The organism is Aquabacterium sp., from assembly GCF_036279675.1.
Classification (GTDB): Bacteria; Pseudomonadota; Gammaproteobacteria; order Burkholderiales; family Burkholderiaceae_C; genus Aquabacterium.
The window spans coordinates 1-55149 of sequence record NZ_DASUIS010000148.1 but is presented as its reverse complement, the minus strand read 5'-3'; the positions used below and the strand labels follow the sequence as shown (position 1 = coordinate 55149).

General features: G+C 61.8%; 57 protein-coding genes (1 of these 57 only partly in view). 30 read left to right on the top strand and 27 right to left on the bottom strand.

The features are described from left to right. The 11 genes from nifK to VFW93_RS17385 all read left to right on the top strand — a co-directional run. Positions 1 to 256: the final stretch of a nitrogenase molybdenum-iron protein subunit beta gene (gene nifK, locus VFW93_RS17435; protein ID WP_329695224.1), read on the top strand. 1301 nt of this gene lie to the left of the window's left edge; the window shows 256 of its 1557 coding nt (coding positions 1302-1557); the start codon falls outside the window, past its left edge; its stop codon occupies positions 254 to 256. Between the two features lie 168 nt (positions 257 to 424). Next, positions 425 to 739, top strand: coding sequence for a hypothetical protein (locus VFW93_RS17430; protein WP_329695223.1), 315 nt, complete (start codon positions 425 to 427; stop codon positions 737 to 739). 5 nt (positions 740 to 744) lie between these two features. Next, entirely contained in the window at positions 745 to 1257 is a 513-nt protein-coding gene (locus VFW93_RS17425) for a hypothetical protein (RefSeq protein ID WP_329695222.1), read from the top strand. Between the two features lie 12 nt (positions 1258 to 1269). Continuing rightward, positions 1270 to 2010, top strand: a complete 741-nt coding sequence (locus VFW93_RS17420; protein WP_329695221.1) for a YkgJ family cysteine cluster protein — start codon at positions 1270 to 1272, stop codon at positions 2008 to 2010. Positions 2011 to 2153: 143 nt separating this feature from the next. Then, positions 2154 to 3650 (top strand): nitrogenase iron-molybdenum cofactor biosynthesis protein NifE, encoded by a 1497-nt coding sequence (nifE, locus tag VFW93_RS17415; protein WP_329695220.1) that lies wholly within the window; start codon positions 2154 to 2156, stop codon positions 3648 to 3650. A gap of 12 nt (positions 3651 to 3662) precedes the next feature. Then, a complete protein-coding gene (gene nifN, locus VFW93_RS17410; RefSeq protein WP_329695219.1) occupies positions 3663 to 5105 on the top strand; it encodes a nitrogenase iron-molybdenum cofactor biosynthesis protein NifN in 1443 nt (480 codons plus the stop codon). Further along, the gene (gene nifX / locus VFW93_RS17405; protein ID WP_329695218.1) at positions 5102 to 5524 is read left to right on the top strand and encodes a nitrogen fixation protein NifX; all 423 of its coding nucleotides are present in this window, start codon (positions 5102 to 5104) and stop codon (positions 5522 to 5524) included. The genes nifN and nifX overlap by 4 nt, the downstream gene beginning before the upstream one ends. Then, positions 5517 to 6008 carry a NifX-associated nitrogen fixation protein gene (locus tag VFW93_RS17400; protein ID WP_329695217.1) on the top strand — a complete coding sequence of 164 codons (492 nt, stop codon included), beginning with the start codon at positions 5517 to 5519 and terminating at the stop codon, positions 6006 to 6008. Before nifX ends, VFW93_RS17400 begins: the two co-directional genes overlap by 8 nt. A gap of 21 nt (positions 6009 to 6029) precedes the next feature. Further along, positions 6030 to 6221, top strand: coding sequence for a CCE_0567 family metalloprotein (locus VFW93_RS17395; RefSeq protein ID WP_329695216.1), 192 nt, complete (start codon positions 6030 to 6032; stop codon positions 6219 to 6221). 9 nt (positions 6222 to 6230) lie between these two features. Then, the gene (gene fdxB / locus VFW93_RS17390; RefSeq protein WP_329695215.1) at positions 6231 to 6536 is read left to right on the top strand and encodes a ferredoxin III, nif-specific; all 306 of its coding nucleotides are present in this window, start codon (positions 6231 to 6233) and stop codon (positions 6534 to 6536) included. Between the two features lie 66 nt (positions 6537 to 6602). Continuing rightward, positions 6603 to 7004: a hypothetical protein gene (locus VFW93_RS17385; protein WP_329695214.1), complete on the top strand. Its 402-nt coding sequence runs from the start codon at positions 6603 to 6605 to the stop codon at positions 7002 to 7004. Positions 7005 to 7021: 17 nt separating this feature from the next. Here the strand turns inward: VFW93_RS17385 and VFW93_RS17380 are convergent, their stop codons facing one another. Then, positions 7022 to 7450, bottom strand: coding sequence for a TOBE domain-containing protein (locus VFW93_RS17380; protein WP_329695213.1), 429 nt, complete (start codon positions 7448 to 7450; stop codon positions 7022 to 7024). Between the two features lie 256 nt (positions 7451 to 7706). Between VFW93_RS17380 and VFW93_RS17375 the strand changes: the two genes are divergently transcribed. The 6 genes from VFW93_RS17375 to VFW93_RS17350 all read left to right on the top strand — a co-directional run bounded on the left by VFW93_RS17375 (position 7707) and on the right by VFW93_RS17350 (position 13758). Further along, positions 7707 to 8561 carry a TOBE domain-containing protein gene (locus tag VFW93_RS17375; protein ID WP_329695212.1) on the top strand — a complete coding sequence of 285 codons (855 nt, stop codon included), beginning with the start codon at positions 7707 to 7709 and terminating at the stop codon, positions 8559 to 8561. A gap of 22 nt (positions 8562 to 8583) precedes the next feature. Beyond that, on the top strand, positions 8584 to 9339 hold the full coding sequence (modA, locus tag VFW93_RS17370) for a molybdate ABC transporter substrate-binding protein (RefSeq protein ID WP_329695211.1): 756 nt from the start codon (positions 8584 to 8586) through the stop codon (positions 9337 to 9339). Continuing rightward, entirely contained in the window at positions 9336 to 10040 is a 705-nt protein-coding gene (gene modB, locus VFW93_RS17365; RefSeq protein ID WP_414639719.1) for a molybdate ABC transporter permease subunit, read from the top strand. Before modA ends, modB begins: the two co-directional genes overlap by 4 nt. Then, positions 10037 to 11122, top strand: a complete 1086-nt coding sequence (modC, locus tag VFW93_RS17360; protein WP_329695209.1) for a molybdenum ABC transporter ATP-binding protein — start codon at positions 10037 to 10039, stop codon at positions 11120 to 11122. Before modB ends, modC begins: the two co-directional genes overlap by 4 nt. Before the next feature lie 186 nt (positions 11123 to 11308). Next, positions 11309 to 12532 (top strand): GGDEF domain-containing protein, encoded by a 1224-nt coding sequence (locus VFW93_RS17355; protein WP_329695208.1) that lies wholly within the window; start codon positions 11309 to 11311, stop codon positions 12530 to 12532. Further along, positions 12526 to 13758, top strand: a complete 1233-nt coding sequence (locus VFW93_RS17350; RefSeq protein ID WP_329695207.1) for a diguanylate cyclase — start codon at positions 12526 to 12528, stop codon at positions 13756 to 13758. Before VFW93_RS17355 ends, VFW93_RS17350 begins: the two co-directional genes overlap by 7 nt. Positions 13759 to 13762: 4 nt before the next feature. Here the strand turns inward: VFW93_RS17350 and VFW93_RS17345 are convergent, their stop codons facing one another. Genes VFW93_RS17345 through VFW93_RS17325 form a run of 5 tightly spaced genes read right to left on the bottom strand, consistent with a single transcriptional unit; the run spans position 13763 to position 20294 of the window. Beyond that, on the bottom strand, positions 13763 to 14335 hold the full coding sequence (locus tag VFW93_RS17345; protein WP_329695206.1) for a TMEM175 family protein: 573 nt from the start codon (positions 14333 to 14335) through the stop codon (positions 13763 to 13765). Positions 14336 to 14379: 44 nt separating this feature from the next. Further along, on the bottom strand, positions 14380 to 14733 hold the full coding sequence (locus VFW93_RS17340; protein ID WP_329695205.1) for a hypothetical protein: 354 nt from the start codon (positions 14731 to 14733) through the stop codon (positions 14380 to 14382). 4 nt (positions 14734 to 14737) lie between these two features. After that, positions 14738 to 16048 (bottom strand): TolC family protein, encoded by a 1311-nt coding sequence (locus VFW93_RS17335; RefSeq protein ID WP_329695204.1) that lies wholly within the window; start codon positions 16046 to 16048, stop codon positions 14738 to 14740. Between the two features lie 2 nt (positions 16049 to 16050). Continuing rightward, positions 16051 to 19128 carry a CusA/CzcA family heavy metal efflux RND transporter gene (locus VFW93_RS17330; RefSeq protein WP_329695203.1) on the bottom strand — a complete coding sequence of 1026 codons (3078 nt, stop codon included), beginning with the start codon at positions 19126 to 19128 and terminating at the stop codon, positions 16051 to 16053. After that, complete coding sequence (locus VFW93_RS17325; RefSeq protein WP_329695202.1) at positions 19128 to 20294, bottom strand: efflux RND transporter periplasmic adaptor subunit; 1167 nt, start codon at positions 20292 to 20294, stop codon at positions 19128 to 19130. Before VFW93_RS17325 ends, VFW93_RS17330 begins: the two co-directional genes overlap by 1 nt. 102 nt (positions 20295 to 20396) lie before the next feature. Here VFW93_RS17325 and VFW93_RS17320 point away from each other — a divergent pair, with 102 nt between their 5' ends. Further along, positions 20397 to 21050 (top strand): response regulator transcription factor, encoded by a 654-nt coding sequence (locus VFW93_RS17320; protein WP_329695201.1) that lies wholly within the window; start codon positions 20397 to 20399, stop codon positions 21048 to 21050. Continuing rightward, positions 21047 to 22324, top strand: a complete 1278-nt coding sequence (locus tag VFW93_RS17315) for a HAMP domain-containing sensor histidine kinase (RefSeq protein ID WP_329695200.1) — start codon at positions 21047 to 21049, stop codon at positions 22322 to 22324. Before VFW93_RS17320 ends, VFW93_RS17315 begins: the two co-directional genes overlap by 4 nt. 8 nt (positions 22325 to 22332) lie before the next feature. On the opposite strand, the gene VFW93_RS17310 is transcribed toward VFW93_RS17315, so the two are convergent. The 4 genes from VFW93_RS17310 to VFW93_RS17295 form a co-directional block, all read right to left on the bottom strand. Next, positions 22333 to 23751 carry a UDP-N-acetylglucosamine-peptide N-acetylglucosaminyltransferase gene (locus VFW93_RS17310; protein WP_329695199.1) on the bottom strand — a complete coding sequence of 473 codons (1419 nt, stop codon included), beginning with the start codon at positions 23749 to 23751 and terminating at the stop codon, positions 22333 to 22335. Positions 23752 to 23795: 44 nt separating this feature from the next. Next, positions 23796 to 24500 (bottom strand): SAM-dependent methyltransferase, encoded by a 705-nt coding sequence (locus VFW93_RS17305; protein WP_329695198.1) that lies wholly within the window; start codon positions 24498 to 24500, stop codon positions 23796 to 23798. 230 nt (positions 24501 to 24730) lie between these two features. Next, the gene (locus VFW93_RS17300) at positions 24731 to 25438 is read right to left on the bottom strand and encodes a Crp/Fnr family transcriptional regulator (RefSeq protein ID WP_329695197.1); all 708 of its coding nucleotides are present in this window, start codon (positions 25436 to 25438) and stop codon (positions 24731 to 24733) included. A 125-nt stretch (positions 25439 to 25563) separates the two neighbouring features. Further along, on the bottom strand, positions 25564 to 26523 hold the full coding sequence (locus VFW93_RS17295; protein ID WP_329695196.1) for an alpha/beta hydrolase: 960 nt from the start codon (positions 26521 to 26523) through the stop codon (positions 25564 to 25566). A 247-nt stretch (positions 26524 to 26770) separates the two neighbouring features. Here VFW93_RS17295 and VFW93_RS17290 point away from each other — a divergent pair, with 247 nt between their 5' ends. From VFW93_RS17290 to VFW93_RS17280, 3 genes are all read left to right on the top strand, one after another. Beyond that, positions 26771 to 28444 (top strand): NAD(P)/FAD-dependent oxidoreductase, encoded by a 1674-nt coding sequence (locus VFW93_RS17290; RefSeq protein ID WP_329695195.1) that lies wholly within the window; start codon positions 26771 to 26773, stop codon positions 28442 to 28444. Positions 28445 to 28471: 27 nt separating this feature from the next. Next, positions 28472 to 29068, top strand: a complete 597-nt coding sequence (locus tag VFW93_RS17285) for a TetR/AcrR family transcriptional regulator (protein ID WP_329695194.1) — start codon at positions 28472 to 28474, stop codon at positions 29066 to 29068. 116 nt (positions 29069 to 29184) lie between these two features. Then, positions 29185 to 30669 (top strand): amidase, encoded by a 1485-nt coding sequence (locus VFW93_RS17280; RefSeq protein WP_329695193.1) that lies wholly within the window; start codon positions 29185 to 29187, stop codon positions 30667 to 30669. Between the two features lie 20 nt (positions 30670 to 30689). Here the strand turns inward: VFW93_RS17280 and VFW93_RS17275 are convergent, their stop codons facing one another. The 11 genes from VFW93_RS17275 to VFW93_RS17225 form a co-directional block, all read right to left on the bottom strand. Then, positions 30690 to 31184, bottom strand: coding sequence for a hypothetical protein (locus VFW93_RS17275; protein ID WP_329695192.1), 495 nt, complete (start codon positions 31182 to 31184; stop codon positions 30690 to 30692). After that, positions 31178 to 31501, bottom strand: a complete 324-nt coding sequence (locus VFW93_RS17270; protein ID WP_329695191.1) for a (2Fe-2S) ferredoxin domain-containing protein — start codon at positions 31499 to 31501, stop codon at positions 31178 to 31180. The genes VFW93_RS17275 and VFW93_RS17270 overlap by 7 nt, the downstream gene beginning before the upstream one ends. A gap of 43 nt (positions 31502 to 31544) precedes the next feature. After that, positions 31545 to 32000, bottom strand: coding sequence for a ferritin family protein (locus VFW93_RS17265; protein ID WP_329695190.1), 456 nt, complete (start codon positions 31998 to 32000; stop codon positions 31545 to 31547). Between the two features lie 5 nt (positions 32001 to 32005). Beyond that, positions 32006 to 32305, bottom strand: coding sequence for a ferredoxin family protein (locus tag VFW93_RS17260; RefSeq protein ID WP_329695189.1), 300 nt, complete (start codon positions 32303 to 32305; stop codon positions 32006 to 32008). 33 nt (positions 32306 to 32338) lie between these two features. Next, a complete protein-coding gene (locus VFW93_RS17255) occupies positions 32339 to 33646 on the bottom strand; it encodes an FAD-dependent oxidoreductase (RefSeq protein WP_329695188.1) in 1308 nt (435 codons plus the stop codon). Between the two features lie 30 nt (positions 33647 to 33676). Further along, positions 33677 to 34774 carry an electron transfer flavoprotein subunit alpha/FixB family protein gene (locus VFW93_RS17250; RefSeq protein WP_329695187.1) on the bottom strand — a complete coding sequence of 366 codons (1098 nt, stop codon included), beginning with the start codon at positions 34772 to 34774 and terminating at the stop codon, positions 33677 to 33679. A gap of 48 nt (positions 34775 to 34822) precedes the next feature. After that, complete coding sequence (locus tag VFW93_RS17245) at positions 34823 to 35671, bottom strand: electron transfer flavoprotein subunit beta/FixA family protein (protein WP_329695186.1); 849 nt, start codon at positions 35669 to 35671, stop codon at positions 34823 to 34825. Between the two features lie 50 nt (positions 35672 to 35721). Next, complete coding sequence (nifW, locus tag VFW93_RS17240; RefSeq protein ID WP_329695185.1) at positions 35722 to 36102, bottom strand: nitrogenase stabilizing/protective protein NifW; 381 nt, start codon at positions 36100 to 36102, stop codon at positions 35722 to 35724. 2 nt (positions 36103 to 36104) lie between these two features. Continuing rightward, positions 36105 to 36935: a serine O-acetyltransferase gene (gene cysE, locus VFW93_RS17235; RefSeq protein WP_329695184.1), complete on the bottom strand. Its 831-nt coding sequence runs from the start codon at positions 36933 to 36935 to the stop codon at positions 36105 to 36107. Then, complete coding sequence (nifV, locus tag VFW93_RS17230; RefSeq protein ID WP_329695183.1) at positions 36932 to 38068, bottom strand: homocitrate synthase; 1137 nt, start codon at positions 38066 to 38068, stop codon at positions 36932 to 36934. The genes cysE and nifV overlap by 4 nt, the downstream gene beginning before the upstream one ends. A 276-nt stretch (positions 38069 to 38344) precedes the next feature. Next, positions 38345 to 39568: a DUF6801 domain-containing protein gene (locus VFW93_RS17225; RefSeq protein ID WP_329695182.1), complete on the bottom strand. Its 1224-nt coding sequence runs from the start codon at positions 39566 to 39568 to the stop codon at positions 38345 to 38347. A gap of 525 nt (positions 39569 to 40093) precedes the next feature. On the opposite strand from VFW93_RS17225, the gene VFW93_RS17220 reads away from it, so the two are divergent. Both VFW93_RS17220 and VFW93_RS17215 read left to right on the top strand, forming a co-directional pair. Continuing rightward, complete coding sequence (locus tag VFW93_RS17220; RefSeq protein ID WP_329695181.1) at positions 40094 to 40561, top strand: DUF4142 domain-containing protein; 468 nt, start codon at positions 40094 to 40096, stop codon at positions 40559 to 40561. Positions 40562 to 40659: 98 nt separating this feature from the next. Continuing rightward, positions 40660 to 43419: an ATP-binding protein gene (locus tag VFW93_RS17215; RefSeq protein WP_329695180.1), complete on the top strand. Its 2760-nt coding sequence runs from the start codon at positions 40660 to 40662 to the stop codon at positions 43417 to 43419. A gap of 15 nt (positions 43420 to 43434) precedes the next feature. Here VFW93_RS17215 and VFW93_RS17210 read toward each other — a convergent pair whose 3' ends face one another. Continuing rightward, positions 43435 to 43710, bottom strand: coding sequence for a hypothetical protein (locus VFW93_RS17210; RefSeq protein ID WP_329695179.1), 276 nt, complete (start codon positions 43708 to 43710; stop codon positions 43435 to 43437). Positions 43711 to 43908: 198 nt separating this feature from the next. Between VFW93_RS17210 and VFW93_RS17205 the strand changes: the two genes are divergently transcribed. Continuing rightward, positions 43909 to 45291 carry a sigma-54 dependent transcriptional regulator gene (locus tag VFW93_RS17205; RefSeq protein ID WP_329695228.1) on the top strand — a complete coding sequence of 461 codons (1383 nt, stop codon included), beginning with the start codon at positions 43909 to 43911 and terminating at the stop codon, positions 45289 to 45291. On the opposite strand, the gene rpoN is transcribed toward VFW93_RS17205, so the two are convergent. Next, complete coding sequence (rpoN, locus tag VFW93_RS17200) at positions 45263 to 46741, bottom strand: RNA polymerase factor sigma-54 (protein ID WP_329695178.1); 1479 nt, start codon at positions 46739 to 46741, stop codon at positions 45263 to 45265. The two genes, VFW93_RS17205 and rpoN, sit on opposite strands and share 29 nt — an antisense overlap. A 226-nt stretch (positions 46742 to 46967) precedes the next feature. Between rpoN and VFW93_RS17195 the strand changes: the two genes are divergently transcribed. Genes VFW93_RS17195 through VFW93_RS17180 form a run of 4 tightly spaced genes read left to right on the top strand, consistent with a single transcriptional unit; the run spans position 46968 to position 49441 of the window. Then, positions 46968 to 47507 (top strand): hemerythrin domain-containing protein, encoded by a 540-nt coding sequence (locus VFW93_RS17195; protein ID WP_329695177.1) that lies wholly within the window; start codon positions 46968 to 46970, stop codon positions 47505 to 47507. An 18-nt stretch (positions 47508 to 47525) separates the two neighbouring features. Continuing rightward, complete coding sequence (locus VFW93_RS17190) at positions 47526 to 47846, top strand: BON domain-containing protein (RefSeq protein WP_329695176.1); 321 nt, start codon at positions 47526 to 47528, stop codon at positions 47844 to 47846. A gap of 27 nt (positions 47847 to 47873) precedes the next feature. Then, the gene (locus VFW93_RS17185) at positions 47874 to 48347 is read left to right on the top strand and encodes a DUF2383 domain-containing protein (protein ID WP_329695175.1); all 474 of its coding nucleotides are present in this window, start codon (positions 47874 to 47876) and stop codon (positions 48345 to 48347) included. 20 nt (positions 48348 to 48367) lie between these two features. Then, positions 48368 to 49441 carry a mechanosensitive ion channel family protein gene (locus tag VFW93_RS17180; RefSeq protein ID WP_329695174.1) on the top strand — a complete coding sequence of 358 codons (1074 nt, stop codon included), beginning with the start codon at positions 48368 to 48370 and terminating at the stop codon, positions 49439 to 49441. On the opposite strand, the gene otsB is transcribed toward VFW93_RS17180, so the two are convergent. Both otsB and VFW93_RS17170 read right to left on the bottom strand, forming a co-directional pair. Then, positions 49405 to 50238, bottom strand: a complete 834-nt coding sequence (gene otsB / locus VFW93_RS17175; RefSeq protein WP_329695173.1) for a trehalose-phosphatase — start codon at positions 50236 to 50238, stop codon at positions 49405 to 49407. The genes VFW93_RS17180 and otsB overlap by 37 nt on opposite strands. Before the next feature lie 17 nt (positions 50239 to 50255). Next, positions 50256 to 52595, bottom strand: a complete 2340-nt coding sequence (locus tag VFW93_RS17170) for a trehalose-6-phosphate synthase (RefSeq protein ID WP_329695172.1) — start codon at positions 52593 to 52595, stop codon at positions 50256 to 50258. An 894-nt stretch (positions 52596 to 53489) separates the two neighbouring features. On the opposite strand from VFW93_RS17170, the gene VFW93_RS17165 reads away from it, so the two are divergent. Next, positions 53490 to 54062: a L,D-transpeptidase gene (locus VFW93_RS17165; RefSeq protein ID WP_329695171.1), complete on the top strand. Its 573-nt coding sequence runs from the start codon at positions 53490 to 53492 to the stop codon at positions 54060 to 54062. Here VFW93_RS17165 and VFW93_RS17160 read toward each other — a convergent pair whose 3' ends face one another. Both VFW93_RS17160 and VFW93_RS17155 read right to left on the bottom strand, forming a co-directional pair. Next, positions 54063 to 54653: a L,D-transpeptidase gene (locus VFW93_RS17160; RefSeq protein WP_329695170.1), complete on the bottom strand. Its 591-nt coding sequence runs from the start codon at positions 54651 to 54653 to the stop codon at positions 54063 to 54065. It abuts the gene before it with no gap. Positions 54654 to 54872: 219 nt separating this feature from the next. After that, positions 54873 to 55149: 2Fe-2S iron-sulfur cluster-binding protein (locus tag VFW93_RS17155; RefSeq protein WP_329695169.1), on the bottom strand; the 277-nt coding region annotated here is incomplete at its 5' end.

Genomic DNA, 55149 nt, shown 5'->3' with positions numbered 1-55149 from the left:
GCTGCTGCACACGGAGCCTGTGGACTTCCTGATCGGCAACACCTACGGCAAGTACCTGGAACGCGACGTCGGCACACCGCTGATCCGCCTGGTGTTCCCGATCTTCGATCGCCACCACTACCACCGTCTGCCCATCTGGGGTTATGAAGGCGCTCAGCGCGTGCTGGTCAACCTGCTTGACGAGTACTTCGAAACGCTGGATGCCAACACGATCATCCCGGGCAAGACCGACTATTCCTACGACATCATCCGCTGACGTCACCGCATCTGCCTGATGCACGGGCCAATCTGGCATCGGCGTTGCCTGCCCTGCGAAAGCAGGGCGGCGCTACGCGATGCCACCTTGGCCCGCTCGCGACGGCAGCTGCGGCAACGTCAAAGGCCTTTTGTAGACGTTTGATACTTGTTTGAGTGAGGTTTGAACATGAGCACGTATGTCAAAACAACGCAAGATGGCCGCAAGGTTGAAGTCATAGATGGCTGGTTGTGCCTGGCTGGGGCGCGCGAGACGGACACCTTGGTGCCCTTGATCGAGCATCCCAATCGCCAGGCCATTTCGAAGGCCGTCCCCGGTGCCACGCACATGGGCGGTCGTATTCCCCTGAGACATGACGAAGCTGCGATCGCACAAGGTGCGATGGACGCGGCCAAACGTACTTTCTCCTCCGACCCGATCTCGATCAACGAGCGGTTCCGCCAGGCCATCTGGGCCAAGGCTGGTCTCGAAGGCGTGGAGTAAGCACCATGATTTTCGTTGTCGAAGTACCGCACGCGGGTGAGCCGCGATCCTGGTTTGCCTTTGATGGCGAAGATCTGTTGAACAAGGTGGTCGTGGGTGATGGGCTTCAGCCCTGGGAGATCCACGATGTCACCACCGCCCGGGAGTTGTTCTCCATGGTGGACGCCGAGCCCGGCTCGGCGCAGGCGCTCAGTGACTTCCCCGGCATCTGCCGTCTGGCCGATGAATATGGCCTGGACACACCGCTGTACCGCGCTGATTACGCGCTCGAGCGTGGTTGTTATCAACCCGAGGCGGTGAGTGTGGAGAAGGCTTGCGAGGCGGCTTTGCTCGCGCGTGTGGCGGCTTCGGCGGCGGTAGACAGTCTGCAGCAGGTCCGGCTGTTCTGGTCGGAGCAAGAGGCGGTGCTGGCGACGGAATCCAAGGATGATCCCCTGTTCACAGGGCCAGGTGGTTGGCGTGCCTTGCATGCCTTGCGCGAACAGCTGCTCGCACTGGATGTGTTGGCGGAAAACTGAGGGCGGTGTGGCATGTCCGTAGAGGCTTTGAGTTCACTGGACTTTTTTCAGGGGCTGCAAAGCCGCTTCGGGCAGATCTTTGCCGGGTTCAGGCAGCACGCGGCCTTGCTGGACAACTTGTTGCTGACAGCCTGGCAGAGCTTCGAGGCGAATGTCGGCAGCCAGACTCAGGGCCTGCCCGAGCTGGACTGCCACAAGGGCTGCGCAACCTGCTGCACCCTGAGGGTGACCGCCACGGCCCCTGAGGTGTTCATGCTCGCGCGTTTCATCCGCGCCGTGACACCTGGCCTGCAAAAGCATGGTGTTGACCTGCGGGCCCAGATTGCCAAAGCCAATGAAGTGACATGCGGTGTGGGTGAATCCGACCGCATTGGCGTGCGCCAGCGCTGCCCCTTCATTGCGCAAGGTGTTTGTGTGGTCTATCAGGTGCGGCCCCTGGCTTGTCGTGGCCTGGCCTCGTATGACCGCAAGGCGTGTGCACAGGCGGCCTCCGGCAAGATCGACGAGATCCCGTATTCGGAGCCGCACATGCGCATCCGCAGCCTGGTGCAGAACGCCATGCAGTCGGCTTTGCGCGATGCGGGCGTGGCCTGGGCCAACTACGAGCTCAACCAGTCCCTGTTGATGGCGCTGGATGACGAATCCCTGGAGCAGCGATGGCTGCAAGGCGAAGACGTGCTCAAGGCCGCACAGGTCAACGAGGTGGATCCGGCCGAGATGGCCGCGACCTTTGATCAATTGAAGCTGGCCTGAGTTGAAGGCACACGCATTGGCAACTTCCCGACAAGCACTGTCGAGTTTGTAGCGCCACCAGGCTGATCTTCGGCCTCCTTCCCTGGGGAGATACCCTGGCACCGTTTGTGCAATGAAGCATGCAAGCCCACAAGGAGCAGACCATGTCAGCATCGCTCAAGCAGAAGATCGCCGAAGTGTTCGATGAGCCAGGTTGCGACAAGAACCAGGGCAAGAGCGAGAAAGAGCGCAAGAAGGGTTGCACCAAGCAGCTCTCGCCAGGTGCCGCCGCCGGTGGTTGCGCCTTCGACGGAGCCAAGATTGCCTTGCAGCCCATTGTCGATGTGGCCCATCTCGTGCACGGCCCCATTGCCTGCGAAGGCAACAGCTGGGACAACCGCCACAGCTACTCGTCCGGCTCACAGCTCTACCGTACCGGCTTCACCACCGACATCAACGAATTGGATGTGATCTATGGTGGCGAAAAGCGCCTGTTCAAGTCGGTCAAGGAAATCATCGACAAGTACAACCCGCCCGCAGTGTTCGTCTACCAGACTTGCGTCACGGCCTTGATCGGTGATGACATCGAAGCGGTCTGCAAGAAGGCCAGCGAGAAGTTCGGCAAGCCGGTGATCCCCGTGAACAGCCCGGGCTTTGCAGGCCCCAAGAATCTGGGTAACAAGCTGGGCGGCGAGTCGGTGCTGGACTATGTGATCGGCACCGAAGAGCCTGAGTACACCACGCCATACGACATCAACATCATTGGCGAGTACAACCTCTCCGGTGAGCTCTGGCAGATCAAGCCCTTGCTGGATGCGCTGGGTGTGCGCATCCTCAGTTGCATCTCGGGTGATGGCCGTTATCACGAGGTGGCGAGCAGCCACCGGGCCAAGGTCAACATGATGGTGTGCTCGAAGTCGATGATCAACATCGCCACGCGCATGCAGCAGAAGTGGAACATTCCTTACTTTGAAGGCTCGTTCTACGGCATTGGCGACATGAGCGACACCTTGCGCCAGATCGCCCGCCTGCTGGTGCAGACGGGTGCAGGCGCCGACCTGATCGACCGCACCGAGCGGCTCATCGAGGTGGAAGAGGCCCGTGCCTGGAAACGCCTGGAGAAGTACAAGGAGCGGCTCAAAGGCAAGCGCGTGCTGCTGATCACCGGTGGCGTGAAGAGCTGGTCCGTGGTGTCCGCCCTGCAGGAAGTGGGCATGGAGATCGTGGGGACCTCGATCAAGAAGTCCACCAAGGAAGACAAGGAAAAGATCAAGGAGATCATGGGCGATGACGCGCACATGATCGATGACATGACCCCGCGCGAGATGTACAACATGCTGCGCGATGCCAAGGCCGACATCATGCTGTCCGGTGGCCGCTCGCAGTTCATCGCGCTCAAGGCCCGCATGCCCTGGCTGGACATCAACCAGGAGCGCTACCACCCCTATGCTGGTTATGAAGGCATGGTCGAGCTTGTGGAAGAGATCGACAAGGCGCTCTACAACCCCGTCTGGCAGCAGGTGCGCATTCCTGCGCCCTGGGACGAAGTAGACGCGGGCATGCTGGCCGCCGAGCCTTTCGTGCCACCAGCCAAGGCGGAAGGCCACGGCGGCGGTCATGGGCACGATCACGGCCATGGCCATCAACACGCCCACGCCTGAGAGGACGCACACATGGCCAAGACGCTAGAGTCCAAGAAAGCCTGTGCGGTCAATCCGCTCAAGATGAGCCAGCCCTTGGGCGCCAGCTATGCCTTCATGGGGCTGGACAGTTGCATGCCGGTGATGCATGGCTCGCAAGGTTGTACCTCATTCGGACTGGTGCTGTTGGTGCGCCACTTCAAGGAGGCGATCCCGCTGCAGACCACGGCGATGAACGAGGTCACCACCATCCTCGGTGGCTACGAGAACATCGAAACCGCGCTGCTCAACATCAAGAAGCGTGCGGCCCCGCGCATCATTGCGATCTGCTCGACCGGCCTGACCGAGACCAAGGGCGACGATGTGGATGGCTACATCAACATGGTCCGCAAGCGCAAGCCCGAGCTGGACGATACCGCCATCATCTACATTTCGACGCCAGACTATGTGGGCGCTTTCGAGGATGGCTGGCGCCATGCGGTGACAGGCCTCGTCAAGCAGATCGTGCCGGACACCTCGGCGGCACCCCTGGTGGGGCAGGCTGCAGGGCAGGTCAACCTGCTGCCAGGCTGCCACCTCACGCCAGGTGATCTGGAAGAAATCAAGCAGATCCTCGATGACTTTGGCCTCACCGCCATCACTTTGCCGGACGTATCAGGCTCGCTGGACGGGCACATCCCATCTGACTGGCGCGGCACCACGCTGGGGGGCACGAAGCATGACGACATCATTCGCATGGGTGAGTCGGTGGCCACGCTCGCCATCGGCCAACAGATGCACGATGCCGCCACGGCCTTGCAAGAGCGCACGGGTGTGCCCTTCCACCTGTTTGATCGCCTCACGGGCCTGGAATGCAATGACCGCTTCCTGATGACGCTGTCCAGGATCAGCGGCAAGCCCGTGCCTCAGAAGTACCGCCGCCAACGCAGCCAGTTGTTGGACGCGATGCTGGATGGGCACTTCTACCTGGGCGCCAAGAAGGTGGCCCTGGGCGCCGAGCCCGATCTGCTGTTTGCGGCGGGTTCGCTCCTGCAGGAGATGGGCGCCGAGTTGCACACCTGTGTGACCACCACCCACTCGCCCGTGCTGGAGCAGTTGCCCGCCGAGATCGCCCTGATCGGTGACCTGGAAGACCTGGAGAAGGGGGCCGCCGACTGCGATCTGATGATGACGCACTCGCACGGGCGTCAGGCCGCAGAACGCCTGGACAAACCATTCTTTCGCCTGGGCTTTCCGATCTTCGACCGCATCGGCAATGCCCACCGCCTGATGGTGGGCTACCGCGGTACGCGTCAGTTCATCTTTGAAGTGGCCAATCTGATGATGGCCCACATCCCGCATGCCCACATCGACACCTGGCCTTTGCCCGATGTCGCGCAACGTGTGGCCAAACCGCTGGAGGCCATCGCCGAGCTGCCCTGGCCTGCGGTCGTCGCCAAGCCAACCCCCACCACAACGGATGGAGTCACCCCATGAAAGTCGCCTTCAGTACGCAAGACAAACAGCGCGTTGACGCGCATTTCGGATGGGCCAAGAACGTCTCCGTCTATGACGTGACGGCCGATGGCTACACCTTCGTCGAGAACTTCGAGTTCGGCGGCAAGCTGGAAGAGGACGGCGACGAAGACAAGCTGGCCCCCAAGCTGGAAGCCATCAAGGACTGCGCCATTCTGTATGTGGCCGCCATCGGTGGTTCGGCCGCAGCCCGCGTGGTGGCCGTGAAGATCCACCCGATCAAGGTGCCGCAACCCGAACCCATTCTGGACATTCTCGAAAAGCTCCAGGAAGTGCTCAAGGGCACCCCCCCTCCATGGCTGCGCAAGGCTCTGCAAAAGGGCAATGAGGCGGTCGCCACCAACTTTGATGAAGACGAAGACGAGGTCAAACATGGCTGATACCGCCACGCTCGATGCCACCACAGCACCGACGGATGAGGAACTGATGGCCACGCCCTTTGTGCGTGAACTGGTCAAGATGCTGCGTGCACAGGACACCCATGGCACCTGGGATGGCAAGACCGACCGGGACCTGCTCAACCCCTACATCCTGACAGCCGAGCAGCGTCGCGAGTTGCCCATCATCGGTGACCCGGATCCCGAGATCCTGTGGCGCATGGAGTTGTTCTACAACGCCGTGGGTGTGGCCATCGAGCGCGAGACCGGCAACATGGTCACGCCCATGATGAAGATGAGCCACGAAGGCTTCGGCCGCATGATCTTGCTGGCAGGCCGCCTCATCGTCGTCAACAAGCAGCTGCGCGACGTGCACCGCTTCGGCTTCCCTTCGCTGGCCAAGCTGGCTGACGCGGGCGCCAAGTTCTTCAACGAAGGCGTCACCATGATCCGCGACTACCCGCAAGTTGCGAATTACGGCGCTTGAAGATCACAGGAGAGAGTCACCATGGACGCCGATGAACTGAAGCTCAAGATCAAGAAGCTCAATGCCCAGGCCACGCAGGCCAAGATGGACCTGCACGACCTGTCTGAAGAGTTGCCCACCAACTGGGAAAAGATCCTGGAAGTGGCGCAACGTTGTCACGATGCCCACGCAGCCTTGACCGAGGCGCGCAAACTGGCCGCAGCTGCCGCATGAGGTTGAGTCATGAGCCACTTTTCCATCACCATGCCCAGTGGCGAAAGCTGGGAACCCAAGTTTGTTCAAAACATCAATGAAGACACCTGCATCGGCTGTGGCCGTTGCTTCAAGGTGTGCCCTCGTGGTGTGCTGGAGCTGGTCGGACTCAATGAGGACGGCGAGCGCGTGTCCATCTCCGATGAGGACGATGAAGACGAAGAGTATGAAAAGAAGGTCATGACCATTGCGCATCAGGAGATGTGCATTGGTTGTACCGCTTGCTCGAAGATCTGCCCGAAGAAGTGCTACACGCACGCGCCGGCCACGGTCTGAGCTGAATGAGGCGGAAGGTCAGAGGCCTTCCGCTTCTTTTTTGACTACATGCACACAGGTGTTTTCATGCGCATACCGTTGTATATAACAGAATATGACGATCGCTCGGCACGCCGAGCCAAGCGGGCTTCGCATCTGGGCCAGGAAGTGGATTGGGCTGCACGTCTCCCGGCCTTGTGGCGTGGCCTCACCATCGGCCCCCTGTGGGTGGACGTGAACCGCGATGAAGGCACGGGGGCTGAGCGCTGGATGGGCTATGACGAGGAAGAGCAACCATGCTTCTGCCGCTATCGGTTTCAGGTACCGATCGGCTTCATCGACAGTGGCGTGGCATCTCATTACCGCGAAGACCTGGCTGCGTGGCGCTTGCGTGATGGGCGCTGGTTGATCCACCGGGTGATCAACAGCCAGAGCGAAGGCAAAGCCGCTTATGCCTTCTATGCGTTCAGCGAGCGCATGCCACGCTGAACGGGCTCAAACTGATCTCAAGCGGGCACGGCCAGGATGATGTGGCTGGCCTTGATGATGGCGCTTGCAGCCTGGCCCAGCGCCAGGTTCAGTTCGCTCACGGCCTCGTTGGTGACCACGGCAAATACCTCGGTCCCACCAGGCAGCGTGATCCCGACTTCCGTGTTGACGGCGCCTTTGATGAGGGTGCTGACCTGGCCGGCCAACTGGTTTCTGGCGCTGAAGGTAAGGCCGCAATCACGGGTGGCCAGCATCACCCAGGGGGCCTTGACCAGGGCGACTACATCCTTGCCGGTACTCAATCCGAGTGACTGCACGCTGCCTGCGGTGACGATGGCCACCAAGGTGTCGCCACCGTCAGTTTTCAGCGTGACTTCCGAGTTCACGGCACCTGGTTGGATGGCGGAGATTTTGCCTTTGAAGGCATTGCGTGCGCTGACTTTCATGATGAACCTCAAGACGACCGGTGACAGGGAGGGCTTCTCCCAGAAGCTGGCACACTGTTTGCGTTATAAACCAATGTATACGACAAAAGTGACACAGTGAATTCAGTCTAGGTCGAACGGCTATGTGGCCGCCACCCATAACCAAGCCCTTTTCTCTTACTTTGGCGGGGCATGAAAGGTGGGTTCTGGTGCATTCGCCGGTCTTTCGGTCAGGGCGTTATGTGCGGATGTCGTGAACGCTACACAGGTTGTCAACATGCCAGGTTCAACACGTTCTTCTTCACGCGCAGCCAGCAAGTCCGCCGGGCCACGACTCGTCAGCAAACTGGAGGTGTCGACCGAACTGGGCGCCTTCCTGGGCGACACGCGCATCCGCTTGCTGGAAGCCATCGATCAACATGGGTCGATCTCGCAGGCGGCCAAACACGTGCCGCTGTCTTACAAGGCCGCCTGGGATGCCGTTGACGCCATGAACAACCTGGCTGATCAGCCTCTGGTCGAGCGAAGCACGGGCGGCAAACACGGTGGCGGCACGATCCTGACGGAGCACGGGCGCAAGGTGGTGGGGCTGTACCGCGCGGTGGAGGCCGAGTATCAGTTGGCCTTGGACAGGTTGATGGCGCAATGGGGTGAGTTGGATACGGGTAACGTGCGGTCGTTTCAGCAGTTGCTGCGCCGCATGGCCATGCGTACCAGCGCGCGCAATCAGTTTGTCTGCACGGTCAGTGGCTTGCGCGAGGGCGAGGTCGACTACGAGGTCTACCTGAGGCTGGACAGACACAACGAACTGGTGGCCGTGATCACGCGAGACTCCGTCGAACAACTGGGTATCGAGATCGGCATGGAGGTGGTGGCCCTGGTGAAGGCGTCTGCCGTGCTGCTCATGACGGATGAAGGCTTGCGAACCAGTGCCCGCAACCACTTGTGGGGCACGGTCGAGCGTGTGGTGGACGGTCCGGTGAACGCCGAGGTGGTGTTGACCTTGGGTGGCGGCAAGACGGTCACCGCCGTGGTCACGCGTGAATCGGTGGTGTCCCTGGGGCTCGAAGTGGGCCAACGGGCCTGCGCCATTTTCAAGTCCTCCAGCGTGATTTTGTCCATTCTGGGCTGATGAGCCCGTCAAGGAGCAGGTGATGAAGCGTTTGTCCATTCAGGCACTGTCTGCCGGTGCGCTGTTTGCATCTCTGGCTGTGGCCCATGCCGGTGAGGTGCAGGTTGCGGTAGCGGCCAATTTCGCGGCACCTTTTCAGAAGATCGCTGCAGCCTTTGCCACGGAGTCGGGGCACACCGCCGTGGCGGTCACCGGGTCAACCGGCAAGTTCTACACGCAGATCAAGGAAGGTGCGCCATTCGAGGTGCTGCTGGCGGCCGACGACGAGACCCCGAAAAAGCTGGAGGACGAGGGGCTGGCCGTCAAAGGCCAGCGCTTCACCTATGCCAGGGGCAAGCTGGTGTTGTGGAGTGCCAAGGCCGGTGTGGTGGATGACAAGGGCGAGGTCTTGAGCAAAGGTGTGTTCAACCATCTGGCGCTGGCCAACCCCAAGCTGGCGCCTTATGGCGCGGCCGGTGTAGAGGTCATGAAGGCACTGGGTGTTCACGATCTGCTGTTGCCGAAGCTGGTGCAAGGTGACAACATCGCCCAGACCTACCAGTTCGTGTCGACCGGCAATGCGGAGCTGGGCTTTGTGGCGCTGTCTCAGGTGGCGCCGCCGGACAAGCCTGCCCTTGGTTCGTGGTGGGTGGTACCAGCGAAGCTCTACACGCCCATCCTGCAGGATGCGGCCTTGCTCAAGAAGGGGGAGGCCAATGCGGCGGCTGGAGCCTTGTTGAAGTACCTCAAGGGCGACAAGGCCAAGGCCATCATCAAATCATATGGGTACGAGCTTTGATGCTGGATGCTGACGATCTTCAGGCCTTGAGGCTGACGGCCAATCTGGCCTTCCTCACAACCACCTTGCTGCTGCTCCTGGGTACCCCGATCGCCTGGTGGCTGGCGCGCACGCGTTCGCGTCTCAAGGGTGTGGTGGCGGCGGTGGTGGCCTTGCCGCTGGTGCTGCCACCCACCGTCATCGGCTTTTACCTTCTGTTGTTGATGGGGCCTCACGGGCCGGTCGGGCATCTCACACAGGCCTTGGGCTGGGGCTTGTTGCCCTTCACGTTCTGGGGCCTGGTGGTGGGCTCCGTCATGCACTCGTTTCCGTTTGTGGTGCAGCCCTTGCAGCAAGCGTTCGAGGCCATTGGCGCTCGTCCGCTGGAGGCGGCAGCCACCTTGCGCGCCTCGGCATGGGACCGTTTCGTGACGGTTGCCTTGCCCCTGGCTCGTCCTGGATTCCTGACCGCGGCCGTGCTGGGGTTCGCGCACACGGTGGGCGAGTTTGGCGTGGTGCTGATGATAGGTGGCAACATCCCCGGGGCGACACGTGTGCTGTCGGTGGCCTTGTACGGGCACGTCGAAGCCATGGATGACGGCAAGGCCCACACCCTGGCCGCAGGCATGGTGGGTTTTGGCTTCCTGGTGATGTTCCTGCTGTATGTGCTCAATGGCCGTGTGGGTGGGCATGCACAAGCAGGGCAGGAGGGGCGAGCATGACGCAGATCCATGCCGACCTCGTTGTGAGTCATCCAGGGTTCACGCTGGACGTGTCCTTGCGCCTGCCGGGCGAGGGCGTCAGCGTTCTGCTGGGCCCCTCCGGATGCGGCAAGACCACGGTCCTGAGGGCGCTGGCGGGGCTGGAACGCGCCAGTGGGCGTGTGGCCATGAATGGCGATGTCTGGCAGGACGATGCGGCCTCCAGACGCGTGTTCGTGCCGACGCATCAACGGCCCATTGGCTATGTGTTCCAGGAGGCCAGTCTGTTTCCGCATCTGAACGTGCGGGACAATCTGGACTACGGGCGTCGCCGCGTGCCGCGCGATCAGCAACGTATCGGCCTGGAAGAGGCCGTGACCTTGCTGGGTATCGGGCATCTGCTGGACAGGCGTCCGCAAGGGCTGTCCGGTGGCGAGCGTCAGCGTGTGGCCATCGCACGCGCCTTGCTCACCAGTCCTCGGCTCTTGCTCATGGATGAGCCCTTGTCCGCCCTCGATGCGGCGCGCAAGGCCGAGATCCTGCCTTATCTGGAGCAGCTCAATCGGCAGGCCAGAGTACCGGTGATCTACGTGACCCACGCGCTGGACGAAGCGGCTCGCCTGGCCGATCACCTGGTGTTGATGTCCGCTGGCCGGGTACAGTCAAGCGGGCCGGCTGTCGAGATGTTTGCCCGTCTGGACACGCCCATGAGCACCTGGGACGATGCGGCTTGCGTGCTTCAAGGCGTGGTCGAAGCGCAGGAGCCCGAATACGGCTTGACGCGTCTGAAACTGGGTGAGCATGCGTTCTGGGTCGGGGCCACGGGTGCCAGCGTCGGGCAGACGGTCAAGGTGCGCGTCCTGGCCCGGGATGTGAGCGTCACGCTCAGCCCGGCGCTTGACAGCAGCATCCTCAATATCCTGCCCGTCGTGGTTGACGAGCTCCGGCCGGATGGGGCCGACAGTGTCACGTTGCGCCTGCGGCTGGCCCATGGGGGCGTTCTGCTGGCTCGCCTCACCCGGCGTTCCAGCGAGCAGCTTCAGTTGCAAGCTGGCATGAGCGTCTTTGCCCAGGTCAAGGGCGCAGCCTTGCTGGGCGCTTGATCGGAATGGGCTCATGCGTGAATTTGTTCACGCATTGATCCCTTTGTGTGTCGGATAAGTGCAGGTTTCCGTCTGTTTTGACCACCTGCGTCCGATTTGCCCCCGCTAAGATCGATCCGATCTGTAACTGACGCAGGGCCTGGTCGCATCTGATGCGGGTACGGCCTGTGGGGGGCGCATCCGCAGTTGAACACCGCTACGTCGCTGGAGCAGGTCCTGGTGGATCAGACCCTGGAAGGGGGCTTTCGCTGGCTGCGGTTCCCGGCGATGCTGGAGCGCGCCTTCGTGGAGGCGCATGCCGACGAGCGCACCTTCAAACTCATCCTGGCGGGGCTCAATTCCATGCTGGTGTTCGGTGGCATCCTGCTTACTGACTACCTGATGGAGCCCGGGCAACTGGGCTGGTCAGCCGCCTTGCGCGTCGGGTTGTATGCGCCTTTTATCTTGTCTGCGCTGGTCATCCTGCATCGGTTGAGCTATCCGGAACTCAATGAGTGGATGGTCGTGCTGGTGGGCACCGTGGCCAGCGCCATCGTGGCTGTCCTGGCGCTGTCAGGCACCACGGCGGTGTCGTTCACCAAGGTGGTCGAGTTGATCATCGTGGTGGTCTATGTTGCCGTGTTCGCGCGATTCTGGCCCATGGCCTTGTTGTCCGCGGTGGTGCTGGTGTTTCACATGACGGTCATGGTTCTGGCGCCAGACTTGATCAGTGGCTTACGCCTGGGGTCTACCTTGCTGTTGATCACGACCATCAGCTTTGCGCTGTATGGTTGCTATGTGCGTGAACGCAACGACCGGCACGCCTTCCTGTTGGATCTGAAGGAGCAGGCCATGCGTGCCTCGCTCAACGAGGCCAATCTGCGCCTGGCGGAGATGGTGCGGACCGATGCCCTCACGGGCGTGGCCAATCGCCGGGCCTTTGACGATTTCCTGTCTCTGAATCAGGACGAGTTGGCGATGTCCTCTCGCAAACTGGCCTTGTTGTTGGTGGACGTTGACCATTTCAAAGCCTTTAACGATAGCTATGGCCACCATGAAGGGGATCGCTGCCTTTGCGCTGTGGCCAACACCATCGACGCCTGCTTGCGGCGCCCGGTGGACATGGTGGCGCGATGGGGCGGAGAGGAGTTCGCCGTGGTGCTGGGCGATGCGGATGAGCAGATGGCCCGGCAAGTCGCCAGACGGATCTGCCAGGCGATACAGGCGCTGGCCATTCCTCATGAGGGTTCATCATGCGCGCCCGTGGTCACCGTGAGCATAGGCATGGCCGTGCAGCATGCCGGGCTTACCCGGGCAAACCACGTATTGATACAAGCCGCAGATGAAGCCCTGTACCAGGCCAAGGCTGCCGGTCGCAATCGCGTATGCCTGGCGGCGGATCCGAAAAGCGGGGGCGTACAGGCATGTTGATCCGTACGCAACCCATTGACATTCAGGTGGCCTGGCGGCGCCTGCTCGCGCAGCAGATCGGTGGCATGCGCCTGAGCCCGACGCAGATCGAACGTTTCAACGCCGCGAGCGCGCCGGACCGGTTCCGCCACTTCCTGATATCAGGCGTATCGGCGCTGGTGCTGTTCAACCTGTTCCTTGTCTCGGACTGGTACATGGTGCGGGACGTCTTCGACCTGGCTGTGACCGTGCGCCTGTACATGCTCACGCCGGCGGTGTTGTTGCTGTTGCTGACGGGCTATGTTCTGTGGGATTGGTGGCTGGCCCATACCCCGCCATGGCTGACCGAAGCCCTTGGGATGGTCGGCACGATGGCCGTGTCGGCATCGTTGGGCGTGGTGATGCTCGAGACGCACAGCGAACAGCTCTCCATGTATCGTGGCGGCCTTGTGCCCATCCTGGTGTTCGGCAATCTGGTGCAGCGATTGCGCTTCAGGTTTGCCTTGGCCTCCACCTTGTTCAATGTCGGTGTGTGCGTGTTCACCATGATCGTGCGCCAGGATCTGCCCAGGCCCTACGAGGTCATCGAGGTTCCCTTGGCCTTGTTGCTGATGCTGGTGGCCTTGTACACGCTGATCTGCAACTTCAACCTGGAACTCGATGAACGCCAACGCTTTCTTCAGACTGAACGTGCACAGGCCTTGCGCAGCGAGCTGGAGCAAAGCCACCGCAGCCTCGACGAGATGTCCAACCTGGATCCTTTGACGGGGCTGGCCAATCGCCGACGGTTTGATGCTTACCTGGCCAAGGAGATGCCGGGTGTGAACGCCACTGATACAGCGCTGGCCTTGATGCTGATCGATGTGGATCACTTCAAGGCCTTCAATGACAGGTATGGCCATCCGGCCGGTGATCAATGCCTTCGGCATATCGCGCAGACGCTCAAGGAGGCCATGCCGCAGCAGGAGGGTCTGTTGGCCCGGTGGGGCGGAGAAGAGTTCGCCATTGTGCTGCCGGGCGCGAATCGACAGGATGCGCTGGCCGCCGCCGAGAGTTTGAGACGCGCCGTGGAGGCATTGCGCATGCGCCACGAAGCCTCGCCCACGGCGGGCCATGTGACCATCAGCGTGGGCGTGGCCATGCTGAGCCAAGATGGTGGCCAGGATGCCGTCAGGCAACTGCTGGCGCGGGCTGATCAAGCGCTCTATCAATCCAAACAGGGCGGGCGCAATCGTTGCACGCTGTGATCAGTCAGGCGAGCACGCGCTCGATGCGCTTGTCCGGCGCCAGCCACATCAGTGCCACGGCCACATACAGCGCCTGCGCGATCCATTGGTTGTAGAAGGCCAGCGGGATGGCCAGCGCATAAATCAGGACGGACAGGTTGCCTTTCAGGTCTCGCCCGATGGCCTTGGCCAGCAGCGCATCCTGCCCTTCCGTGGCGATGATGGCGCGTGTCAGGATCCAGTAGGCCACGCCGGACATCAGCAGCACGGCACCGTACAAGGCCGTGGGCAAGGCGGCAAAGTGGTTTTCTCCCATCCATCCCGTCACGAAAGGCAACAAGGACAGCCAGAACAGGAGGTGCAGATTGGCCCACAGCACGCCACCGCTCACCTTGTGTGTGGCGTGCAGCATGTGATGGTGGTTGTTCCAGTAGATGCCCACGTAGATGAAGCTCAGCACATAGCTGAAGAAGACCGGCAGCAGCGGCTTCAGCGTGTCCAGGCTTTCGCCGTGGGGCACCTTCAACTCCAGCACCATGATCGTGATGATGATGGCGAGGACACCATCGCTGAAGGCTTCTAGTCGGGTCTTGTGCATGCGGGCGCTCTGGCTGACCGGGGTGCGGTCAGTTTAGCCGCTCGTCAGTACACCTGTGCCTCGGTGCTTTGCGCGGCCTCACAGCGCTCGATATTGATGCGGATCGCCTGCCCGACTGCCACCTTGAGCCCGCTGGGAAGTGGCACCACCATGTTGTGGCGCAGTGTGGGGCTGCCGCCAAATGCGTAGCTGGCCAGCACGTAGTGTGTGCCTGCTCGTGCACGGTCGCCCGGTGGGCGGCAATCCTTGTATACCGGGCTCACGGGCGTGGACGAATCAACGGGGCTCACCACTCGGGCTTGCCGCCAGCCGTCCGCGAACCCCGTGTTGGTCTCGTTCATGGCGGCGCATCCGCTGGTCAGCAAGCTCGCTGCCAGGATCGCGAGGCGCCAGATCATCACTTCATTCATCGTCGAATTCCCAGGTTTCATGCAGGTCCAGCTTGAGGCGCAGTGCTGCATGACGGGCTTCTGCGCGTGCATTGATTTCGGCCAGGGCCGCCTCGGTGAACTGGCGCCTTGCCAGCAGCACATCGGACTGGCTGTACTCTCCCAGCTCCCAGCCGCGTACCACGGTCTTGAGTACCTGCTCATGGCGTTGGCGAGCCAGGTCCTGGCTCTGCCAGGCCAGTTGTGCCGATTGCATCGCCTGCCAGGCTGTCACTGCTTCGGTGCGGACCTTCTGATGGATGGCTTCAGCCTGCTGTTCGGCCTCGACGCGCAAAGCTTGCGCTTGTCGTTCTGAGGCGCTGCGCGCAGCACCCGCCAGCGGCACGCTCAGGGACAGTCCCAGTACACGCTCGGCGCCACCACGCTCCGATGCGGCGTAGATGCCTATCGTGGGGTCCGTGCTTCGGTCCAGGCTTGTTCTCGTGGCGCGGGCGCTGACCAGGTCCGCATGCAGGCGCGCCACGCGCCATTCATGGCTACGCTCAGCCAGATCCTGCGTGACCACGGCCTGCTGATCGGCTTGATAGTCAAGCAGTTGGGGGCTCGCGAGTGCCGCTTCGCCCGATGACGTCAAGCCAGGATATTGCGTGTCCAGCACGGCTCGGGCCGCCAATTCACGCGCCTGGGCGCTGACCAGATTGGCATGGGTCTGGGCGGCGCTGGCCTCCTGGAGTCGCCATTGCGTGCGTGCCGCATCGCCTGCCTTGACCCTGCGTTCCGCGTGCCGGGTCAGTTCATCCTGCGCGCTTTCCTGTTCCTGCCACATGCTCACGGTGGCGCGTTCTCGCAACCAGTCGATCCAGGCGCGCAAGAGACCACGTGAGGCCTCATGGATGGCATCTGCCCGCCTGACCAGTGCCAGCTTGACGGCCGCGTCACCAATGACGTCGTCCTGCCGGGCCTTGCGCCCGGTTCTCAATGTGCGCTCCAGTGCCAGTTGGGTCTCGGCATACCGGCGGCGATCGATGAGACCATCGCTCATGGTGTCGCTGCTGCGGCGCTGCTGCGCTGCCAGGCGAAGCGTGAATTCATGAGGGCCTGCCTTGAGGCGCTCGGCATCGGCCTGATCCGCTTGCATGGCCGAAGCCGCCGCGCGGACTTCGGGGCGAGCCAGGATGTGTTGCCTGACCAGGTCCTGAGGTGGCAGTTCCTGGGGCACCGAATGAGCCGCTTGGGCCGCAAGGGCAGGCATGGCGGCGCACGCTGCCCACACCAGGGTGCTCAGGGTCAGTGCGAGAGGGGAGATCATAGTCGGATGGCGCATGCTCACGCTTCCTCGCTGACGCCGAAGCGCTTGAACAGAATGGGCAAGAGGATCAAGGTCAAGGCCGTGGAAGACACCAGGCCTCCGATCACCACGATGGCCAGGGGGCGTTGAATTTCCGAGCCGGGCCCCGATGCGAACAGCAGGGGCAACAGGCCGAAGGCCGTGATGCTGGCCGTCATCAGCACCGGGCGCAGGCGGCGGATGGCACCGTTGCGTACCGCATCGGCCAGCTTGTGGCCTTGCGCCAGCAGTTCGTTGAAGTGGTTGACCAGCACCAGGCCGTTGAGCACGGCGATACCCATCAGCGCGATGAAGCCCACGGATGCCGGTACCGACAGGTATTCACCCGCCATGGCGAGCGCGAACACGCCACCGATCAAGGCCAGGGGAATGTTGAGGAAGACCAGCGTGGCCTGTCTGGCGCTGCCGAATGTGGTGTAGAGAATCAGATAGATCAGGCCCAGCGCAATGGGCACCACGATCGCCAGGCGTTGCGCGGCACGCTGCTGGTTCTCGTACTGGCCACCCCAGGTGATGCGATAGCCCGGTGGCAGTTTGATCTCCCTGGCCACAGTGGCTTGCGCGTCGGTCACGAAGCTGACGAGATCGCGTTCCCGCACATTGCTGGTGATAGCGGCGAACCGGCTGCCGTTTTCCCGATCGATCTTGACGGGCCCCTCGGTTTCTTCCAGCCTGGCCACTTGCGCCAGGCCAACGGGCGGCCCCTCGCTCACGGGCAACTGCAACTGGGCAAACAGATCGGGGGTCAATGACAGGGCAGAGGGGCCACGCACGATGAGGGGCACGCGGCGGCCTTCCTCCAGCACGAAGCCAGGGCTTTGCGATTCGAGCAGTGTCCGCAAGTCTTCCTGCGCCTGTTCCACGCTCAGGCCATGCAGACCCAGGGCCTGCCGGTCGAACACGACGCGCAGATAGCGCAGGCCACTGTTCTGGATGAGTTGTACGTCCTCGCTACCTTGTGTCTTCTTCAGGATTTCTTGCAGTTGCGCGGACAACTTGCCCAGGGTAGCCAGATCCGGGCCAAACACCTTGACGGCCACGTCCCCACGCACGCCCAGGATCATTTCGTTGACGCGCATCTCGATGGGTTGCGTGAAGCTGGTAGCCACGCCTGGCAGCTGCATCAGTTGCGCGCGCAGCTTGTCCAGCAGCGCTTCCTTGTTGGCGGCCTGCCACTCGTTCTTCGGCTTGAGCACGAGGAAGGTATCGGTCTGGTTCAGGCCCATAGGGTCCAGCCCGAGTTCGTCGGAGCCGCTGCGCGCCACGATGCCCTTGACCTCCGGCACGGCCAGCAAGGCTTTCTGCACCTGGGTATTGAGTTGCAAGGCCGTGGGCAGGTTGATGGCCGGCGATTGCTCCACCGACACGATCACATCGCCTTCGTCCATCGTCGGCATGAAGCTCTTGCCCACCAACAGAAAGCCGACCACGGCACCGGCCAGGCTCAGTGCCGTGCCGATCAGCCAGGGCGCCGGCTTGCGCAGCGCGACGTCCAGCAGGCGGGTATAGCCACGTGTGGAGACGCGAACCAGCCAAGGGTCCTGATGCGCGCCCGTCTTGAGCAGCAGCGAGGCCAGCACCGGGATGACTGTGAGCGAGAGCAGCAGCGAGGCTCCCATGGCATACAGGATGGTCAAGGCCACGGGCTTGAACAGCTTGCCTTCCAGACCCTCCAGCGTCAGCAGTGGCAGGAACACCAGCATGATGATCAGCACGCCTGATGCCACGGGCACGGCCACTTCCTCTGCACCCAGCTTGATCAGCCTGATCAACTGGCCGAGACCGCCCGGGTTCTCCGGATGAGCAGGGTGGGCCAGTTTGGCTTCGATGTTCTCCACCACCACCACGGCCGAGTCCACCAGCATGCCGATGGCGATGGCCAGGCCACCCAGCGACATGAGGTTGGCCGTGAGTCCTGTCTGGCGCATCAGCCAGAACGTGGTCAGGGCGGACAGGGGCAGCACGATGGCCACCACCACGGCCGCGCGCCATTGCCCCAGGAAGAGCAGCAGGAGCACCAGCACCAGCACGATGGCTTCCGTCAGGGCCTTGCTGACCGTGTGAACGGCTTGCCCGACCAGCGCGCCGCGATCGTAGAAGGGTTCGATGCGCACGCCCTTGGGCAGACTGCGTGATATCTCGTCGATCTTGGCACGTACCTGCGAGACCACCTTGTTCGCGTCGGCGCCGCGCAGTCCCAGCACAAGGCCTTCCACGGTCTCGCCTTCCCCGTTGCGGGTGACAGCACCGTAGCGGGTCAGCGCGCCAATGCGCACCTCGGCCACATCGCTCACGCGCAAGGTGGTGCCGGCATGGCGACCGATGACGGTGGCGCCCACATCCTCCAGGTTGCGGATGCTGCCTTCTGCGCGCACCAGCAGGGCTTCTTCGCCGGCGATCAGCCGGCCTGCACCGTCATTGCGGTTGTTGGCCGACAAGGCTTCCCGCAGTTGCGTGATGCTCAGGCCTCTGGCTGCCAGCTTCACCGGGTCGGGCACGATCTCGTAGGCGCGCACCGAGCCGCCCAGCGCGTTCACATCGGCGACACCGGCGATGGCGCGCAGTTGTGGGCGTATGGTCCAGTCCAGCAGGGTTCGCTTGTCCTGCAGAGAGAGCGGACCTTCGATGGTGAACATGAACATCTCACCCAAAGGCGTGGTCACCGGGGCCAGGCCGCCGCCCACGTTGGAAGGCAGGTTGGCTTGTGCGCTCGCATACCGTTCACCCACTTGCTGGCGGGCCCAGTAGATGTCGGTGCCTTCTTCAAAGTCGATGGTGATGTCGGCTATCGCGTACTTGGATACCGACCGCATGCTGCGTTGCCCGGGTATGCCCAGCAACTCCTGTTCGACGGGCTGAACAATGCGGGATTCAACTTCCTCTGGCGTCATGCCCGGGGCCTTGAGGATGATCTTGACCTGGGTGGGCGAAACATCCGGAAAGGCGTCGATCGGCAGTTGCCGCGCGGCATTGAGGCCCAGCCCTACCAGCACGCAGGCTGCCACCAGCACCAGCAGGCGCTGCAGCAGGGCCGCTTCAATCAGGCGCTTGAGCATCATTGCGCTCCCAGGCCTTGCAGCACGCCCTTGAGGGCCACGGCCCCTTGGTCCACCACCTTGTCGTCAGGCGTGAATCGGGCTGGCGCAATCGGGCTGACCTGGGTCAGGCCAGCTGTCACGCTGGCGCCTGATTGCTGGCTCACCACCCGCACGGCTACCGCCTGAAAGCTGCTGCCGCGCTGGATGAACAGGATGTCCTGGCCATCGTGGCGCAGTACGGCACTGGCCGGTACCAGCCAGCCACCCGTCTGCGTGGCGTCCCCGCTGGGCGTGAGTGCCACCTCGGCTTGCACGCGCTGCTGGGGCAAGGCGCAGTCATGGGCCTGGGGCCACTGCGCACGCAACGACACGGTCTGGCTGCCGGCGTCCAGTTCGGTATTGATGCTCACGATCCGGGCGGGCAGGGCACAACCCTTGATGCGAACCAGGTCACCCTTGCGCAAGCGGCGTGCGACGTCGGCCGATGCCTGCATGTCGATGGACAGGGCACCCGCACTGGCGAACTTCAGCAGGGGCGTGCCGGCCTCCACACGCTGACCGGGTTGAACGAGCATGTCCGTCACCGAGCCACGAGATGGGGCGCTCAAGCTGGCGTGGCCTGACAAGCCGCTGTTGGGCTTGACGCCAGCCAACTGCAGCAACTGCCCACGCTCTCTCGCCGTGGCCTGTGCGATCTGCAACTGAGCCTGGCTGGCCTGGGCGCGAGAGCTGGCGATGATGCCCTCGGCCAGCAAAGCGTCGTCTCTCTGCGCCGTCTGTTGAGCCAGCTTGAGTTGAAGCTGAGCCTGCTGGTATTCGCGTTGCCACTCCACCAGTTGGGGTGCATTGAGCGACACGAGTGTCTGCCCAGGCGTGACCGCATCGCCCTTTGACACGTGCACCTGCTCGACCAGCGCGGCCATCGGCGAGCTGATGACGCGCAACAGATTGGGTGGCAGGGTGACCTGCCCTTGCAGCATGACCCGCCCTGCATCGCCTGCCGGCAGGATCTGGCTACTTCGTATGCCCAGTTTCTGTACCTGTTCAGGCTTGAGGGCCATGGTGTGCGCGCGGTCGCTGGCCTGTGTGGCGGCGTCCGAGGGGTACATATAGGATGTCATGGCTGCCAGCGCGAGCGCTTGCAGCAAGAGACGGGGCAGAGAGTAGGCGTGCAGCATGGACATCCAGGGGATTCGAACTGCTGCCCACTGTAGAAACCCAGCCTGAACGCCAGCTTAAGCGTCCACGTTTCAGACAGTGCTACCGTTGCACCTGAGGAACCATTCATGCGCCTGCTGCTACTTGAAGACGACACCATCCTGGGCGACGGCCTGGCCGAATTCCTGAGAACGGAAGGCCATGTCGTGGACTGGTGCAAGCGCCTGCTGGATGTGCAGGCACTGCAAGGCGAGCCCTACGATGTGCTGCTGGTCGACTGGCAATTGCCTGATGGATCCGGTCTGGACTGGATCCGGTCCTTGCGCAGCAAGGGGGATCACACACCTATCCTGATGATGACCGCGCGTGACCTCATCAGCGACCGCATCAAGGGGCTCGATACCGGCGCAGACGATTACCTGGTCAAGCCGTTTGCCCCGGAGGAGCTGGTGGCGCGGCTTCGCGCATTGCAACGGCGCACTGCGGGCTCGGCCGGTGCGCGCATCCAGATCGGCCCTGTGGAGGTGGATCTCACGGCCAAGGCGGCCTACCTGCATGGTGACCGCGTTGACGTGACCCAGCGCGAGTGGCAGGTGCTGGAGGCCTTGCTTCAGCGGGCTGGCCGGGTGGTGTCCAAGAATGACCTGGAGGCCCTGATGCTGGGCCTGGGCGGCGAACTGGCCAGCAACTCGCTCGAGGTGCACATCTCCAGGTTGCGGCGCAAGCTGGGTGCCGATGTGATTGAGACCGTGCGTGGCATGGGCTACAGGGTGACGACATGACCGATGCACCATCCATCCGCAAGGGCTTGTCTCGTGTGGTCATCCAGGTGTCGCTGGCCTGGAGCGTGGCCGTTTTCCTGGTGGTGTGGTTTACCGTTCACCACAAGCTCGACGATGTACTCGATGGCACCTTGCAGGAGTCGGCCGAGATCCTGTATGGCCTGCTCAAGCCCAACGCAGACCGGCTGCCAATTGGCTCGGGTGGCTCCCTGCCGGCTCCGCCGCATCATGAACGCATGGTCTGGCAACTGGTGTCCGGTGATCGGCGTGTGGTGTGGCGTTCTCACAGCGCACCGGCGCAGCCGCTGGCCACGGTGCACCGGGAGCGGTGGTCCGCAGACTCGCCCGAGTGGCACGTGTATGGCATTCCCTTCGATGGCAAAGGCACCATGCTGTATGTGGCGCAAACACACAGCGAGCGACGCAAGGCACAACTGGAGGCTGCCTTGCTGACGGCCTGTGGCGCGCTGATGGTGGGGCTGGCCAGTGCCTTCTGGTTGAGCAGGCGGGCGGCCAGGGAGCTGGATCCCTTGATCGGTTTGTCCGAGCAGGTTGCACGCTACCATCCACTTGAACCAGGCTCGTCACCGCCCATGGCCCGGAGGGAAGAGCTCAAGCCGGTGCGTGATGCCATCGTGCACCTGGGTGATCGCCTGGCTCAGAACATCATCAGCGAGCGTGCGTTCAGCGCCAATGCAGCGCACGCACTGCGCACGCCGCTGGCGGGCCTGGGAGCGCAGCTGGCCATGCTCCAGCGCGAGAGTCCGGCAGACGTTCAGCCCCGCATTCAGCGTGCGCGTGAGGCGGCAGATCGCCTCAGCCGCGTGGTGACGGCCTTGTTGTCGCTGTTTCGAAGTGGCGGTGAAATCAACCGCATGCCCGTCACGCTGGCAGCCTTTGTGCATGAACTGCCTCTGCCTGGTCTGGCGATCAAGGTTGAAGGCGATGGCCACGTGGAGGCAGATCCGGACTTGCTGGCCGCGGCCTTGCTGAACCTGCTGGACAACTCCGTGCGCTATGGTGCCGTTCAGGCGTGGGTGTCGTTTCGGCAAGATGCCGGTGCGATGGTGATCCGACTGGTCGACGACGGCCCAGGTGTGGACGAGGCCACGCGCAAGCGCATCGGTGCCGCGCTGGCCTCCCAGCACTACGAGCAGGACATGGGCCTGGGCCTCATGCTGGCTGACCGCGTGGCCCGGGCGCATGGCGGGCAGCTCGTGGTGGTGCACGTGGAACGCGGTTTTGGCGTCGAACTGAGCCTGAGCAACAGGTGATCGATCGTTCAGACGTCCAGTGCGGCAGGCGCCTGTCCTGATTGATGTCGGTGCCACATCTGCGTGAACAGGGCTTCCAGATCCCGGGTGTAGCCAGGTACGTTGAACAAGGCTGCGTCGGCGACCTGTGCGTGCAGCCTGGCCTTCAGGGTGGCGAGTCGCGCCGGGTCTGTCGTGAGTGCGAGCGCCAAGGCTTCGTAGTCCTCCACGGTGTCTGCGACCATGTCAGGCAAGCCCACGGCGTGCAGCAGGCTGCCCGCCACGCGCGAGGCGAAGGTACGGCCGGCCAGGGTCAGCACCGGTACGCCTGCAGCCAGTGCGTCACTGGCGGTGGTGTGGGCGTTGTAGGGCCAGGTGTCCAGCACCAGATCGGCCAGTGGCAGGCGGGCCAGATGTGGTGCCTGCTTCATGTCCGGCGCGAACACCAGCCGGTGCGGAGAAATGCCTCTGGCCAGCGCCTCCTGGCGCAGGTTGCCCTCGGCGTGCCGGTCCTGAAGCAGCCACAGCACACTGTCGGGTGAGGCCCTGAGGATGCGGCACCAGGTGTCGAACACCTCCGGCGTGAATTTCCAGGCCTGGTTGAAGCAGCACAGCACCGTGGCGTCTTCGGGCAGACCCACCTCCGCGCGCGTGAGCGTCGTGGCCTTGGGTCGGCTGGCTCGCGCATGAGGCTGGTAGCTGTGCGGCAGGCAGGCGAGGGACTCTGTGTAATCAGTCTGCGCCGCATGGGGCGTGACGTAGCGGTCGCTCACGAGGTAGTCCACGAAGTCCCGCCCCAAGGTGCCCGGGTAGCCCAGAAAGCTCACCTGAATCGGGGCAGGGCGCCATGACAGCAGCATGGTTCGGCTGCCCGCGGTGTAGCCCTTGAGATCCACCAGGATGTCGATGCCATCGGCATGAATGGCACGCGCCGCCTGTTCGTCGTCCAGTTCGCGGATGTCGTGAAATGCGTGGAAGGCCTGCAGCAAGCGGTGGCGCATCGGGCTGTCGTCCAGCGCGCCATGGCTGTAGGCATGCAGTTCGAAGCGATCGCCATCATGGGCTTCCAGCATTTCAATCATCAGCAGGCTGGTGGCGTGCTGGTGAAAGTCGCTGGACAGATAGCCGATGCGCAAGGGGGCACCATCAAGGCGAGGGCTTTTTGTGCTGGCCTGGAACTCGCTGATGGCCGCCTCGCGTGCCTCCTGGTTGAGCTGGAGGCGTTCATCGAGCCAGCTGGCGGCACATTGCTGTTGCTGTTGCGCGCTGACGCCAGGGGCGGCGAGCAGGTGGAAGGGGGGCCATTGCCCAGCGCCGACATCGTTCATGTCGGCCTGCACCAACCCCATCCATTTGTCGAACTCCTCCCATTCGCACCACGCACGGCTGCGGGCGTAGTGTCGGATTTGTCGGGCTCGTGCCTGGTCGCTGGGGGAGGGGCTGCTCATGGTGGAGCATCGCAAGTTCCGGGCCTCGATGGCCCGGTCTGACATCAGTTCACAACTGGTGTGGCCACGCGCAGGTAGCGCAACAGGCGGCCTTTGTAGGCCTGGCCACTGGCCAGGCTCTGGCTGAGGTCGATTTCTTCCAGCACGAAGCCTTCTGTGGCCATGCGTTTGTTGAAGGCGGAGCGGTTGCCTCGATTGGGGTCCACGATCAGCACTTCAGCTGTGGGCTGGGCATGGCGGGCGATGAAGCCCGACAAATGGCCCGACTCATCCCGTTCGTACAGCACGTCGCTGCCCATGATCAGGTCGAAGCGACCTTGCACGATGGGGTGCCTGTCGTGGACCGGGGCGTTGGCGGCATCGGCCCAGTTACCGTGTCGGTAGGTGAGGGGGGGCAGATCATTGAGGCCGGTGTTTTCGATCAGAAAGCTCGATGCCAGCGGGTGACAGTCCGATGCGGTCACGTCCACGCCACGGCGGTGCGACACCAGGCTGGCCAGGGCCAGGCCACAGCCCACTTCGAGCACGCGCTCCTGAGGTACCAGGGGGCGATCGGCCATCCAGGCGGCCAGTTGCATGGACGAAGGCCACAGGAGCCCGAACAGGGGCCAGGCTGCGCTGGAGATGCCCATGGCTTCGGCTTCGCCCAATGGGTCGGCGTACTGCTGCTTGTCGAGCAGCGAGCGAATGACGAGGCTGTGTGCGCCTTGAATGGCGATGCGTTCTTGTTTGGTCTGGTAGCCCGGCATGCGGCGGCCCTGCGTGGGGTGGCCGCGACGAGGATGATGGTGTCATCTGCAAGCGTGGCCACTGAGGTGAGTTGGCGCAATGCGGCGGGCTCATGGTCAGATCGCACGGTGATACAGGGCCGCCAAGGGGCAGGGCTGTCAACCGGACCGAAAGGGCACTCACGCGGGGCAGAACGGGTCTGGACAGTGTAGCGCACCGGTCCGATGAGGGCGGCGCGCACCGTTGGCCGTCAGTGTTGATGCAGTTCGGCGGCTTGCCAAAGGGCATCCCAGTCGAGTATCTCGATGTGTCGATAGCCGCATCGGATCACGCCTTCGGTCTCGAGTTTTCGCAACATCCGGTTGGTGGTTTGCCTGGTCTTGGCCAGCATCTGGCTGAGTTGGTCCTGCGACACCGGCACGATGTTGGCTTGCGGCCTGGGGCCCTGCTCCAGGGGCAAGGTCTCGCTCTGTCGGGCGATCATCAGCAGGCGACGTGCGACCCACACGGATCCGGACTTGAGTGCATAGGCCTCCAATCCGACAAACAGGTTGCGCATCTTTTGAACAGCCAGTGCACCCAAGTGCTTCCACAATGCGGGCTCCTGGGCCAGCAGCAGGTCGATATCCTGGGCGGGTACATGCAGCACCTTGGTCTGTCGGTCGGCCACGGCATCGTGGGAGCGTGATTTCCGGTCAAACAGGCCGACCTCGCCAAACCATTGGGATGTGTCCACGAAGGCCAGGATTGCGGCCTGGCCATCTTCGGTCGCGCAACAGATCCGGATGCTCCCACCGATCAGGCAGTACAAGCCTGCGAACGGGTCGCCGCGGTAAAACAAGGCTTCGCCTTCATCGAGGTGGCGCAGGCGGGCGCGGTTCAACAGTGCCTGTTGAGTCGTCGCTGGAAGGCTGGCAAACCAGGCGTCCTTCAAAAGCGTGTCGTGAAACTGGATCATGCGTTCAGTCGAAGGGGTTATCCGGCCTGGTATTGAATTGTTTTGACTGGGATAAAAAGCCATCGCGAACCGTGGCCAAGAGGCACGGTTCGCGATGTGTCAAATATGGTCCTTTTGCCTGTCTGTCAATATGGGCAGGTTTCCTTGTAGGTGGATATCTGTGTGTTGGTGGCATTCAGATCGGCGTCGTGCAGGGCACCACACAGAAACTGGCTGTAACGGCGATCTTCGTCCAGAAACCGCTTGAGCCAGGAAACCGCATATTTGCTCATGACGGGTTTCATGGCTGTCGGGCCCAGGTTATTGGGGAAGAAATGGTCGGCCGCCTTCATTTCCATATAAGCCTTGCTCAAATTGCCGGGCAGGTTGTTATAGAAAACAGAGGCCATCGTCGATGGGGGTGCGACCACGTCATTCTGGCCGGCGATCACCAGCGTGGGTACGCTGTCCTTGCTCCAGTCGGTGTTGGCCGACCACGGCGCCAGAGGGATGGCCGCTTTCAGGCTGGGATCGCTGACGGAGGCCGACAAGGTGCCGCCGCCGCCCATCGAATGCCCCATGACGGCGCGTCGGTTGATGTCGATTCGACCGAAGTACGCGCTGGCCTTGTCCTGGCTGCGAGCGATGATGTCCTTGAGGGCCGCCAGCAACTGCCTGCCTCGCAATCCGGGCAGGTCGAACGGTGTCAGCGTGTTGATCATGACCACCACGAAGCCGTGCGACGCCAGCGCAGGCCCCCACCATTTGTTGGCCGCTTCGGTGTTCACGAAGCCGGGGCTGAACGCGACCACGCCAAATGGGCCGTCGCCGGTTGCGGTCGGGAAATAAACGGTGCCGCCGCCGTAATTGACCGGAGATGAAATCTTCTCGGACGCGACGGTATAAGGGCCGCTGCTGGCTTCCAGCATGGCCGTGCTCGGGTCAGGGCCACGTTGATATCCACCGGCATGCGCGAGCGTGAAAGCGGTCAATATCGTTGCCGCCATCCCTTGCAGGATCTTGCTTGCTCCCCATTTGATAGGGTGAATAAATTGGGTCGTGCCGGATGATTCTCGGTCTTTTGGGGTTATGTGTGGCATGTGCATGATTTGTCTCCATCCGCATTGGATATGGGGTGTTTTGCCGCCTGCCAGGTATATGAGCCTTTGATGGCCTGGCGTGAGTTCATGCTATGCGTATGGTGTATTACGTTACTGTCACAGTTTTTACAAAGAGCGGGAAAGCACTCTCCCGCATGCAGGGGGCAGAGGGTGACAGTGCTTGGGTGTTCACAATGTCAACATTGTGTGTTCAAATGCCGTCACACCACAGACCCACGTTCGGGAGCCACACATGAGCACGACGAAAAACAGCAAGGCCAACTGCCCTCGCATCGGCACACGCTACCGGGATTGGCGACTCAACGGCCCCTATGACGCCGTCATCATCGGCTCCGGCATGGGGGGGTTGACCACAGCGGCTTTCCTGTCTGAACTGGGCTGGAAGGTGGCCGTGCTGGAACAGCACTACACCGCGGGCGGCTACACCCACAGCTACGAACGTGAAGGCTATGAGTGGGATGTGGGCTTGCACTATGTGGGCGACATGGGCGCACCCACGATGCCGCGCCGCATGATGGACTTCCTGACCGGTGGCAAGTTGCAGTGGGCTGCCATGGATCAGGTGTACGACCGCTTCTTCATCGGCGACAAGATCTTCGATGCCTTGGCTGGCAAACAGGCTTATCGCGACGAACTGGTGCGGCGCTTCCCGCAGGAGGCCAAGGCGATTGATGGCTACCTGGCCAGGCTGGCCGAGATCAAGAAGTACGTGCCCCTGTTCACCATGGCGCGCCTGCTCAAGCCCTGGCAGCGCAAGCTGGCGCAGCCGGTGCTCAACATGCTGTTGCCACGCAGCTTCAACATGACCACGGGCGCCGTGCTGGCCGAACTCACCAGCAACAAGGACCTGATCGCCGTGCTCACGGGGCAATGGGGTGACCATGGTTTGCCCCCCAGCCAGTCGTCCTTCATCATCCACGGGCTGGTGGCCAGCCACTATCTGCATGGTGGCTACTACCCTGTGGGCGGCAGCTGGCGCATTGCGGAAGCCATCCTGCCCAAAGTCCGTGCAGCCGGCGGCGAAGTGTTCACCTATGCGCGCGTCAAGCAGATCGTGACCGAGCAAGGGCAGGTCAAGGGTGTGTTGATGGAAGATGGCACACGCATTGACTGCGCCTGTGTGGTGTCGAGCGCCGGTGTGTTCAACACCTTCGAGCATCTGGTGCCCGCAGCCGAAGTGCAACGTGCCGGCTACGACAAGCTGCTGCCCAAGGTCAAGCCAAGCGCGGCGCACCTGGGCGTCTACATCGGGCTCAAGCAGACCGCAGAAGAGCTGGGCTTGCCCAAGACCAATTTCTGGATCTACCCGAGTAACGATTACGACGGGGTGACGCAACGCTTCATGGAAGACCAGGATGCGCCGTTTCCCGTGGTCTACATCTCCTTCCCCTCGGCGAAGGACCCCGATTTCGAGCGCCGCTACCCGGGCAAGGCCACCATCGAGATCGTGGCCCCCACCAATTACGCCTGGTTCGAAAAGTGGGAAGACACCATCTGGGGCAAGCGCGGCGAGGACTACGAAACCGCCAAGGCCCATTGGGGTGAGCGCCTGATGGAGGTGCTTTACGAGAAGCTGCCGCAACTGCGTGGTCAGGTGGACTACTTTGAAGTGTCCACGCCCTTGTCCACGAACTGGTTCGGCGGCTATCAGCGCGGTGAGCTCTATGGCCTGGACCATGATCCCCAGCGCTTCCAGCAAGAGTGGCTGAGCCCGCGCACGAAGATCAAGGGCCTGTGGCTCACCGGGCAGGATGTGATGTCGTGCGGCATCGTGGGCGCCATGATGGGCGGTGTCCTCACGGCAACGGCGGTGGCGGGCATGCGGCAGATGGGGCCGGTGCTCAAGAAGGTGGTGTCGGGCCAGATGCAGCCGGCCGACACCGAACATGAGCCACGCACGGCTTGAGTGATCGGTCTGCGACACAATCGGGGCATGTCCGACGCCCCGACCATCGACCGTTCTCAAACCGAAGGCGCCCAGCGCCTGCTGGACAAGGCCTTGCAGCACGTGCGCGAGCATGGCTACGAGGAGATGTCCTTGCGCGCGATGGCGCAGCTCTTGGGCACCAGCCATCGCATGCTGATCTACTACTTCGGCTCGTCCGATGGTTTCTGGCGGGCGATCCTGTTGAGGCTGCGTCAGATCCAGACGGAAGGCCTGCTGGCCTTGATGGACGCAGAAGGCGGGCCGACATTCGAGCAGGCCTGGGCCTATCTGAGCTCACCCGAGCAGCGGCCTTTCTTCCGTTCCCTGTTCCAGATTTATGGCCGCGTGCTCAGTGAGCCCCAGGGCCAGGAGGCCTTGCTCTATGAGCTGGCGGATCAATGGTTGATCCACGCGGCGGCCCAACTGGTCGAGCATCTGGGCATGACGCCGGCTGAAGGCCGTGTGCAGGCGCGATTGCGCATGGCCGTCATCCGGGGCTTGATGCTGGATCTGCTGTCCACCCACGATGAAGTGGGCGTGCAGGAGGCGGTGGCCCTGTTTGCCAAAGTGCTGCCGCTGCCCAAGCCTGTGTCCAGGCGCTGAACGTTTCCCTTTGCGAACCGTGATCCGCTCCCCGAAAGCGCGGGCTATCCCTCGCTTGCGTCATGTGTGTACCAATGGTACATTCAGCACCCATTGAAGGGAAGCTGGAGCAAGGCATGCGTTTTGATGAGTACGTTCGCTACGACGGATTGGGCCTGGCCGATCTCGTGCGCCGAGGCGAGGTACAAGCCTCGGAGTTGTTGGACATCGCGCTGGCCCGGACCGATCAGACGCATGGCCAGCTCAACGCCGTGGTGCGACGCCTTGATGATCGCGCACGCAAGCAGGCGGCCCGAACATGGCAAAGCGACATGCCGTTTGCCGGTGTGCCTTTCCTGGTGAAGGATCTGTTCCAGGAGATCGCCGGTGTGCCGACTTCGTGGGGCACGAAGGTGCTGCACAAGATAGCCGCACCGGAGACCGCCGACGTGACGCGCCGCTGGGAAGAGGCCGGCGCCGTGATCTTCGGCATGACGAATACGCCCGAGCTGGGCTCCAAGGGCGTGACCGAGTCCCTGGCGCTGGGGCCGGCACACAACCCCTGGGATCTGACGCGCACGACGGGCGGTTCATCCGGTGGCTCGGCCGCTGCGGTGGCGGCTGGCCTGGTGCCCATCGCGGGCGCCAATGACGGCGGCGGCTCCATCCGCATCCCGGCTGCGGCCTGCGGCCTGTTCGGCCTCAAGCCAGGGCGGGGCCGCGTCTCCATGGGCCCCTTGGCGGCTGAGGGGCTCAATGGTGCGGCGGTCAACGGCGTGCTCTCGCGCAGCGTGCGGGACACGGCCGCCATGATGGACGTGTTGCAGGTGCCCGAGCCCTATGCGCCCTACTACATGCCCCGGCCTGTCACGCCTTATCTCAAGCTCATTGAAACGCCGCCTCGCCGATTGCGCATTGGCTTTTCCACCGCATCACCTGTCGGCACGCCGGTTCACGCTGATGCCATCGAAGCCGTGCAGGAGGCCGCCAAGGTGCTGGCCTCCTTGGGTCACCACGTGGAAGAGGCGGCCCCTGCCATCGATGGTGAGCAACTGGCACAGGATTTCGCCACGTCGTGGTTCTGTCTGTCGGCTGCGCTGGTCGACGAGATCTGCAGGCTGACAGGGGCTCGCCTGGCCGACTTCGAGCCCGACACGCGCGCCATGGCGGCTGTTGGCAGAAGCACGGACGTCATGGATCTGCTGCGATCGCAACACAACTGGCACACCCACAACCGTGCGCTGGCGGCATTCCATGCACGGTATGACATGTGGTTGTCGCCTGTGCTCAGCGAGGTTGCCTTGCCGATTGGTCAGCTGTCCACGCCACGCATGTTGAGCTTCAGCATGGATGTCGCGCGTGTGCTGGGTCTGGCTGGTCTGGTGAGCAAGACGCCAGCGTTCAAGCAGCGCCTGATTGCCAATCTGTCATGGACGCCTTACACGCAGCTGGCCAACCTGAGTGGCCGGCCGGCCATGTCCGTGCCGCTGTACTGGAACCGGGCCAACCTGCCCTTGGGCGTGCAGTTCGTGGCGGGGCTGGATGGCGAGGGGACCTTGCTTCAACTCGCTGCCGAGCTGGAGAAGGCTCGCCCCTGGTTCGACCGCCGGCCGTCGATCTGAAGCGGGCGCTTGCTGCTGCGTCAGCTTGCCGATTGACTGGCCTGAATCAAGGCCTCGATCACCGACGCGCCGGAGCCGCCTTGCGGGTCCAGCTCGTGGACCTTGTTCAAGTAGGCGCGGGCCGATTCAGGATCCTTGCGACGCAGGCGGATGAAGGCCAGTGCCTTGAGCGTGAAAGCCCAGAAGCGGGCTGGGCCCGGCGACTGAAAGTCCGCCATGTCGGGCGTCACGATGCGCCAGTCATCGGGCAGGCCGGCTTGTTCTGCCGCGATCTCCAGGCCCTTGAGCGCGGCCAGCTCGGCCTGCTCGAAGTCGGCGTGCCGCGCGTGGAACTTGTAGAGCAGGTAGTACAGCGACGGGCAGTTGGGCGCACACACCTGTGCCGTCCACAACAAGGCCAGCGCACGCTCGGGCGTTTCTGCGTTGCGTGCCTGCTCCACCAGGTCCTTGACCTGTGGCGGGACGTCGCCACCGAACAGATCGGTGGACGACTCGCCAGTGAGGATGTTCACCATGATGCCGCCGAGGCGGCCAGGCGTGCGACCACTTCACCGCCCAGCAGGTGCTTTTCGAAGATCTCTGGCACATCCTCGGCTTTCACACGGCTGTAGAGCACGCTGTCGGGGAACACCAGCACGTTGACGCCGCCGTCACACGGGCCCAGGCAACCCGAGTAGGTCACACCAACCTGCTCATAGGCATTGCGGGTCTGGAGCTCTTTCCAGAAGGCTTGCAACACGGCCTGGCTGCCCTGGGCGGCGCAACACCCGCGTGGGTGCCCGGGCGGGCGTTGTTGAGAGCAGACGAAAACACTGCGTTCGGGGCGTGACATGGTGGGGGCTCGATGTGATGGGATGAGTGGGAGGGCAGGTGGCTCAGGCCACGCGCCTTTGCATCAGTTTTTCCAGCTCGGCCACGTGTTCGGCTTCTTCCTGCGCAAACTCGCGGGCCATGCGTCGTACTTCCGGATCGGTGGTGGCCGCCACGATGGCGGCATAGAACAGCTGGCTGCGCTCCTCACCGTCCAGTGCCAGCCGGAATGCGGTCTGTGCGTCAATGAAGCCATCCACACCGGCCCATGCAGCCTGCTCGGGGCTCACGCCTTCGGGCCACTGCCACTCATGGGCCTCCAGCTTCGGGATCTCCCGAAAGCCGCCACGCCGCATGGCGTCCTTGAGGTGCAGGCGTGAGAACTCGGCCATGCGGGCGAAGAAGGCTTCCGCCTCCTTGTTGCCAGCCGTGCTCATCGCCGCCTTCAGGTCTTCGTAGCGCCGCGCAGCCTCGTACTCCAGCTGGATCGCATGCGCCAGGAAGGTGTTGATGTCTTCCATGTCGATCAGCCGAACTTGAACAGGATGCCGTGGCCGCCGCGTGGGTATTCCCAGTCGACGTTGCTGTGCTCGGAGCAGATGATGCGGCAGCTGCCGCACTCCAGGCAGCCGTCCGTGATCAAGGTCACCGCGCCGTTGCCTTCGGCCTTGTAGCAGGAGGCCGGGCACACGAAGGTGCACGAACGATCCTTGCATTGGTCCCGGCACACGCTGGCGTCCTTGATCTTGATGTGGGGGCGGCCGGCATCGACCTTGTAGCGGTTCTGGAAGAGTTTTTCTTCCACATTCACATTGATGGGGGTCATGGTGTCACTCCTGATTCAAGGTGTGGAAGTCGATCAGCGGAAGGCACGCCACAGCTTGAAGGCATCGCCCACCAGACCGGAGAAGGTTCGCGCCGTCTTGAAGCTGGAGAAGATCTCGCGCTCTTTGGTCTTCTTGTCGATGTTGTCGACCGTGACCATCGTGCGGGCAGCCTTGTTGAGCAGCTCCGGGTAGGTCGTGAAGAACTGTGGGTTCTCGTGGAAGACCTTGGGCATGTCGCGGTACTTCTTGAGGTCCTTCATCACGAAGGACTCGTCCAGGGCCTTCTGATAAGCCTTGAGCGTGGCCGCGTTCAGCTCCTTGCCGGCGGCCTTGGCCGCGATGATGGTCTCTGCCGCCAGACGGCCCGTGGTCATGGCGAGGTTGGAGCCTTCGCGGTGCACGGCGTTGACGAAGCCACCCGAGTCACCCACGATCATCCAGCCATTGCCGTAGACCTTGGGGATGGCGAAGAAGCCGCCCTCGGGGATCAGGTGGGCACAGTATTCCTTCATTTCACCGCCCTGGATCAGCGGGGCAATCGAAGGATGGGCCTTCATGCTTTCAAGCAGCTGATAAGGCGAGGTCTTGTTCCCGTTCTTCTTGAAGTCCGAGAGCATGCAGCCGATGCCCAGCGTGATCGAGTCCTTGTTGGTGTACAGGAAGCCCGTGCCCATCATGCCGTCGGTGATCTTGCCAACCATCTCGATGACCACGCCTTCATCGTCCTTGATGTTGAAGCGCTGCTGGATCAGCTCTTCAGGCATGAAGTGGATTTCCTTCACGGCCAGGGCCACGTTGCCAGCCTTGACCTCCGGATGGAAGCCTGCCTTGCGAGCCAGCGTGCTGTTGACGCCATCGGCCAGGATCACGACATCGGCGAACACATCGCCCTTTTCGCGGTCGGTGCGCACACCCACCACCTTGTCGCCGTCCATGATCAGTTCCTGCACGGTCGTTTCGCAGATCAGCAGGGCGCCGGCTTCGCGCACCTTGGAGCTGAACCACTTGTCGAACTGCGCACGGATGATGGTGTAGCGGTTGTAGGGCGGCTTGTTGTAGTCCTCACTGCGGAAGTGGCTGCCCACAAAGCTGGCGTCATCCAGCACCCACATGCGTTGCTCGATGATGTGGCGCTCAAGGGGGGCGTCGTCGCGGAAGTCAGGGATGATGCGTTCCAGTGCGTCGGCGTACAGGATGGCGCCTTGCACGTTCTTCGAGCCTGGGTATTCGCCCCGCTCGATCTGCAGCACCTTCAGGCCAGCCTTGGCTGCCGTGTAGGCCGCGGCATTGCCGGATGGGCCTGCGCCCACGACGATCACGTCAAAGTCTTTCTTGCTCATGTCATTGCTCCTGATCGGTCATGGGAAAGGTCAAGCCACGCGCTTGATGCGCTGGTCGATGTGGGCCTGGAAGGCTTGCGTCAGCGCTGGCAGCACCTGCATGGCGTTGCCGACGATGCCGTAGTGCGCGAAGTCGAAGATGGGGGCGTTCGGGTCGGTGTTGATGGCCACGATCACGTCGCTGGCTTCCATGCCCACGCGGTGCTGGATGGCCCCGCTGATGCCTGCTGCGATGTACAGCTTGGGGCGCACGGTCTTGCCGGTCTGGCCCACTTGTCGGTCGGCTTCCACCCAGCCAGCCTGCACGCAGGGACGGGTGGCGCCCACCTCGCCGCCCAGCACGCGGGCCAGGTCGAAGACCAGCTTGAAGTTCTCGGGGTTCTTCAAGCCCTTGCCGCCGCTGACGATCACGTCTGCATACGGCAGGTTGATCTTGTTGCTGTTGGCGTCGGCGATGAAGTCCAGCAGCTTGGTGACGATGTTGGTTTCGATCAAGCCCAGCGTGTCTTCACTGGTGGTGCCCGTACGGCTGGTATCGGCGCGAGGCATGGCCATCACGCGTGGGCGAATGGTGGCCATCTGCGGGCGATAGGCCAGGGTCATGATCGTGCACAGCAGCGAGCCGCCGAAGGTGGGGCGGGTGGCAGCCAGAGCGCGGGTGTTGGGGTCGATGGCCAGTTCCGTGCAGTCGGCGGTCAGGCCGGTGAGCAAGGTGGTGGCCACCGAGCCGGCCAGATCGCGGCCCTGGGATGTGGCGCCCAGCAGCACGATCTCGGGCTTGTACTTGTTGACCAGGTCGGTCAGGCCCTTGGTGAAGGGCTCGTTGCGGTAGCCCTTGAGCACCGTGTCACGCATGAAGTAGACATGGTCGGCGCCGAAGCTGAAGGCTTCCTTGGCAAACTTGTCGAGGTCTTCATCGGGGCCGCCGAGCACCACGCCACACAAGGGCGAGCCGAGTTGGTCGGCCAGCTTGCGGCCTTCGCCCAGCAGTTCCCATGAGACGCTGTGCGCATGGCCGCGTTCATGTTCGATGAACACCCAGACGCCCTTGTAGGCCTTGAGTTCGTCAGACAACTCCAGATTGCGACCGCGTCCGGCGGGTTTCAGTGCGGGCTTGGCTTCACTCATGATGATGCTCCGTGTAAGGTGATGACAGCGTGTGGACGGGGGCGTTGATCAGGCGCTGAACTTCTCGATGAGGTCCTGCTCCAGCGTCGGGTGGCGCGTGAAGATGGACTGCAGCAGGTTGAGCGAAACATCACGCAGGGTGGAGGTCTCGATGTTGAGCATCTCGGCTTTTTCTGCGCGGGGCGTGGGGCCGAACACGCGGCTCACCACGGTGGGCGAACCCTTGAGGCCGATCTTGGTCAGGTCCTCGATGCCGGCGTCTTCCTTGTTCCACTTGCGCACCTGGTAGGCGGCCGCATGGATCATCATGGGCAAGGTGGCAAAGCGCATCTCGTTGGTGTTCTCCAGCATGGTGATCAGGCAGGGCAGGGCTGTCTTGAGCACCTGCACACCACCTTCGCCGCGGCGTTCCACCGTGATGGTGTTGTTGTCGAGATCGGTTTCGATGATGCGCGACACGTAGGTCAGCAACTGCAGGCCCATGCGCTTGGCGATGCCAGGGCCCACCTGGGCGGTGTCGCCGTCGATGGTCTGCTTGCCCGTGAAGACCATGTCGACCTTCTGCTCGCTGTTGATCTTGCGGATGGCAGCAGCCAGCGCGTACGACGTGGCGAGCGTGTCTGCACCAGCGAAGGCACGGTCGGTGACGAGGATGGCATCGTCTGCACCAAAGGACACGCACTTGCGCAGGGCCTCTTCAGCTTGAGGTGGGCCCATGCAGATCACGGTGACCTTGCCGCCGAACTTGTCCTTCAGTCGCAAGGCTTCTTCCAGCGAGAACAGGTCATACGGGTTCACGATGGCCGGCACACCCTGGCGCATGATGGTGTTGGTGACCGGGTGAACGCGGATCTGGGCAGAGTCCGGAACCTGTTTGATGCAGACGACGATGTGCATGGTGCTCTCCTGCTGGGATGCAGTGTTCTGGTGTTGGCGTGATGAACGGATCAGGCGGCGCGCGGCGCGGCGGGCACGGTGTAGGAGGGCACGGAGCCGCCTTGCGAGGGCAGCGTGGCCTTGAGGTTCTGCAGCGTGACGTGCTGGTGGCCATCGGTGTCCTGGAAGACCTTGAAGACCTTTTCCTGTGCAGGCGTGGACTTCACGAAGTCCTCATAGGCGCGAATCAGCAGGTTGCGATAGCACTGATACAGCGCCTGTTCGTTGTTCTCCGGCAGGTTGGGTTCCTGGCGGATGTACTGATAGAAGCGCTTGAGGATGTGCAGGCGGCTGACGTTGACGACGTCCTTTTCGTAGGGCACGCCAAAGAAGGTGAGGAAGTCTTCAGCTGCCGAGAGCTGACGCAGTTGGGCGGCAAAGGTGTCGGTCATGATCAGGCTCCGGAGTTGGTTCTGGGTGACAGGCTGAATGTGGGTTGAGAGCAGGTGTCATCACAGGTCTGGCAGACAGACTCCACCGTGCTTTCCTTGGCGGCCAAGCCCTGGATGAGCTTGAGTTCGTGTTCGAGTTCGCTGATGCGGTCCAGCAGGCAGCCAATGGCCTTGCCCACAGGGTCGGGGATCTGGTGGTGGTCCAGGTTGATGGGCATGCCCACCTTGTTGACGTTGTTGCTGGCACCTTGTTTGACGACCACGCGCCCCGGGATGCCCACCACCGTGGCTGCTTCGGGTACGTTGTCGATCACCACCGAGTTGGCGGCCACGCGTGAGCGGTTGCCCACCGTGATGGCGCCCAGGATCTTGGCGCCCGCACCCACGACCACCCCGTCACCCAGGGTGGGATGACGCTTGCCGGGGCGCCAGGTGGTGCCCCCGAGCGTCACGCCGTGATAGAGCGTCACGTCGTGGCCGATCTCGGCGGTCTCGCCGATCACGACACCCGCGCCGTGGTCGATGAAGAAGCGCCTTCCGATGCGCGCGCCGGGGTGAATGTCCACATTGGTGAACAGGCGAGCCATGAAGGACAGCCAGCGTGGCAGATAGCGCCAGCCGCGTGCCCACAAGGCGTGTGCCATGCGGTGCAAGGCCATGGCTTGCACACCGGGGTAGATGGTCCAGACTTCGAAGCGGTTGCGAGCGGCGGGGTCACGTGCGAGTACGCAGGCCACGTCTTCCTTCAGGCAGGCCCACCAGGATGGTTGGTCGGCGTCAACAGAGGGGGCAATGGCGGCCATGGCTTGCAGCGCGGTGTCTTCGCGTTTCATGATGCTTGCCCCTGTACGTTCGAGGCTTCCAGGAAGAAGCGTTGAAGTTCGTCAGAGGTGGGCGAGCGCTTGGTGTGCACCGCGTGTTCACGGATGCGCTCCAGCAGCGGTTGAACCTGTGGGTCGATGACGGGCAGGCCGAGCGCCTGATAGGCCACGCGCACGGCACGCGAGCCGGAGTGCTTTCCCAGCACGGTGCGGCGTTCGCGGCCGAGCTCGGCGGGGTCGAAGCCTTCGTAGTTGCTGGGGTTCTTCAGCAGGCCATCCACATGTATGCCGGACTCGTGTGTGAACACGGCTTCGCCCACGATGCTCTTGTTCAAGGCTACGGGCCTGCCCGATGCCTTGGCCACCAACTGCGAGATGGCGACCAGGTCGGTGGTGCGCACGCCGCAATCGAGGCCATACAGATGGCGCAGGCTCATCACCACTTCTTCCAGGGCAGCGTTGCCGGCACGCTCACCCAGACCGTTGACGGTGGTGTTGGCATGGGTGGCGCCGGCACGCAGTGCCGCCAGGGTGTTGGCGGTGGCCAGGCCCAGGTCGTTGTGGGCGTGGATTTCAATTTCGATGTCCACGGCCTGGCGGAGGCGAGCCACGGCTTCATATGTCGAGAACGGATCCAGCACGCCCAGGGTGTCTGCGAAGCGGATGCGGCGCGCACCTGCCAACTGGGCTTGTGCCGCGAGTTGATCCAGGAAGCGCGCATCGGCACGCGAGGCGTCTTCGAAGCCAACCGACACTTCATGGCCCGCTTCATGCACGGCGCTCACGTAGTAGGCAACTTGATCGAGCGCCCAGTCACGGCTTTGCTGGAGCTTGTGTTCCAGATGGATGTCGGACGCAGGGATGGACAGGTGGATGATGTCGACATCGCATTGCAGTGCCGCAGCGATGTCGGTTTCGCACATGCGGCCCCAGACCATCAACCGGCTCTTGAGGCCCATCGCAGCGATGCAGTTGATGGTCTCGATCTCGGCCTCGCCCATGGTCGGGATGCCGACTTCCAGCTCGGGCACGCCGGCATCTGACAGGGCCTTGGCGATGGCGCATTTCTCGGCCACCGTGAACGCCACGCCAGCGGTCTGTTCGCCGTCGCGCAGTGTCGTGTCATTGATGATCGCGCTGTGCATGGTGGGTGTCGCTGGCTGGGTGGATGGCAACTTGTCTGATGCTTGAACTGCAATCGGTGTGCCAGCGGGTTTTGTCGCTCTGTGGTCTCCTAAGTCGTTGATTCGATTGAATTTGTCGATGTGATCAGGGTGTTGGGGTACATGTCGGGTTTCCGCCATTTCCCACATGGGTAGTGGGGTTCGGCGAAGGTCAGACGCTGTTGATCCAGCATCAGATCAAGGTGTGATCACGCACAAAAAAACCGCCCGAAGGCGGCTCTTGTCGAGTTCACGTCATCAAAGAATGGGGGCGTCAACCAGGAGCGCATCAGGCTCGGGCTTCGGGCAGCTCACCGGAACGGTCTGGTTGCTGCCATTGAACTGGAGCGTGGCGGCAGCGCTGCCCATGCCGATCACCATCGACGCGGCCGTTGCACTGGGCTTGAACGGTCCGGCTGTGACGGTACCGTTGGTCGGCAGTGACAAGACGACTGCCTTGTCGCGTACCAGCGAGGTACTCGGGATGGCCGTGCCGCCCGGCAGCACGTTGGGGTTCGCAGGCGTGCCGTTGTCGACAATCAGCTTGAGTTCATCCACCTTGCCTTGTATGGACGTGACGCCCGCATCCATCAGACGATTGACGGTCGTGGCGGGCAGCGTGATGGCCCCCGAGGCCTGGGTGATCGACAAGGTGCCCGTGCGTTTCACGGCCAGCGGGATCACCCCGCCGACTGCGACGCCCACGTCATACCGTTGGCCACCGATGTCGCATTTGTAGGGTGCGTTGACAATGCCGATCAGGTTGCCGGCCGCCACGGTCGGGTAAGACAGGGGCTCACCCTCGAACAAGGCTGGCTTGCTGGGATCAACCTGGCTGCCCACGGCAACCGACAACAAGGCGTTGCCTTGTGAAGCTGCGCATTCGGCATGCACCTTGATCTTGAGACCCAGCGAGCTCTTGAGTGTCACGTCGGCCGTTGCGCCTTCAAAGCGAAACTGCACGCGACCATCGGCTGGCGCGATGTAGGGGCCGACACGGAAACTGCCCGTCTTGGGCAATCCCACCGTGATCGGCTTGCCGGACACGACCGGCACGTCCGTCACGCTCAGGTCGTAGAGACGGGACAGATCGACCGTGGCGGGTGTGGAGCGCGTTGCGCCAATCTTGAGGCTGGACACCGTCGCGTCCGCCTTGTTGATGGTGGCAATGCCACCCAATGTGGAAAGCCACGCCGGCAGCGTCAGGGCGCCGCTGCCTTGCGACAGGTAGAAGGCCTGACCGGGGCCAAGCTGAACGGGGGCGATGCCCTGGATGTCAACCGTGCCACCGATCTTGATGAGCTTGAGGGTGCCCACGCTGATCTGGCAGGAGATCGGCAAGGTGAAACGACCGGTATCGGCGCCGATCGATGGCACCAGGTTGGTATCGAGGGCGCTGGCCGTAGTGGGTGCCAGGGCAACGCCGACAGCCATCAACGCGAGTGCCCCGCGCATGCGGCGCAGGAAGGACGAGGGGTTCATGAAACGCTTCTCCGAAGAATACGGGGTTGGGGGAACAACTGCGCTTGCATCGTGCTGCTGATGCGTGGCGGATTTAACGCGAAGCGTTTTGTGTGGAAAAGCGGGGTGTTCCCTTAGCTCGCAACGGATGGCAGGTTCGCGCCCCTTGAATTGTTAAATCCCGTTCAAGGCGCGGAGATGGCGCAGGCTTCGTGGACCCTGGATTGCTCCTGCAACGCGAGTTGCACTTTCCCGCTTGTGCCGCAAAGGCGGCATGGCGCTTGCCCACCTGTATGGACAGGAAGACCGAGTCCTTTGGTCTTTTTTCAACCACGACTTAGGAGAGTCGCCATGAAATTGCGTACATCGGTCCATTCATCTCACGCTCGTCTTGCCAGTCGTTCTCTATCTCGTCTGCTTGGCACCCTGCTTGTGGCCAATATGGGCTTTGCAGTGGCGGGAGGTACGGGCCCCGCAGGGACGAGCCCGAGCGCGTCCCCCCCTTCCAGCCCTTCGAGCGCGTCTGTTTCCGTGCCGGTCAAACCGATGGTCAGCCAGCTGAAACAGTCAGACAAGGAATTCTTGCAAGATGCGCAGGCGGTCTGTACGGCAGCCGTGCAGGGCAGCAAGATCGCGCTGGACAGATCACGAAATACCCAGGTGCGCCATTTCGCACAACGGGTGCTGGACGATCACACGCAAGCCCGCAACAAGCTGGACGCATTGGCTGAAGCCAAAGGGGTCGAAGTATCCGACTCGCCTTCACTGACGCAACGTGCCAAGCTGGTCATCTTGTCGCTGCGCGAGGGCAGCAATTTTGACCGCAGCTATGTCGAGTCCGTGGGCGTGAACGTGCATCAGGAGGTCATCGATCTCTTCCAGAAGGCCGCAGCCAGCAGTGCTGATGCAGATGTCAGGGCCCTCGCCAACGACACCCTGCCGGCGTTGCAGCGTGACCTCGATACGGCCAAGACCTTGCAGGTGACCACCCGGCAAGAGGAGTCCGAACGCTAAGGCGGACCAGCAATCGACCTGATCCCATTTGTCCAACGCTACCTCGGCGTGCGGGCGCATTGGCAAAGCGGGGCCTCGTAAAGTGGTCCGGACCCCGGTTGCCAATTGCACGCGCTCGAGCGCGCCGTAGCCGTGGGTCGAGGGACCGAAGGCCATCAAGGCTGACGGCAATCTTTACCGATTCATGGCAAGGGCTGCAGCAACCATACCTGCAACGTGTTCCTGAGGGCCCTGCGAGAGGAGTGCACTTGACGTCAACAAGCATTCCGTTAGTCTTGAGATCTCCACATCAAACCCTTGCAGGGAGAAATGGGAAACTCGTGAAAGGGCGCCTATTCTCGAAGAGATGGCCCGCAGTAGCATCGCTCGCTCGTCTTCTGGGCATGGTAGTGGCGGTGACGGCGCCCGTTGCCGTGTGGATGGTTGTGGAGACGGCACAGGCCTGGCAGGCCGAGCACGCGAGGTTCGAGGTCGAACTCAAGCGGCAAACATCGTTGCTGGCGCGTTCGATTGATCAGGAAATGCAGGCATCGGCTCAGGCGCTGACCTTCCTGACGTATGCCGACGCCCTGCAGCGAGATGATGTCGTTGGCTTCTTCGGTGCGTTGGCGACCATGCCTCGCTTGCGCCAGAGTTGGCGCAGCGTGTTTCTGGTGGCGCCGAATGGCGAATTGATCTTCAATACCAATCAGCCGATGGGCAAGCCTTTGGGTTCGCTTGCCGATACGGCGGTGCTCTCCACGCTCAGGCAGCAAGGCCGGATGGTCTCGACAGGCGTGATGGCCGCACCTGATGGTGCACCGATGTCAGGCATTCTGGTGCCCGTGATCATCAAAGGACAAGTCAGATACGCGCTTGGGGCCTGGGTGTCCACGCAAGGGTGGCGCAGCTTGTTGGAAGCCGGAGCGACGCCACATCGAGAGGCAGATCAACTCATTCATATCGTGGATGCCCAATGGAAGCCGGTCGCCCGAAGTGGTGGAGGCGATGGCAAATGGCCTTCAGCCCTGGTGGACAGGCTGATGGATCAGATAAGACAAGGCGTTGCCGGGAGCGCTGGTGACCAAACGTTGGCGTCATCCGATGTCCTGTCGGCGTGGCAGGGGATAGGGCAGACAGGCTGGCGTGTGATCGTGAGCGAGTCCGATCGCCAGCTGGTGGCGTCGCAGTGGCACGATGTGGTCTCCACCGTTGTCGCCTGTGTGTTGTCCATGCTGCTCGCAACGTGGCTGATCTGGCGTGTGGGCCGTTATTCAGTCGAACCGGAGCAGGTGCTTGAGACACCGCCAGAAGGCCCACGGGATGGTCTGACACCAGGCCAGGTGAGCGATCTGGCTCATGCCACGGATCAGGTTGGCTTCTTTCATGTGAACCTCGACGTCAACCAGGCGTCCTGGACGCCAGGCCTGTCCACCTTGCTGGCTTTGCCGCCAACACGTTGTACAGGGAAGTGGTCCGTGCTGACGGCCCGGCTGCACCCCCATGACAAGCGCGTGATGATCGAGCTTGTGAAACAGGCAGTGAAAGGCATGCAGGACCGGGTGACAATTGAAAGCCGCATCCTGATTCGTGACAAGGGCCTTGACCATGAACGGTGGCTCTCAAGTCGCGTGTCGATTGCCTACGTGCATCACGCAGCGTCCCACCCGGAGATCAGCCTGACAGGCATGGTCATTGACGTCACGCAGCAAAGGCATCTGGACCAGGAACGGGCCCACCTGGTTGCCATCGAAAAACAGGCGCGGATGGAAGCTGAACGGGCCAACCGTGCCAAAGACGAGTTTCTGGCCATGTTGGGACACGAGCTTCGCAACCCGCTGGGCGCCATATCGGCCGCGTGCGAGGTCCTCAATCGTGCGGATCCGGGCCAGGAAGTGGCCGTTCGTGCCCGGCAGATCATTGCGCGTCAAACCAATCATCTGGCCAGACTGATGGATGATCTGCTGGACGTATTTCGTGTCATCTCAGGCAAGGTGCTGTTGGTTCGGTCCCCCCTGCTGCTGGGGCAGTTGGTCCAGCGCGTTGTTCACACCCTCGAGTTGGCGGGACACCTGCGCGCGCATCAATTGACCGTACAGCTCGATGACGTGTGGGTGTATGCCGATGCCATGCGGATCGAGCAAGTGATCAACAACCTGCTGAGCAACGCGGTGAAATACACCCCTGAGCAAGGCCATATTGAAGTGGGCGTCAAAGCGTGCGATGGTGAGGCCGTCTTGCAAGTCCGCGATAGTGGCGTCGGGATGTCTGCCGAACTGATGGCGCGCGTGTTTGACATGTTTGTGCAGGGTGAACGAACAATGGATCGACCGCAAGGTGGGTTGGGCATCGGTCTGACACTGGTTCGCAGACTGGTTGAATTGCATGGCGGCAAGGTTGAGGTGCAAAGCGGGGGGATGGACAAGGGCAGCTTGTTCACCGTTCGCCTGCCATTGGCCCGCGCAATGGATGAGCCTTCGAAGGATCGCCGCCCAAACGTTGCACGCGACGCCCATCGCGTGGTGGTGGTCGAAGACAACGACGATGCGCGGGAAGCGCTGTGTGCCATGCTCACGCTGAGCGATCACGAGATCCATGCCGCTCAGGACGGGCAGGGTGGGCTGGAGTTGATTTTGCGAATCAAGCCCGATGTGGCCCTCATAGACATCGGCCTGCCGGGCCTGACGGGCTATCAGGTGGCTCAGAAGCTCAGAGCCGCTGGTTACTCAGGTTGCCTGGTCGCCCTGTCAGGCTATGGGCAGCCAGCTGATGTGGACCGCGCGCATCAGTCCGGGTTCAATGATCACCTGGTCAAGCCGGTGGATTCAGCATTGCTTGAAAAAATTCTCCATCAGGCGCCGCACGGCATCTTGTCTTGACGACGTTGATCGCGGTCAAAAGTGCGTACGGCGGTGCCACACTGCCACCACCAGCAGCGCCCAGCTGATGGCTTTCAGCCACGATGGCCGGGCCGGCTCTGGCGGGCCGCGGTGCCTGCGATACCTGTCAGGCCCGCCACCCTCACCCAAATGGGCTCGCACGCGGCCTGGCGTGTGCTGCGGGTTGCCCATGGTACGCGTGCCGTCTTCGTTGCTGGATGCTGCCTTGGTCTGAGCAGGCGGCTGCGCGAGCACAAAAGTGGTCAGCAGTTCTCTTCGTGTTGTGCTCATTTGTTATGTCCTTTCAATGGAGCTTGTCCGAATGTGAAAGGTGGCAAGGGATATGCCCGAAAGCCGATGACCATGCTGATAACGAGGGCGTGCTCGTGAGGAACGAATCAATCTGTAAACATTGACCCCACTCCACGCGAATCGCCAAGGCTGCGGCACACAATGTCTTCAGCCGTTCCAATTGAAGGAGTGCCAACCATGCCCCATGCCTTGGTCGTTGACGACGAAGCCGATGCGGCCGAGATGGTTGCCGAGCTCATCGCGGGCGAGGGGCTCACCGTCGCCACGGCGGGCTCGCTGCGGGAGGCCCGTCGCCAATTGGCATTGCAGGAGCCCGATATCGTCTTGCTGGACTTGATGCTGCCCGATGGCTCAGGGATGCAGCTGTTTGAAGATGGCTCTGGCTTGAGCAATACGGAAGTGGTCTTGATGACGGGGCACGCCAGTCTCGAAACCTCCATCCAGGCCTTGCGTCTCGGCGCGGCGGACTATCTTGTCAAGCCTATCAACATCAAGCAGCTGACGGGCGTCTTGTCTCGGCTCATCAAGCCGTCCGTATTGGTGGCAGAAGCCTCCAATCTGTTTGATGAGCTGGAGGCCGAAGGCCATTTCGGATTGCTGTGGGGCCGAAGCGGCAAGATGCGATCTGTGTACGAACAGATCCTCCGGGTGTCCGCAACAGCGGTCACCGTGCTGATCACGGGCGAGAGCGGTTGTGGCAAAGAGGTTGTGGCCGGTACCGTGCATGATTTGAGCCGACGTCGATCCGAGCCCTTTCTGGCCGTGAACTGCGGCGCGATATCGCCTCACCTGATCGAGAGTGAACTCTTTGGCCATGAGAAAGGGAGCTTCACGGGGGCTGATCGGCAGCATGTGGGCATATTCGAGCGGGCGAGCGGTGGCACGCTTTTCCTGGATGAGATCACCGAAATGCCGCTGGACCTGCAGGTCAAGTTGTTGCGAGTCCTGGAGACAAACAGCTTCATGAGGGTGGGTTCCACGCAAGCCGTGATGGCGGACTTGCGCATCATCGCCGCAACCAACCGACCTTTGGCCGAGGCTGTGCAATCGGGCAAGCTGAGAGAGGATCTGCTATACCGTTTGAATGTGTTCCCTATCCATCTGCCACCGTTGCGCGAGCGCCTGGAAGACGTCCCCTTGATCGCACAACATTTTCTCGACGAAGTGTGCCGCAGAGAAGGGCAGACCAAGCGCTACGATCCCCAGGCATTGGCGCGGTTGAGCACATACCACTGGCCGGGCAACGTAAGGGAGTTGCGCAACATTGTTCACCGAGCCTATGTGATGGCACCCGACGAGATCATCACGGATGAGTGCCTGCCCCAAGCGGATGAACCCACCACAGTGGCTTCAGGTGCGCCATTGCTGCATATCCAACTGGGTACACCGCTGGCTGAGGCAGAGCGCCAGATCATCTTGAGAACATTGGATCACCTGGGGCGCCACAAGGAGCACACCGCCGCGACTTTGGGTATCAGCCTCAAGACGCTCTACAACCGCCTGAAGGAATACGCGACGGTGCCCGACAGAATCAAGGACGAGGGGCAGGAGCAAGGTTAGATGAGGCAGGTGCGCGTCGCTGGCTCACAGCCGCGATCTTCATCATCTGCCTGTATTTGGTGACCGTGCGACGCGCGACCACCAGGCCTTGACGAGCGAGCAGGCGGGTTATTTCCGCGTCCGACAGGGGGCGACCTGCATCCTCCTCGTCGATCATTTCCCTGATCAAACCCTGTATGGCTGCGGTCGAACACGTGCCGCCATTGGCGGTGTACATGGCGCGCGAGAAGAACTGCTTCAACTCGAACACCCCCGCGGGCGTGGCCATGTATTTGTTGTTGATGGCACGGGATATGGTGGATTCATGCAGATCCAACTCGTCAGCCAGCTCCTTCAATGCCAGGGGCTTCAAGGCCATCGGCCCAAATTCCAGAAACAAATGCTGTCGCCTCAAGATGGCGGTGGCGACGGCCAGTATGGTTTGAAACCGTTGATTCACATTGCGAACGGTCCAACGCGCTTCCTGCAAGTGCGCTGCGAGTTCGCCATGTTCGGCTGATTTGTGCTGCTGAAACAGCTCGGTGTAAATTTCACTGACTCTGACGCGTGGAACGACATCGGGGTTGAGCGACAGTTGCCACTGACCTTTGACCTTCCGGGCAATGAGGTCAGGCGTGAGGTAGCGAGTTGGTTCAGCGCCGTATTGCCAACCCGGGTGAGGGTCCAGATGTCGTATGCGCTCGCAGATGGCCTGAATTTCACCGACGTCTGTGCCTAACAACCTTGACAGCGTACCCAGGTCCTTGCGGGCGAGCAGATCGACATGTTCTCGGATGATGGTCCTGGCCATCGCGCGCCTGGCAGGGTCAGCCATGGCCTCGAGCTGAAGGTCAAGGCACTCCTGCAGGCTGCGAGCGGCGACGCCACATGGCTCCATGGATTGAACGACTGCAATGGCCGCATTGATTTCTTCTGGATCTGCCACCGGATCGAGCTCGGCCACGGTGGCCAGGTCATGAACATCCATGCGCAGATAGCCGTCGTCATCGATGGATTCGATGATCAGTCCGACGAGCGCCCTTTGCCGCTCCTGCAGTCGCCTGACGCTTGCCTGTGAATGCAAGTGTTGACGCAGGCTGGTCTCTTGCGCAACGGTATCGAGATAACTGAAATCCGCGTCGTTGAGGCGCTTTCCCGACGAAGCACCCGATTGCGGCGAGATGGTGCCATCCGGCCATGCCACGTCATGTTCCGGATGCGATGCGGTGTCTACTGCGTGTTGGACCTCTGCTGGTGCCGGCTGATCCCCACCGGGCGCGTGAACCTGGTCTTCACGATCTGTGGATGCATCGGGCTCTTCATCCTCCAGAAACGGGTTCTGATTCAAGGCGTGCTGAATCTCCCTGGCAAAGTCCAGGGACGACAGTTGAAGGAGTCGGACAGCCTGTTGGAGGCGAGGCGTCAACGTTGCGCGCTGTTGGGACTCAAGCCGGATTGCATGGAGAGGCATGGCATCTGCTCTTCTGTGTCAGGGATGGCCTTCGGCGCAACTTGCATGCCAGACCCATGATCCGAACATCGACACGGCGAGTCGTCGCCACCATATGCCCACTCTTACCGATGGAGGTCAATGCCTGCTGCAAATTTTGCCATTTGCGTCGTGGATATGGACAGCAAGAGGCGGTACGGCGCTTGCTGAACCATGCTTGTCATGTCCTTGCATCCAGAGGTCTCGTATGAACACAGCACTTTTCGAGAAAACCGCAAGACACCCCCGCGTGTTTCGCGCTCAGACACACGAGCGGACTTCAGTCATCCGGTTGATGCAACTCGAGCATCGAACTATCGTGACGCTGTTGCATGAGTGCCGCATTCTGCTTTCTGCGGGCGACACGGCGTTCGCGTATGTCCTGGCACTTGAAGCGAGCGAGGAGATACAGCGCCACCTCCGCATGGATGCGCGCGTGATTCGCCATTACGCCCGGGATGCCCTCCATCTGGAAACTTTCAATCGACGGCAGCGCATCGATCTTCAAATGCAACAGTTGCTTTCCGATCTGCAGGGATGGAACCAGTCGGACGATGCTGAAGGTCGTTCCAATTTTCAAGCGCTGGTGCACCTCTTCTATCAGCACGTCAAGCTGGAAGAGGGGCCGATCATCCACCAACTGGCTTGTGCCGATCTGGATTGGGCTCAATTGCAACGGGACTTCCTGCAGTGCAAAGAAGAGTTGAGCAAGGAAGTCATCGTGGTAGCTGACAACATGACCTGCTAGCGAAGGAGATTGACCATCATGAGAACCTCGATTCTGGCATTGAGCATTCTGGCGCTGTCGTCGTTGAACCTCGGCGCATGTTCTGTCACCGCAGGGCAGAGTACGGTGGGCCAATACGTCGATGACAGCACGATCACGACACGTGTGAAGGCTCGCTTTGCCGAAAATCAGAAAGTGAGTGCGATGAGACTGGGTGTGGAGACGCTGAACGGCGAGGTGTTGCTGACGGGCTTTGCCATATCCCAGGAAGAACGGGCACTGGCCGGCGACCTGGCCTTGAGTGTCTCGGGCGTGAAAAGCGTGCGCAATGACATCGTGGTGCGCGGGGCGCATCAATGAACTGGCGAAGTCAACCAAGAGACGATCATGGTATTTCAATACATTCTGGAAGCGTTGAACGGCTTGATATTGAAGTGTGGGGATGGCGAGCGCATCTCCATCATGTGCGCGCGCCACGCGCGATCAGCCATGTTGAACAGCCTGGCTCAGGACTACGCGATCCAGTGTGCGCTTGCCAATGAGCAACTGCGCACTCATGCGCGGGAGTACGGAGGGGATACCGAACGCCTGACAGGTGGTAGCTTGCTGGGAAAGGCAAGTTGCGGTCGGCTGTGGTTGAAGGGCATGGTGTACGGTTACGACGACCAGATGCTGTTCAAGGCGTTGGGACAGGCCCTGGAATCTCTGCTTGAGCGATATCGCGACACGCTGGATCGTCATGTGCTGCCTGACGCCTTGCACGCTGTCGTCGAGCGGCAGCGGTTCTCCTTTCGGCATGACTACGATCACCTGTGCGAGTTGAGAACGCAGGTCGATCTGTCCAGTCCGCGTACGGGGTGAGGGCCATGATATCGGCGGATATGTGGCTGAACGGTGAGCCTCATTGGCTCACCGTTGTCGAAGTAGGTATCGCCTTTGCGGTTGCAGGATGGTTGAGCTTTCGCGTGGCTGATGCCTTGTTTGAGCATGCCGCCAGCAAGTCGCCCACGCTGTTACTGTTGCGCCGCGCCACGACGAAGCCAGCCAACGTCCTGCCTCCGCTGATCGGCCTGGAGGTTGTGCTTTACGGTGCGTCAGACGCTTTGCCGGGCATGGCCACGGTCAGGCAGGTACTGACGGTCACACTGGTTTTCTGCACGACATGGCTGTTGACGCGGGCGGTCGGTGCTCTGGGCGAAGCCTTGATTACGTCGCAGCCGACATCGGCTGTCGACAGCACGACGGCACGTCGGATCATGACGCAAACCAGGGTCATCACGCGCAGTGTGATATCTGTGTTGAGCCTGATCGGCGTGGCGCTGGCGCTGATGACATTCCCTGACATCCGCCATATCGGTGCCAGTTTGCTGGCATCGGCGGGACTGGCTGGCATCGTCGCTGGTCTGGCTGCGCGCCCCCTGCTAGGAAACTGGATTGCTGGTCTGCAAATTGGGTTGACTCAGCCGATCCGCCTGGAAGACGTTGTCATCGTGGAGAACGAATGGGGGTGGATTGAAGAGATCACCGGTACCTATGTCGTCGTCAGGCTGTGGGATCAGCGCCGACTGGTGGTGCCGCTGGAATGGTGGACCCAGCATCCCTTCCAGAACTGGACGCGATCCAGTTCTGCCATCATCGGAACGGTCTTCTTATGGGTGGACTACCGGATGCCCTTGCAACCCCTGCGCGATGAGTTGTTGCGGGTCTGTCGGGCCTCTGTCAACTGGAATGGGCAGGTCTGTCTGTTGCAGGTGACCGAAGCGGGCGAGCACGCCATGCAATTGCGTTGTCTGGTCAGTTCTGCCGACTCACCCAGGAACTGGGATCTGCGTTGTGAGGTTCGCGAACAACTGCTGGCTTTCGTTCAGCGTCATCACCCGGAGTGTCTGCCCACGCTCAGAGCCAAGGCGCAGACCAGTCAGACCGTGGATTCACCTGTGCAAAGGGTTGCCTGAGGTCTGATCGATTGCCGGTACCAGACGAGCAATTCAAGCAAGGTGCGAACTTCACGAGTATTGTTCAGACGAAAGCGCGCCAGGCTTTGATCCGCGCGTCCAACTTTTGCTGTGATCCAGCCTGATGGCGCTACCGCGAACGCCAGTTCGTCGGTCATGTCATCACCTATGAACAGGGCACGCGCGCAACCGCTGTGGGTCATCAACGACCTCATGGCATCTCCCTTGTTGCGAGCTCGAAGCGGTAGCAAATTGATCGTGGCCAAGCCTTCGACCACTTGCGCGGGCGGTATCAGGTTGGTGGCGAATTGCGACAAGACCGCATGCGCCTGTTCGTGGTTGGCGCAGTGTCGGTAGTGCATGCACAGTGTCCTGCCCTTGTCTTCGATCGTGGCGCCGACGACATGGTGCCAGTCGTGAGACGCGATGTTCTGGGCCAGAAGTTGCCTCAGCCAGACACTGCAACAGTGCTCTTGCTCGATGCGGCTCGCCCTGTCCTCCACAGGAAATCCTTCATTGCCATGATTGCCGATGACATAGGCCACCTCAACGGGCAGCCTGCGCTGGAGGTCGGTCTGGCTTCGGCCGGATATGACGGCCACCTTCGCCATGCGCGACAGCGCGGACAGCGCGTGCCAGGTGGGGTGAGGCAGGAAGGCCTTCTGGGGGTCTCCGACGATGGGCGCCAGCGTGCCATCAAAGTCAAATGCAAACAGCGTATTGTCTTGTGCAAGCTCCAGGAGCAGGCTGCGGTTTGCTGGTGCAAGCAAGCGGCGCTTGGATGTCTTGTCTGGCATGAGATGGCGCTCCTTATTTATGCACGACGTTGCCATGGCATGTGAAGCCGTCTTGGTGTGGATGCGCTGGCGACCTGGACGATGCGATCCTGGACGCGAATGTGCTGACGCTCATCCGCTGCGTCCAGCAGCATGCGACCCGCCCACCTGTAGATGTTGAAGTCCGATAGCCGTTTGCGCAGTGCGCGCATCCGTTCTTGTTGCTCGGCCAGGCTCATGTCCAGCGCCCTGGTCAAGGCGGCCGCCGTCTGACCGATGTGGTACGGGTTGACAATGAGCGCCTCGCGCAGTTCGCCAGCGGCGCCTGCGAAACGGCTGAGAATCAGGACACCGTCGTCGGCATCTCTGGCCGCAATGAACTCCTTGGCCACGAGGTTCATGCCATCGTGCAGGCTGGTCACCATGGCGAGGTCGGCACTTCGGTAGTAGGTGAGCACGGATGCCGCGTCGTGATGCTCGATCAGCAAGATGATGGCGGGCGGAGAGCCCGGCAGCAACTGCTCGAATTTGTCGTTGATACGTTGAGCCTGTTGGCGCACGCTGGCTTCCAGCCGTTGATATGCGTCAAGCGTGGAGCGCGTGGGCGCGGCAACCTGGATGAAGGTGAAACGCCCCCGCCATTGAGGCTGCTGTTCAAGCATGGATTCGACAGCAAGCATGCGCTCCACGATGCCTTTCGTGTAGTCCAGTCTGTCGACACCGATTCCCAGCTTGTGCGCCATGGGCAATCCATGTTGCAGACGCATGGCCTTTCTGGCTACGTCATTCAACTCGGCTGCATTGGGCGCGGGTGGAGGCCAATGTATGGAGATGGGGTAGTCGCGGACCTTGGTTCGGTGCGCCTGGTACGTGACGGTGGCGTCTTCCCGTGAGATGCGCGACTCCATGAACCTGTCCACTGACTCCATGAAGTTCTGGCAGTGGTAACGCGTGTGAAATCCGATGATGGAGCTGCCGAGCAGGCCTTCGAGAATCTGCTTGCTCCAAGGACAGATGCCAAATGACTCGACGTTCGGCCAGGGAATATGCCAGAAGGTCAGGATCGTGGCCCGGGGCAACCGTTCTCTCAGCAGCTTCGGTAGCAGCGCGAAGTGGTAATCCTGAACGAGTACCACGGGGTTGTCCGAACGTGCTTCGGCCACCACCGCATCTGCAAATCGGGTGTTGACGGCCAGATACTGCTTCCAGTCCTCATCGCGAAATACCGGTCGAACATGGGCGATGTGACACAGCGGCCAGAGGCCTTCGTTGGCAAAGCCCTGGTAGTACCCTTGTTCTTCTTCTTGCGAAAGCCATACACGGCGCAGCGTATAGGTCCCCTGCATGCTGCTGCCGTCACCTATGCCTTCAGGTGGTACCTGTATGCGCGATCTGGCATCGACCACCCGATCGTCGGCACTACCGCTGCCGTGAGCGATCCAGGTCCCGGAGCAGGCGCGCATCACGGGCTCGACGGCAGTCACCAATCCGCTGGCCGGACGAATGACTTCAATGCGCCCGTCCGGTTGAAGCTCATGAATGTAGGGTTCTCTGTTGGATACAACCATGACCTCGTCGCCAAACATATGTTCGCGCAACAACAGTTTGAGCGTCTCGGGACGCCACTCGATGGTGGTGTCCTTCAAGATTCGCCGGTCTTCATTGACACTTCGCAGCAACCGGCGAAGATCCGGTATCAGCGGGGCAATCTCTGGTGATGCTTGTGCTGTACCTTCCGTTGTGCCATCGCTGAGCAAGATACGGCGAACACCCTTGACCCAGGATCGCCAGCTCCAGTGCGCGGTCAGCAGCAACACGGCAGCGAGGCAGGTGCCGAGCGCCGAGAACACCCAGACGATGTAGCGCTGTGTCAACTCGCCTCTGCGCCAGGCGTAGTTGCGATCATGAACCAGTACCATGCGCGCGTTGTCGACGGTGCTCAATGGCACGTCAATGAGGTTGACATGCAGGTTGTTGGCAGGTGAGTCGCTGGCGTTCTCACCCTGCCCGGATGCGGCGTTGCAGCCTTGAGATACCGGGTAGCGTTGACTCCATGCGAACAGATGTTGGGACTGATCGCATACGGCAGCCGAGAGGAGCCGTTCATCCTGAGTGACGCGCTCCAGTTGTTGTGTCAAGGTGTGCGTGTCACCCAGGCGAAGGGCCGTGGCGGCCGGTTCCTGAAGTACTTTTGCAATGAGGTTCGCGCGTTCGTCGAGGTCTCTGTCGGCCCAGTTCAGCAGCAACGGTGTGACCATGTGTTGAACCAGCGACGACAGTAGCGCGATGACGCCTATCAACGGGACGATGAACACCGCGCACAGCCGGATGATGCGCCAGATGCCAGGCTTGATGGCAGCAATGAACTTGAAAGGCATCAGACGCTCCATCGTGTTTCGCACGGTCTTGATGCGGCAAGCAGTGTGCCCGTTCGATAGCCCGACGTCGGGGGCGGCCCGGGTAACAGGGGGCAAGCCTGGCGTGCTGGTGCACGGGAAGAATTGCAACCTTGCGGCAAGTCTTACCTGTCAGCCTGGTCGTGTCGGCAGTCCATTCCCTGGCAAGAACGGGAACCTGGTTCAGGCGCGTGGCTTGCTACCAAGGGATTGACACCTGCGGGGTCAATCCCGGCCTGCGTATGGGCGGTCAATCACCATGTAAGGAGAACGATATGCGCATTTCAAAGACGACGGTTGCAATGGCCATGTGTCTGGCCGTTGCCAGTGGCGCTGCGGTTGTGTACGCACAAAGCGCGGACAACAAATACGATGGCACAGCGACACAGTCTCAGCCGCAAAATCAGACGACCAGTCCCCAGACCGACCAGTCGGGGAGTGCGGGTGGCATGACGAAGCCAAGCCAGATGAAGCGCGATACAGGCGTTGACGCCACGAGCAGCGGGTCCGACCCGACCGGTGGTCTGAATGGGCGGACCTCCACCCCTTCCTCTGACAGTGGCGCGGCGTCGACGATGGACCACTCGCCTTCAGGCACGCCAACAGGGGCTGTCGAACGACCGGCCCGGGCTGATCGGAACTGATCCATCTGGCTGACGCCCTCATCTGAGATGCTCGTGGATGCCCGGTGTCTCGTTGAAGGGGGCGGGGCGCGATACCGACATGCTTCATCCTTCACCAGCGTTGAATGCCATTCCGCGGGGGTATACAGCGGTCTGGACGCGTGTGGTGGCCATCGCTGCGTCGATCCTGGTTGTGGCGAGCCCAGGCAGATTGGATACGGCCGCACCGCTTCCTCAGGTGGCTGAAAGCCCGATGTTGCAGGCTTCCTTCGGTTCGCAGCACCCTTCCAGTGATGCCCGCAAGGTGGCCGATTGGGCGCTGCGCTCCCATGACAACAGGCAAGCCGCGTTCATCATCATCGACAAGCGTGCAGCCAGACTTTACGTATTGGACGAGGCAGGGCGCTTGCGCGGTTCGACGTCGGTCTTGTTGGGCGCAGCGCATGGTGACGACACGGTGCCTGGTATCGGGCAACGTGCCATTTCCGAGGTGAGGCCCGGAGAAAGAACCACGCCTGCAGGCCGCTTTCTGGCCGAGCGTGGCCACAACGGCCGTGGTGAAGATGTGGTCTGGGTTGACTATGATGCAGGCGTGTCCATCCACAGGGTGTTGACGTCCAATCCGGGTGAGCGCCGTCTGGCTCGTCTGGCGTCTCCCGTGCTGGCGGACAAGCGTATCTCGTATGGCTGTATCAACGTGCCGGTGGCGTTCTACGAGACCTACATCCGACCCATGTTCGCGCGGCAGCCCGCCATGGTGTACGTATTGCCAGAAGTCAAATCCGTTGATGAGGTGTTTGCAATGGCTGCATCGCCTCAACGGTGATCAGCGAGGTTGATCACCGTTTTCCGTCATCACATAGACGATGCCCTTGTTGTGACCAAGGGTGGGCTGCACGACATCGAGGTAGAACGCGACGGGCACGACCACACACCCTGCGGATATGCGCTTGTCCAGCGGGTTGCCGGATGCCATGCGCTGCGCTCGCTTTTCTTGTGGGAGGCCAGGTCGCAGGCGGTGAATGGCCAGGGCCGCCGCATAGTCGATCCATACGACTGCTTCGCCAACCTGGTTGTGACCTGGCTCGCTGTAGAAGCGTCCGGCAGGCGTGGTGCGATCCATCGGGCGCAGTTGTCTGGTCTGAGTGCGTTCCCCTGTGCCCGGCACGATGGTGTCGCCCCTGGTCTGCCCCAGCAGGACGGAGGATGTACCAACCAATGAGCCATCTGCGCGATAGACCTGGATGGTGGAAGCGACTTTGTCAACGATCGCAAAGGGCAAGCCCTCGTGATCACCGGTCGACAGGATGTGCTGGACGTAATTCCGCGTCGTGGGGCCAATTGACGCGATGTGCCAGGCCGCCTCTGCTGCTGGCTCGGCTGCGCGTGCCAGGCAAGGCGGCAACGCCACGACCATGCTGAGCCACCATATTTGAATCCGCCGCATCACTGCAACCGTCCTGCATCGACATGAGCCCGTTACGCAGGTGGTTTGGCGAACACAGCTCAAGCATCTGGGCGATGCGGCATCTTAGGAAGGGCTTGCCCGCTTCAATCGGCGGAAAACAGGGTCATGGACGCGTCAAACGATCGGTTTGACCTGAGTCAGGATCGGTCTGGTGCGAGCCCCGATCCCTCAATGCTCCCGCGCATGATTGCGGCTGTGCTTGGGCAACTCCACGGTGATGTCACCATCCTTGATGCGCACGGCACATGCCAGGCGCGAGCAGGGCTCCAGGCCCCAGGCGTTGTCCATCTGGTCGTTTTCGTCGTCGTCGGGTTCGTCGAGCGTATTGGCGCCCGCACGAATCAGTACATGACAGGTGGCGCAGGCCGTGACCATGTCGCAGGCATGCTCGATGGCCACACCATGCTTGAGCAGGGCCTCACACAAGGAGGCACCCTTCTTGACT

Excerpts from the sequence above, each read along its gene's own strand:
- VFW93_RS17430 (WP_329695223.1), top strand. The coding sequence starts at position 425 with ATGAGCACGTATGTCAAAACAACGCAAGATGGCCGCAAGGTTGAAGTC.
- VFW93_RS17425 (WP_329695222.1), top strand. The coding sequence starts at position 745 with ATGATTTTCGTTGTCGAAGTACCGCACGCGGGTGAGCCGCGATCCTGG.
- VFW93_RS17420 (WP_329695221.1), top strand. The coding sequence starts at position 1,270 with ATGTCCGTAGAGGCTTTGAGTTCACTGGACTTTTTTCAGGGGCTGCAA.
- nifE (WP_329695220.1), top strand. The coding sequence starts at position 2,154 with ATGTCAGCATCGCTCAAGCAGAAGATCGCCGAAGTGTTCGATGAGCCA.
- nifN (WP_329695219.1), top strand. The coding sequence starts at position 3,663 with ATGGCCAAGACGCTAGAGTCCAAGAAAGCCTGTGCGGTCAATCCGCTC.
- nifX (WP_329695218.1), top strand. The coding sequence starts at position 5,102 with ATGAAAGTCGCCTTCAGTACGCAAGACAAACAGCGCGTTGACGCGCAT.
- VFW93_RS17400 (WP_329695217.1), top strand. The coding sequence starts at position 5,517 with ATGGCTGATACCGCCACGCTCGATGCCACCACAGCACCGACGGATGAG.
- VFW93_RS17395 (WP_329695216.1), top strand. The coding sequence starts at position 6,030 with ATGGACGCCGATGAACTGAAGCTCAAGATCAAGAAGCTCAATGCCCAG.
- fdxB (WP_329695215.1), top strand. The coding sequence starts at position 6,231 with ATGAGCCACTTTTCCATCACCATGCCCAGTGGCGAAAGCTGGGAACCC.
- VFW93_RS17385 (WP_329695214.1), top strand. The coding sequence starts at position 6,603 with ATGCGCATACCGTTGTATATAACAGAATATGACGATCGCTCGGCACGC.
- VFW93_RS17380 (WP_329695213.1), bottom strand. The coding sequence starts at position 7,450 with ATGAAAGTCAGCGCACGCAATGCCTTCAAAGGCAAAATCTCCGCCATC.
- VFW93_RS17375 (WP_329695212.1), top strand. The coding sequence starts at position 7,707 with ATGCCAGGTTCAACACGTTCTTCTTCACGCGCAGCCAGCAAGTCCGCC.
- modA (WP_329695211.1), top strand. The coding sequence starts at position 8,584 with ATGAAGCGTTTGTCCATTCAGGCACTGTCTGCCGGTGCGCTGTTTGCA.
- modC (WP_329695209.1), top strand. The coding sequence starts at position 10,037 with ATGACGCAGATCCATGCCGACCTCGTTGTGAGTCATCCAGGGTTCACG.
- VFW93_RS17350 (WP_329695207.1), top strand. The coding sequence starts at position 12,526 with ATGTTGATCCGTACGCAACCCATTGACATTCAGGTGGCCTGGCGGCGC.
- VFW93_RS17345 (WP_329695206.1), bottom strand. The coding sequence starts at position 14,335 with ATGCACAAGACCCGACTAGAAGCCTTCAGCGATGGTGTCCTCGCCATC.
- VFW93_RS17340 (WP_329695205.1), bottom strand. The coding sequence starts at position 14,733 with ATGATCTGGCGCCTCGCGATCCTGGCAGCGAGCTTGCTGACCAGCGGA.
- VFW93_RS17335 (WP_329695204.1), bottom strand. The coding sequence starts at position 16,048 with ATGCGCCATCCGACTATGATCTCCCCTCTCGCACTGACCCTGAGCACC.
- VFW93_RS17330 (WP_329695203.1), bottom strand. The coding sequence starts at position 19,128 with ATGCTCAAGCGCCTGATTGAAGCGGCCCTGCTGCAGCGCCTGCTGGTG.
- VFW93_RS17325 (WP_329695202.1), bottom strand. The coding sequence starts at position 20,294 with ATGTCCATGCTGCACGCCTACTCTCTGCCCCGTCTCTTGCTGCAAGCG.
- VFW93_RS17320 (WP_329695201.1), top strand. The coding sequence starts at position 20,397 with ATGCGCCTGCTGCTACTTGAAGACGACACCATCCTGGGCGACGGCCTG.
- VFW93_RS17315 (WP_329695200.1), top strand. The coding sequence starts at position 21,047 with ATGACCGATGCACCATCCATCCGCAAGGGCTTGTCTCGTGTGGTCATC.
- VFW93_RS17310 (WP_329695199.1), bottom strand. The coding sequence starts at position 23,751 with ATGAGCAGCCCCTCCCCCAGCGACCAGGCACGAGCCCGACAAATCCGA.
- VFW93_RS17305 (WP_329695198.1), bottom strand. The coding sequence starts at position 24,500 with ATGCCGGGCTACCAGACCAAACAAGAACGCATCGCCATTCAAGGCGCA.
- VFW93_RS17300 (WP_329695197.1), bottom strand. The coding sequence starts at position 25,438 with ATGATCCAGTTTCACGACACGCTTTTGAAGGACGCCTGGTTTGCCAGC.
- VFW93_RS17295 (WP_329695196.1), bottom strand. The coding sequence starts at position 26,523 with ATGCACATGCCACACATAACCCCAAAAGACCGAGAATCATCCGGCACG.
- VFW93_RS17290 (WP_329695195.1), top strand. The coding sequence starts at position 26,771 with ATGAGCACGACGAAAAACAGCAAGGCCAACTGCCCTCGCATCGGCACA.
- VFW93_RS17285 (WP_329695194.1), top strand. The coding sequence starts at position 28,472 with ATGTCCGACGCCCCGACCATCGACCGTTCTCAAACCGAAGGCGCCCAG.
- VFW93_RS17280 (WP_329695193.1), top strand. The coding sequence starts at position 29,185 with ATGCGTTTTGATGAGTACGTTCGCTACGACGGATTGGGCCTGGCCGAT.
- VFW93_RS17275 (WP_329695192.1), bottom strand. The coding sequence starts at position 31,184 with ATGGTGAACATCCTCACTGGCGAGTCGTCCACCGATCTGTTCGGTGGC.
- VFW93_RS17270 (WP_329695191.1), bottom strand. The coding sequence starts at position 31,501 with ATGTCACGCCCCGAACGCAGTGTTTTCGTCTGCTCTCAACAACGCCCG.
- VFW93_RS17265 (WP_329695190.1), bottom strand. The coding sequence starts at position 32,000 with ATGGAAGACATCAACACCTTCCTGGCGCATGCGATCCAGCTGGAGTAC.
- VFW93_RS17260 (WP_329695189.1), bottom strand. The coding sequence starts at position 32,305 with ATGACCCCCATCAATGTGAATGTGGAAGAAAAACTCTTCCAGAACCGC.
- VFW93_RS17255 (WP_329695188.1), bottom strand. The coding sequence starts at position 33,646 with ATGAGCAAGAAAGACTTTGACGTGATCGTCGTGGGCGCAGGCCCATCC.
- VFW93_RS17250 (WP_329695187.1), bottom strand. The coding sequence starts at position 34,774 with ATGAGTGAAGCCAAGCCCGCACTGAAACCCGCCGGACGCGGTCGCAAT.
- VFW93_RS17245 (WP_329695186.1), bottom strand. The coding sequence starts at position 35,671 with ATGCACATCGTCGTCTGCATCAAACAGGTTCCGGACTCTGCCCAGATC.
- nifW (WP_329695185.1), bottom strand. The coding sequence starts at position 36,102 with ATGACCGACACCTTTGCCGCCCAACTGCGTCAGCTCTCGGCAGCTGAA.
- cysE (WP_329695184.1), bottom strand. The coding sequence starts at position 36,935 with ATGAAACGCGAAGACACCGCGCTGCAAGCCATGGCCGCCATTGCCCCC.
- nifV (WP_329695183.1), bottom strand. The coding sequence starts at position 38,068 with ATGCACAGCGCGATCATCAATGACACGACACTGCGCGACGGCGAACAG.
- VFW93_RS17225 (WP_329695182.1), bottom strand. The coding sequence starts at position 39,568 with ATGAACCCCTCGTCCTTCCTGCGCCGCATGCGCGGGGCACTCGCGTTG.
- VFW93_RS17220 (WP_329695181.1), top strand. The coding sequence starts at position 40,094 with ATGGTCAGCCAGCTGAAACAGTCAGACAAGGAATTCTTGCAAGATGCG.
- VFW93_RS17210 (WP_329695179.1), bottom strand. The coding sequence starts at position 43,710 with ATGAGCACAACACGAAGAGAACTGCTGACCACTTTTGTGCTCGCGCAG.
- VFW93_RS17205 (WP_329695228.1), top strand. The coding sequence starts at position 43,909 with ATGCCCCATGCCTTGGTCGTTGACGACGAAGCCGATGCGGCCGAGATG.
- rpoN (WP_329695178.1), bottom strand. The coding sequence starts at position 46,741 with ATGCCTCTCCATGCAATCCGGCTTGAGTCCCAACAGCGCGCAACGTTG.
- VFW93_RS17195 (WP_329695177.1), top strand. The coding sequence starts at position 46,968 with ATGAACACAGCACTTTTCGAGAAAACCGCAAGACACCCCCGCGTGTTT.
- VFW93_RS17190 (WP_329695176.1), top strand. The coding sequence starts at position 47,526 with ATGAGAACCTCGATTCTGGCATTGAGCATTCTGGCGCTGTCGTCGTTG.
- VFW93_RS17185 (WP_329695175.1), top strand. The coding sequence starts at position 47,874 with ATGGTATTTCAATACATTCTGGAAGCGTTGAACGGCTTGATATTGAAG.
- VFW93_RS17180 (WP_329695174.1), top strand. The coding sequence starts at position 48,368 with ATGTGGCTGAACGGTGAGCCTCATTGGCTCACCGTTGTCGAAGTAGGT.
- otsB (WP_329695173.1), bottom strand. The coding sequence starts at position 50,238 with ATGCCAGACAAGACATCCAAGCGCCGCTTGCTTGCACCAGCAAACCGC.
- VFW93_RS17170 (WP_329695172.1), bottom strand. The coding sequence starts at position 52,595 with ATGCCTTTCAAGTTCATTGCTGCCATCAAGCCTGGCATCTGGCGCATC.
- VFW93_RS17165 (WP_329695171.1), top strand. The coding sequence starts at position 53,490 with ATGTTGCAGGCTTCCTTCGGTTCGCAGCACCCTTCCAGTGATGCCCGC.
- VFW93_RS17160 (WP_329695170.1), bottom strand. The coding sequence starts at position 54,653 with ATGGTCGTGGCGTTGCCGCCTTGCCTGGCACGCGCAGCCGAGCCAGCA.